Origin of the sequence: Vineibacter terrae (assembly GCF_008039615.1) — a bacterium.
GTDB classification, from domain to species: Bacteria; Pseudomonadota; Alphaproteobacteria; order Reyranellales; family Reyranellaceae; genus Vineibacter; species Vineibacter terrae.
Map to the genome: position 1 here is coordinate 279,222 of NZ_VDUZ01000001.1, position 55,088 is coordinate 334,309.

58 protein-coding genes (1 of these 58 only partly in view) are annotated in these 55,088 nt (G+C 68.4%); 26 read left to right on the plus strand and 32 right to left on the minus strand.

Annotated features, from left to right (window positions below):
* On the minus strand, positions 1–1,594 hold the 5' portion of the coding sequence (locus tag FHP25_RS01320) for an L-lactate permease (protein ID WP_147845068.1). The gene continues 38 nt to the left of window position 1, outside the view; 1,594 of the gene's 1,632 nt are visible here — the first part of the coding sequence; its start codon is at positions 1,592–1,594; the stop codon falls past the left edge of the window.
* A gap of 140 nt (positions 1,595–1,734) precedes the next feature.
* Between FHP25_RS01320 and FHP25_RS01325 the strand changes: the two genes are divergently transcribed.
* Positions 1,735–2,181, plus strand: a complete 447-nt coding sequence (locus FHP25_RS01325; RefSeq protein ID WP_178133200.1) for a hypothetical protein — start codon at positions 1,735–1,737, stop codon at positions 2,179–2,181.
* Here the strand turns inward: FHP25_RS01325 and FHP25_RS01330 are convergent.
* A complete protein-coding gene (locus FHP25_RS01330) occupies positions 2,136–2,741 on the minus strand; it encodes a hypothetical protein (protein WP_178133201.1) in 606 nt (201 codons plus the stop codon). The genes FHP25_RS01325 and FHP25_RS01330 overlap by 46 nt on opposite strands.
* Before the next feature lie 367 nt (positions 2,742–3,108).
* Here FHP25_RS01330 and FHP25_RS01335 point away from each other — a divergent pair, with 367 nt between their 5' ends.
* From FHP25_RS01335 to FHP25_RS01385, 10 genes are all read left to right on the plus strand, one after another.
* Complete coding sequence (locus tag FHP25_RS01335; RefSeq protein WP_147845071.1) at positions 3,109–4,038, plus strand: hypothetical protein; 930 nt, start codon at positions 3,109–3,111, stop codon at positions 4,036–4,038.
* A gap of 62 nt (positions 4,039–4,100) precedes the next feature.
* Positions 4,101–4,394 carry a tripartite tricarboxylate transporter substrate-binding protein gene (locus tag FHP25_RS01340; protein WP_147845072.1) on the plus strand — a complete coding sequence of 98 codons (294 nt, stop codon included), beginning with the start codon at positions 4,101–4,103 and terminating at the stop codon, positions 4,392–4,394.
* A gap of 168 nt (positions 4,395–4,562) precedes the next feature.
* Positions 4,563–5,165, plus strand: a complete 603-nt coding sequence (locus FHP25_RS01345; RefSeq protein WP_147845073.1) for a GNAT family N-acetyltransferase — start codon at positions 4,563–4,565, stop codon at positions 5,163–5,165.
* A gap of 16 nt (positions 5,166–5,181) precedes the next feature.
* On the plus strand, positions 5,182–5,565 hold the full coding sequence (locus tag FHP25_RS01350; protein WP_147845074.1) for a TfoX/Sxy family protein: 384 nt from the start codon (positions 5,182–5,184) through the stop codon (positions 5,563–5,565).
* A gap of 179 nt (positions 5,566–5,744) precedes the next feature.
* Positions 5,745–6,191: a hypothetical protein gene (locus FHP25_RS01355; protein ID WP_147845075.1), complete on the plus strand. Its 447-nt coding sequence runs from the start codon at positions 5,745–5,747 to the stop codon at positions 6,189–6,191.
* A 259-nt stretch (positions 6,192–6,450) separates the two neighbouring features.
* Positions 6,451–6,786 (plus strand): hypothetical protein, encoded by a 336-nt coding sequence (locus FHP25_RS01360; protein WP_147845076.1) that lies wholly within the window; start codon positions 6,451–6,453, stop codon positions 6,784–6,786.
* Entirely contained in the window at positions 6,783–7,103 is a 321-nt protein-coding gene (locus FHP25_RS01365; RefSeq protein ID WP_147845077.1) for a hypothetical protein, read from the plus strand. The genes FHP25_RS01360 and FHP25_RS01365 overlap by 4 nt, the downstream gene beginning before the upstream one ends.
* A gap of 463 nt (positions 7,104–7,566) precedes the next feature.
* Entirely contained in the window at positions 7,567–8,442 is an 876-nt protein-coding gene (locus tag FHP25_RS01375) for a helix-turn-helix domain-containing protein (protein ID WP_178133202.1), read from the plus strand.
* Positions 8,443–8,558: 116 nt separating this feature from the next.
* The gene (locus tag FHP25_RS01380) at positions 8,559–9,146 is read left to right on the plus strand and encodes a hypothetical protein (RefSeq protein WP_147845080.1); all 588 of its coding nucleotides are present in this window, start codon (positions 8,559–8,561) and stop codon (positions 9,144–9,146) included.
* Positions 9,147–9,437: 291 nt separating this feature from the next.
* Positions 9,438–10,475, plus strand: coding sequence for an RsiV family protein (locus tag FHP25_RS01385; RefSeq protein ID WP_231712175.1), 1,038 nt, complete (start codon positions 9,438–9,440; stop codon positions 10,473–10,475).
* 20 nt (positions 10,476–10,495) lie between these two features.
* Here FHP25_RS01385 and FHP25_RS01390 read toward each other — a convergent pair whose 3' ends face one another.
* The gene (locus FHP25_RS01390; RefSeq protein WP_147845082.1) at positions 10,496–11,245 is read right to left on the minus strand and encodes an SDR family NAD(P)-dependent oxidoreductase; all 750 of its coding nucleotides are present in this window, start codon (positions 11,243–11,245) and stop codon (positions 10,496–10,498) included.
* A gap of 112 nt (positions 11,246–11,357) precedes the next feature.
* On the opposite strand from FHP25_RS01390, the gene FHP25_RS01395 reads away from it, so the two are divergent.
* A complete protein-coding gene (locus tag FHP25_RS01395; protein ID WP_147845083.1) occupies positions 11,358–12,161 on the plus strand; it encodes a hypothetical protein in 804 nt (267 codons plus the stop codon).
* 91 nt (positions 12,162–12,252) lie between these two features.
* Here the strand turns inward: FHP25_RS01395 and gcvA are convergent, their stop codons facing one another.
* A complete protein-coding gene (gcvA, locus tag FHP25_RS01400) occupies positions 12,253–13,140 on the minus strand; it encodes a transcriptional regulator GcvA (protein WP_147845084.1) in 888 nt (295 codons plus the stop codon).
* A 113-nt stretch (positions 13,141–13,253) separates the two neighbouring features.
* Between gcvA and FHP25_RS01405 the strand changes: the two genes are divergently transcribed.
* Both FHP25_RS01405 and FHP25_RS01410 read left to right on the plus strand, forming a co-directional pair.
* The gene (locus tag FHP25_RS01405; RefSeq protein ID WP_231712168.1) at positions 13,254–15,008 is read left to right on the plus strand and encodes an acyl-CoA dehydrogenase family protein; all 1,755 of its coding nucleotides are present in this window, start codon (positions 13,254–13,256) and stop codon (positions 15,006–15,008) included.
* A gap of 131 nt (positions 15,009–15,139) precedes the next feature.
* Complete coding sequence (locus FHP25_RS01410) at positions 15,140–16,132, plus strand: Bug family tripartite tricarboxylate transporter substrate binding protein (protein ID WP_147845085.1); 993 nt, start codon at positions 15,140–15,142, stop codon at positions 16,130–16,132.
* Positions 16,133–16,318: 186 nt separating this feature from the next.
* Here the strand turns inward: FHP25_RS01410 and FHP25_RS01415 are convergent, their stop codons facing one another.
* From FHP25_RS01415 to FHP25_RS01425, 3 genes are read right to left on the minus strand one after another with little or no spacing between them, the layout of a single operon-like run.
* On the minus strand, positions 16,319–16,930 hold the full coding sequence (locus FHP25_RS01415; RefSeq protein ID WP_147845086.1) for a 2-hydroxychromene-2-carboxylate isomerase: 612 nt from the start codon (positions 16,928–16,930) through the stop codon (positions 16,319–16,321).
* A 4-nt stretch (positions 16,931–16,934) separates the two neighbouring features.
* Positions 16,935–17,678: an SDR family oxidoreductase gene (locus FHP25_RS01420; RefSeq protein WP_147845087.1), complete on the minus strand. Its 744-nt coding sequence runs from the start codon at positions 17,676–17,678 to the stop codon at positions 16,935–16,937.
* A gap of 28 nt (positions 17,679–17,706) precedes the next feature.
* A complete protein-coding gene (locus FHP25_RS01425) occupies positions 17,707–19,290 on the minus strand; it encodes a class I adenylate-forming enzyme family protein (RefSeq protein ID WP_147845088.1) in 1,584 nt (527 codons plus the stop codon).
* 189 nt (positions 19,291–19,479) lie between these two features.
* Between FHP25_RS01425 and FHP25_RS01430 the strand changes: the two genes are divergently transcribed.
* Positions 19,480–20,460 (plus strand): NAD(P)H-dependent flavin oxidoreductase, encoded by a 981-nt coding sequence (locus FHP25_RS01430; protein ID WP_147845089.1) that lies wholly within the window; start codon positions 19,480–19,482, stop codon positions 20,458–20,460.
* A 548-nt stretch (positions 20,461–21,008) separates the two neighbouring features.
* Here FHP25_RS01430 and FHP25_RS01435 read toward each other — a convergent pair.
* On the minus strand, positions 21,009–21,527 hold the full coding sequence (locus FHP25_RS01435) for a winged helix-turn-helix transcriptional regulator (RefSeq protein ID WP_147845090.1): 519 nt from the start codon (positions 21,525–21,527) through the stop codon (positions 21,009–21,011).
* A 127-nt stretch (positions 21,528–21,654) separates the two neighbouring features.
* Here FHP25_RS01435 and FHP25_RS01440 point away from each other — a divergent pair, with 127 nt between their 5' ends.
* Positions 21,655–22,608, plus strand: coding sequence for a TAXI family TRAP transporter solute-binding subunit (locus FHP25_RS01440; RefSeq protein ID WP_147845091.1), 954 nt, complete (start codon positions 21,655–21,657; stop codon positions 22,606–22,608).
* A gap of 94 nt (positions 22,609–22,702) precedes the next feature.
* Positions 22,703–23,923 (plus strand): serine hydrolase domain-containing protein, encoded by a 1,221-nt coding sequence (locus FHP25_RS01445; RefSeq protein WP_147845092.1) that lies wholly within the window; start codon positions 22,703–22,705, stop codon positions 23,921–23,923.
* 133 nt (positions 23,924–24,056) lie between these two features.
* On the opposite strand, the gene FHP25_RS01450 is transcribed toward FHP25_RS01445, so the two are convergent.
* The 3 genes from FHP25_RS01450 to FHP25_RS01460 all read right to left on the minus strand — a co-directional run bounded on the left by FHP25_RS01450 (position 24,057) and on the right by FHP25_RS01460 (position 27,329).
* The gene (locus FHP25_RS01450; RefSeq protein ID WP_147845093.1) at positions 24,057–24,944 is read right to left on the minus strand and encodes a TauD/TfdA dioxygenase family protein; all 888 of its coding nucleotides are present in this window, start codon (positions 24,942–24,944) and stop codon (positions 24,057–24,059) included.
* A 110-nt stretch (positions 24,945–25,054) separates the two neighbouring features.
* Positions 25,055–25,969 carry an HpcH/HpaI aldolase/citrate lyase family protein gene (locus tag FHP25_RS01455; protein WP_147845094.1) on the minus strand — a complete coding sequence of 305 codons (915 nt, stop codon included), beginning with the start codon at positions 25,967–25,969 and terminating at the stop codon, positions 25,055–25,057.
* A gap of 76 nt (positions 25,970–26,045) precedes the next feature.
* Positions 26,046–27,329 (minus strand): CaiB/BaiF CoA transferase family protein, encoded by a 1,284-nt coding sequence (locus FHP25_RS01460; protein WP_147845095.1) that lies wholly within the window; start codon positions 27,327–27,329, stop codon positions 26,046–26,048.
* Positions 27,330–27,475: 146 nt separating this feature from the next.
* Between FHP25_RS01460 and FHP25_RS01465 the strand changes: the two genes are divergently transcribed.
* Positions 27,476–28,945 (plus strand): M81 family metallopeptidase, encoded by a 1,470-nt coding sequence (locus FHP25_RS01465; protein WP_147845096.1) that lies wholly within the window; start codon positions 27,476–27,478, stop codon positions 28,943–28,945.
* Between the two features lie 154 nt (positions 28,946–29,099).
* Complete coding sequence (locus FHP25_RS01470; protein ID WP_178133203.1) at positions 29,100–29,603, plus strand: protease complex subunit PrcB family protein; 504 nt, start codon at positions 29,100–29,102, stop codon at positions 29,601–29,603.
* Between the two features lie 167 nt (positions 29,604–29,770).
* Here the strand turns inward: FHP25_RS01470 and FHP25_RS01475 are convergent, their stop codons facing one another.
* The 9 genes from FHP25_RS01475 to FHP25_RS01515 all read right to left on the minus strand — a co-directional run bounded on the left by FHP25_RS01475 (position 29,771) and on the right by FHP25_RS01515 (position 40,290).
* Complete coding sequence (locus FHP25_RS01475) at positions 29,771–30,427, minus strand: YidB family protein (protein ID WP_147845098.1); 657 nt, start codon at positions 30,425–30,427, stop codon at positions 29,771–29,773.
* 254 nt (positions 30,428–30,681) lie between these two features.
* On the minus strand, positions 30,682–31,755 hold the full coding sequence (locus tag FHP25_RS01480; RefSeq protein ID WP_147845099.1) for an ABC transporter ATP-binding protein: 1,074 nt from the start codon (positions 31,753–31,755) through the stop codon (positions 30,682–30,684).
* Between the two features lie 378 nt (positions 31,756–32,133).
* Entirely contained in the window at positions 32,134–32,976 is an 843-nt protein-coding gene (locus tag FHP25_RS01485; protein WP_147845100.1) for a carbohydrate ABC transporter permease, read from the minus strand.
* Positions 32,973–33,848: a carbohydrate ABC transporter permease gene (locus FHP25_RS01490; protein WP_147845101.1), complete on the minus strand. Its 876-nt coding sequence runs from the start codon at positions 33,846–33,848 to the stop codon at positions 32,973–32,975. The genes FHP25_RS01485 and FHP25_RS01490 overlap by 4 nt, the downstream gene beginning before the upstream one ends.
* 164 nt (positions 33,849–34,012) lie before the next feature.
* The gene (locus FHP25_RS01495) at positions 34,013–35,386 is read right to left on the minus strand and encodes an ABC transporter substrate-binding protein (RefSeq protein WP_147845102.1); all 1,374 of its coding nucleotides are present in this window, start codon (positions 35,384–35,386) and stop codon (positions 34,013–34,015) included.
* Positions 35,387–35,680: 294 nt separating this feature from the next.
* Positions 35,681–36,517 carry a pantoate--beta-alanine ligase gene (panC, locus tag FHP25_RS01500; RefSeq protein ID WP_147845103.1) on the minus strand — a complete coding sequence of 279 codons (837 nt, stop codon included), beginning with the start codon at positions 36,515–36,517 and terminating at the stop codon, positions 35,681–35,683.
* A gap of 13 nt (positions 36,518–36,530) precedes the next feature.
* Entirely contained in the window at positions 36,531–37,376 is an 846-nt protein-coding gene (gene panB, locus FHP25_RS01505; RefSeq protein ID WP_147845104.1) for a 3-methyl-2-oxobutanoate hydroxymethyltransferase, read from the minus strand.
* Between the two features lie 131 nt (positions 37,377–37,507).
* A complete protein-coding gene (locus tag FHP25_RS01510; RefSeq protein ID WP_147845105.1) occupies positions 37,508–39,298 on the minus strand; it encodes an IlvD/Edd family dehydratase in 1,791 nt (596 codons plus the stop codon).
* Between the two features lie 44 nt (positions 39,299–39,342).
* On the minus strand, positions 39,343–40,290 hold the full coding sequence (locus FHP25_RS01515; RefSeq protein ID WP_218578118.1) for a 2-hydroxyacid dehydrogenase: 948 nt from the start codon (positions 40,288–40,290) through the stop codon (positions 39,343–39,345).
* 144 nt (positions 40,291–40,434) lie between these two features.
* On the opposite strand from FHP25_RS01515, the gene FHP25_RS01520 reads away from it, so the two are divergent.
* A complete protein-coding gene (locus tag FHP25_RS01520; protein ID WP_147845106.1) occupies positions 40,435–41,025 on the plus strand; it encodes an MlaC/ttg2D family ABC transporter substrate-binding protein in 591 nt (196 codons plus the stop codon).
* A 138-nt stretch (positions 41,026–41,163) separates the two neighbouring features.
* Here FHP25_RS01520 and FHP25_RS01525 read toward each other — a convergent pair whose 3' ends face one another.
* Positions 41,164–41,694: a DMT family transporter gene (locus tag FHP25_RS01525; RefSeq protein ID WP_178133204.1), complete on the minus strand. Its 531-nt coding sequence runs from the start codon at positions 41,692–41,694 to the stop codon at positions 41,164–41,166.
* A complete protein-coding gene (locus FHP25_RS40595; RefSeq protein WP_178133205.1) occupies positions 41,646–42,038 on the minus strand; it encodes a hypothetical protein in 393 nt (130 codons plus the stop codon). Before FHP25_RS40595 ends, FHP25_RS01525 begins: the two co-directional genes overlap by 49 nt.
* A 167-nt stretch (positions 42,039–42,205) precedes the next feature.
* Here FHP25_RS40595 and FHP25_RS01530 point away from each other — a divergent pair, with 167 nt between their 5' ends.
* The 4 genes from FHP25_RS01530 to FHP25_RS01545 all read left to right on the plus strand — a co-directional run bounded on the left by FHP25_RS01530 (position 42,206) and on the right by FHP25_RS01545 (position 44,657).
* Positions 42,206–42,601 (plus strand): DUF2188 domain-containing protein, encoded by a 396-nt coding sequence (locus tag FHP25_RS01530; RefSeq protein WP_147845108.1) that lies wholly within the window; start codon positions 42,206–42,208, stop codon positions 42,599–42,601.
* Positions 42,582–43,190: a Fic/DOC family protein gene (locus tag FHP25_RS01535; RefSeq protein WP_147845109.1), complete on the plus strand. Its 609-nt coding sequence runs from the start codon at positions 42,582–42,584 to the stop codon at positions 43,188–43,190. Before FHP25_RS01530 ends, FHP25_RS01535 begins: the two co-directional genes overlap by 20 nt.
* Positions 43,191–43,238: 48 nt before the next feature.
* Positions 43,239–44,171 carry a sugar kinase gene (locus FHP25_RS01540; RefSeq protein WP_147845110.1) on the plus strand — a complete coding sequence of 311 codons (933 nt, stop codon included), beginning with the start codon at positions 43,239–43,241 and terminating at the stop codon, positions 44,169–44,171.
* Positions 44,172–44,255: 84 nt separating this feature from the next.
* Positions 44,256–44,657: a VOC family protein gene (locus tag FHP25_RS01545; RefSeq protein ID WP_147845111.1), complete on the plus strand. Its 402-nt coding sequence runs from the start codon at positions 44,256–44,258 to the stop codon at positions 44,655–44,657.
* 15 nt (positions 44,658–44,672) lie between these two features.
* Here FHP25_RS01545 and FHP25_RS01550 read toward each other — a convergent pair whose 3' ends face one another.
* The 5 genes from FHP25_RS01550 to FHP25_RS01570 form a co-directional block, all read right to left on the minus strand.
* The gene (locus FHP25_RS01550; RefSeq protein ID WP_147845112.1) at positions 44,673–45,656 is read right to left on the minus strand and encodes a sterol desaturase family protein; all 984 of its coding nucleotides are present in this window, start codon (positions 45,654–45,656) and stop codon (positions 44,673–44,675) included.
* A 63-nt stretch (positions 45,657–45,719) separates the two neighbouring features.
* Positions 45,720–46,814 carry a YVTN family beta-propeller repeat protein gene (locus FHP25_RS01555; protein WP_147845113.1) on the minus strand — a complete coding sequence of 365 codons (1,095 nt, stop codon included), beginning with the start codon at positions 46,812–46,814 and terminating at the stop codon, positions 45,720–45,722.
* A gap of 165 nt (positions 46,815–46,979) precedes the next feature.
* Positions 46,980–47,618 (minus strand): bifunctional 4-hydroxy-2-oxoglutarate aldolase/2-dehydro-3-deoxy-phosphogluconate aldolase, encoded by a 639-nt coding sequence (eda, locus tag FHP25_RS01560; protein ID WP_218578119.1) that lies wholly within the window; start codon positions 47,616–47,618, stop codon positions 46,980–46,982.
* Between the two features lie 12 nt (positions 47,619–47,630).
* Positions 47,631–48,359, minus strand: coding sequence for an SDR family oxidoreductase (locus FHP25_RS01565; RefSeq protein WP_147845169.1), 729 nt, complete (start codon positions 48,357–48,359; stop codon positions 47,631–47,633).
* Positions 48,360–48,364: 5 nt separating this feature from the next.
* The gene (locus FHP25_RS01570) at positions 48,365–49,147 is read right to left on the minus strand and encodes an enoyl-CoA hydratase/isomerase family protein (protein ID WP_147845114.1); all 783 of its coding nucleotides are present in this window, start codon (positions 49,145–49,147) and stop codon (positions 48,365–48,367) included.
* Positions 49,148–49,292: 145 nt separating this feature from the next.
* On the opposite strand from FHP25_RS01570, the gene FHP25_RS01575 reads away from it, so the two are divergent.
* Both FHP25_RS01575 and FHP25_RS01580 read left to right on the plus strand, forming a co-directional pair.
* A complete protein-coding gene (locus FHP25_RS01575; RefSeq protein ID WP_147845115.1) occupies positions 49,293–49,625 on the plus strand; it encodes a UxaA family hydrolase in 333 nt (110 codons plus the stop codon).
* 97 nt (positions 49,626–49,722) lie between these two features.
* Positions 49,723–50,583 carry a TrmH family RNA methyltransferase gene (locus FHP25_RS01580; RefSeq protein WP_178133206.1) on the plus strand — a complete coding sequence of 287 codons (861 nt, stop codon included), beginning with the start codon at positions 49,723–49,725 and terminating at the stop codon, positions 50,581–50,583.
* Here the strand turns inward: FHP25_RS01580 and FHP25_RS01585 are convergent.
* From FHP25_RS01585 to FHP25_RS01605, 5 genes are all read right to left on the minus strand, one after another.
* Positions 50,532–51,149 (minus strand): ATP-dependent Clp protease proteolytic subunit, encoded by a 618-nt coding sequence (locus tag FHP25_RS01585; RefSeq protein WP_147845117.1) that lies wholly within the window; start codon positions 51,147–51,149, stop codon positions 50,532–50,534. The two genes, FHP25_RS01580 and FHP25_RS01585, sit on opposite strands and share 52 nt — an antisense overlap.
* Positions 51,150–51,335: 186 nt before the next feature.
* Complete coding sequence (locus tag FHP25_RS01590) at positions 51,336–51,770, minus strand: SRPBCC family protein (RefSeq protein ID WP_147845118.1); 435 nt, start codon at positions 51,768–51,770, stop codon at positions 51,336–51,338.
* Entirely contained in the window at positions 51,767–52,084 is a 318-nt protein-coding gene (locus FHP25_RS01595; protein ID WP_147845119.1) for an ArsR/SmtB family transcription factor, read from the minus strand. The genes FHP25_RS01590 and FHP25_RS01595 overlap by 4 nt, the downstream gene beginning before the upstream one ends.
* 73 nt (positions 52,085–52,157) lie before the next feature.
* Positions 52,158–52,937, minus strand: coding sequence for a citryl-CoA lyase (locus FHP25_RS01600; protein WP_218578121.1), 780 nt, complete (start codon positions 52,935–52,937; stop codon positions 52,158–52,160).
* Between the two features lie 44 nt (positions 52,938–52,981).
* The gene (locus FHP25_RS01605; protein WP_147845121.1) at positions 52,982–55,048 is read right to left on the minus strand and encodes a TRAP transporter permease; all 2,067 of its coding nucleotides are present in this window, start codon (positions 55,046–55,048) and stop codon (positions 52,982–52,984) included.
* Positions 55,049–55,088: the final 40 nt, after the last annotated feature.

Sequence of the window (55,088 nt, forward strand, 5' to 3'; positions counted from 1 at the left end):
CGGTCAGAAGGAAGGCGAACAGGGTCCAGGGAAGCGTCTTGCGAAGGATGGCGCCCTCCTGGCCACTGATGCCGGCGGTGCTGGCCCCCATGACCACGTTGGCTGGCGCGATGGCGTTGCCGATCGCGCCGCCGGCGCTCTGGGCCGCCAGAATGGTTGCCTCGGGCAGTCCCTTGAGCCGCGCCAGCGTGACCTGCAGGTCGGAGAACAGCACGTTCGACGAGGTGCTGCTCGACGTCGTGAAGGCGCCGATGATGCCGATGCCGTTCGACAGGAACGCAAACGCATAGGCAGGGGCGATGGCGGCGATGCCGAGCGCCAGGGTATCGTTCTGACCCGAATGGCTCATCAGGGCCGCCATGACGAGAAAGGCGACGATCGGCACGGACGCCGGGACGGCGCTTTCCAGCAGCCCGCGCAGAACGCCCGCCGGCTTCGTCCCGGTCGTTATCGACCACGCCTCGTAGTAGCCGCGCGCCCGATAGAGGCACCATGTCACGACGGCCGTGACGATCAGGCTGGCGCCGGGATGCGTCAGCGGCTTCAGGGCCGAATAGACCGGAACGGCGGCGTTCGTGACGCCATAGCCGGTCGTGACTGCCGGAAACGGCAAGCCAAAGGTGACACCGGCAAGCACGGCCTTGAGCGGCTCGATCATCGACGTGCCGAGCGCCAGCACCGTGAGCAGGACATAGGGAAAGAACGACATCGCCGATCCCATCGGCGGTGTCCTGCCGATGGCGCTGTCGGCATGGCTTTCACGCATCGCCGGGCGATCGACGATATCCGTCGCGGGCTGCGCGTAGCGACGCCAGCGCGACAGCGGGTACAGCGCGAGCATCGCGGCCGTTGCCGGCAGGAAGGCCGCCAGCGCCGGGTCGACCAGCGTGGACAGCAGCTGACCCACGCCCTGGATGGTGGCGATGATCAGGACCAGCGGCCAGGCATGACGGATCGCCGGCCAGCGGCCATACATCCAGACGATGGTGAAGCCGCCCAGCACCGCCTGAATGATGATGAGCAGGCCCGACTGGTAGGCGGTGGCGAGGATCGTGGCCTCGTCGAGATCGACGACCTGCAGAGTGGCGAGCCAGCCGACGCCGAGCGTTCCGAAGAACTTCGCCCAGATATGCGCGATGATCGGAATGGCCACGGCGTAGACCGGCCGCACGCCGAAGGCGACAAGCAACGGTGCCACGACGGCAATCGGCGCGCCGAATCCGTCGATGCCCTGAAGGAACGATGCGAAGACCCAGCCGAGCGCGACGATGATGAACAGCTCGTTGCGGCTCATCCGGGTGATTCCCCGCCGCAACGCGTCGTAGCCTCCCGCCTGGTTCATGATCTGGTAGAGCAGCAGGGCCGGCCAGATGACGTAGAGAATGAAGATCGCGTCCCACACGCCCTTGGCGCCGGCGACGGCAAGCGTGCTCATCGGCGTCTTGAAGATGAAGAAGGCGACGGCGGCGGCGATGAAGATGCCCGCAGCGCCGGCCTGCTGCGCCGTCCAGCGGAGATTCACCATCAGGACGGCCAAGGCGAGAATCGGCAGGGATGCGAGCGACCAATGCAGCAGGTCGACTGGAAGTTCCATGATTTGCAGTATCTCTTCTTCTGACCACGACCAGGTTCGGCACCCGATGCGGCAATGCGACAACCGTCGTGCTGACGCGATCTCGACGTCCGGCGCGGCGGTGGATCTCGGCTAACGACCAATTGTCGGCGGGTGCCGCGTTGATCCACGTCAAAGCCATGCCGGCGCTGCGATCGGCGCGCTCGATTCCCGAGCGCGTAATATCTGGTCAAAGCGCGGCTCGCGTCATCGTCATCCGAGCGAAGCAAAGGACGATGCGTTGCCGGCATCTGCATCAGCAACCGGACGACACGCAACGCTTGCATGCTGAACGACCGGCCGCGAGGTTGTTTGCTTCGCGCCGGACGGCAACAGGGGTCGATTCGATCGCATTGAAAATGCGCGTGCACCATCCGCGCGCCGCATCGACGCGATCCGCTACGGATGCCATGGCACCAGGAGAAGGCCGGGCAGATGAAGGTGTTGGCGATGCCTTGGCATCGCTACGACGTATTGTCCTCGTGCGCCGATTGAGCGATGCGCCGGCCACCTTGAACCGGCTTCACGGCGCCGGCGGCGCGATCCTGATGGCACGATCGAACGTGTAGCTCGTCACGGTGCGGGCTTTCGTGCCGCCGGTATCGATGACGCTCTCCCCGGCCACGGGGCGGCGTGAGTCGGGATCAAAATAGGCGGACACCATCGCCTTCCGTCCGCCGATCACGGCATTGTAGGTGAAGGTCAAACGGGGCTTGCCGTCGACGACCTGGATGCCGCGGCACTGCAGATCGGACAGGCCGCCGGCCGCGAAATAGCCCTGCAACGGCGCATCCTTCATCAGCTCCGGCAATTTATCCGGCGGTATGGCGACCCATGACGCGCCTGCGCTCTTGATCCAGCCCTTCGTGTTGCCGGTGACGATGATATCGACGGCACGCATCCTGACGCGGAACGACGTCGGCGGCGCGACCTGCACGGTCGTGATGGTCTGCGGTGTCTCCGGGGTGGCCGTCGCCGTCGGCGCAATGAAGACCCGGCCGCTGATCTCATAGGGGCCAGCGCTGGCGTTGATCTTGTTGACGTTGCTGAAATCGGACAGGCAATCGGCGCGAGCGCCCGCGACGCTTGCCATGACGAGACAGCCGGCGACGATCAACCGACCCGTCATGCGGTGTCCTTGTTGCGAAGCCAGAACCCGGAACCGCCCTCAGCCGCCAGGCCGTTCTCTGCCATGGGTCTCTCCCCGTTGGTATCCGTGCACGCCGGATATATCCCTCCCGCTGCCCCGACAAGGCGGCTGTCGCTTGTACCGCACATTGACGGGACCGAACGCGTCGGATAAAATGAACGAACGCTCACAAATAGTGAGCTGGTGAGACAACGTGCCTGGCAAACGGGACGGCATGGCGGCGCACGGAAGGGTCACCTGCCCCGCGAAGCGTCGTTCGACGGCACGGCATATCGGCAGCGCCTCGAGAGTCGGCGTAGAGGCGCTACCGGCGATGGATATCGCGAAGCCTGGTCGGAGGTGTTTGATGGCGATCAAGAACACGATCCTCAGGCGGAGCTTCGATTCGCAGTTCACGCCGGCCGCCCCCGGCGTTGCGGCCCAATTGCGCCTGAAGCTCAAGGTCATGCTCATGGCGGTCGATCCCGGCGGGCGGACCGCGCGCGACGGGTATCGCTACGGCTCGGCGAACTTCGACGAGAGCGACAAGCAGACCTCCGACAACATCCATGCGATCCGGAGCTGGAAGAAGGACGAGTTCCGCGCCTTCGAAACCGACTTCAAGCTTGCCGCCGAGCGCGGCTGGAACAACCAGATCATCCTGCTGCCGCCAGACGCCGACGCCCCGGCCGGCCTGAGCGATGACGATTACAGGCAGCTCATCCTGCGGCCCGGCCTTGCGGCGCATGTCGCGTGCTCCCTGGAGATCCAGATCGTCCGCTCCGGCACCGGCGTCGTCCCCCGCGCCATCATCGACGTGGCCCGGCTGTTGTTCGACGACGACGATACCGCGCGGTCGCACCACTTCATGATCACCAACAAGGACGTCAAGTTCAGCACCAACTACTTCAAGGACATTGCTTTCAAGCAGGTCGTCGCCGCCCATGAAGTGGGCCACTGGCTGGGACCGGACGCCTATGATGCCAATGGCTCGTTCCAGCACGTCGACTATGCCGCCGCGCGGGCGCGAAAGCTGCCGGTCAATGCCGATGAAGAATACGGCACGACCGCCACGCGCTCGATGTCGATCATGGGCCGTGGCTGCGTCGCCAGCGAATACGATGCCACGCCCTGGCTGGCGCGCATCAAGGAGCACACGGGCATCGCCGACGGGTGGCGCTTCATCCACCGCATCCGGTTCAACAACGGCGCCGCCCCCGTCTCGGCGCGCCAGACACGGCTGATCACGGGCGCGCAGGCGTCCCGGCAGCCAGCAGCGCCCCGGCGCTTCACCTGAGAGAGAAACCAACAGCGGTCGTTGGAATCGCTGATTTGCCGCTCTTCCCGTCATCTCCTTCAATGCGGCAACGCCAACGCATATCGGTGGCCAACGACACCTTCGCCGCCACCGAAGCGCTGCCGCTGCCCGGCACCGCCGCCATCCGGTCCGCCTTCACGCCCGTCACACTCGCCATCTCCGCACCGCAGGGCGTGTTCACCCATCCGCGCTCCGGCTTCGCGACGATCCAGGACTTCATCGCCGCGGCCAAGGCGCGGCCCGGTGGCCTGAACGTCGGCGTGCCCGGCATCGGCAGCTCACAGCATCTCACCAGCGAGCTGCTGCTGCGCGCCGCCGGCAAGACGCACGATTGAGCGGACGGACCGCGCGGCTCCTGCGGCGCTCCTCGTCTTGTCGCGGCAATGCCATAAGCGCGCCGGGAGGCGCGCGTTCCGGCATACGCCGCCGTGCGCCATCCGAGAACCCGGCAGGCGCAGCCGGTCGAGGTGCTGCGTCGGGCTAAAGCCACGGACCGCAATTGCATGAACGCGCGCATGGCCTGGCGCTTCGGCCGTGCCGCCGTGCTATCGTGCGGCACCGTGATGACCCTGCGCCCCTTCGGCGAAGGCGACTTTGATCGCCTGATCTCGTGGGTGAGGACGCCCGACGAGCTTGCGCGGTGGTGCGGGACCTTCTTCAGCTTCCCGCTCGATCGGGCGCAGCTTTTCCGGTACGTCGAGTCCGCGCGACAGCCCAACATGCGCGAAATCTTTGCCGCGATCGGCGCGACGCGCGACGTCGTCGGCCACATCGAGATCAGCATGATCTGGCCTCACCTGTCGTGCCGCCTCTCCCGTGTGCTGATCGCACCGCAAGCCCGCGGGCAGGGCCTGGGCGGCCTTCTGGTAAAGCGCGCGATCACGCATGCCTTTGAGACGCATCACGTCGATCGTATCGATCTCGGTGTCGCGACAGACAACGTCGCTGCGATCGCCTGCTACGAGGCCCAGGGCTTTGGCCGGGTGGGCTTGTGGGTCAAGGCGATGGTCGCAGACGGAAATGCGATCGACGTGTGCTGGATGACCTTGACCCGGGCGGCATGGTCGACCCGACTGGCCGACGCCGCCGGCGGGCCCCCTGGATGATCGCCGAGGATCGACGATGACAGCCAGCGACAGCTTCGCTGCGTTCCTGCGCGATCAGCTCGCGCCGCTCGGCCGCGTCACCATGCGGCGCATGTTCGGCAAGACGGGCGTGTTCTGCGACGGCGTGATGCTCGGGATGGTGACAGAGGACACGTTCTATGTCCGCGTCGACGCGCATAACCGCGCGACGTTCAAGGAGGCCGAGTCCGCGCCGCCCCTCAACTACGAGAAGAAGGGCAGCACCATAGACCTCGCGTTCTGGCGCGTGCCGGAGCGGCTGATCGACGAGCCCGACGAGCTTGTCCTGTGGGCGCGCGCCGCGCTGGCGGCGGCGCGCCGCGTCGCGGCCAAGCGGCAACGGGCGGCGCCACGGCGCAAGCCAAAGCCGCGCCCGTCGTGACGACGCGCTCCGTCACCCCGCCCTTGCGATCACCTATACGTACCCGCCGGGTGGGCACCTGCCATCGACCGGCGGCCCTATCGGCCCGGCCGCGCCGGTGGCAGAGTCGGGCAGGACTACCCACGTTCCATGGAAGGCCGCGCCCTTTCATGCCCCCTCTTCCTGCGCGGGAGGCCATCATGGCAGAGACCCCGATCAAAGGCGTGCCGATCCTCGACGTCACGGAGTCGGGCTGCACGCCCGACGGCCGCTACATCTGGCTGCATTTCAAGCTGCCCGGCGGCAACGCGCACAATTTCCTGCTCGACGTGGAGCAGGTCGACAAGACCATCGACATGATGCGCCGGGCGGCCGCGAAGGCAGCCGACCTGCAGGCCGAGCCGTCGGTCGTCATGGGCGCCGACCACACCCTGGTCCGGCCGATCGACGTGAAGTCGATCGCGGTCAGCACGTCGTGGCGGCACCGCGGCGGCGTCATCTTCAGCGCCACCGACAACGACAACCTGTCGACGGCCCTGGTGCTGCCCCTGGCCCTGGCGCGCCAGCTCGCGGCGCAGCTGCCCGCGGTCGTCGAGGAGATCGCCACCAAGATGCGTCCTACCGGGCCGCGGCGCTCGATGCATTGAGCGGCGTGCCTGCCCACGCCTCATAGCGAGTCGCCACAAATGCCGCGGTTTCAGTCCGCGTGATGGTTCGAAAACCACAGGGACGGCGCTTGCCGCTTTCCCGCCAGGCGATCGATCGAGCCTGAAGACGCGCTTCAGGACCCCGAAATTTGCACTTTGTAGAGTGCTCTACCCGATCACCGTCCCGTCAGGCCGAGGTTCGGTGATAGCCTCGGCGCTGCAAGCCTCAATCGGTGGCCGGGGCAAAGGGGGGGCCTCGATGCGTTCGCATGCTGACGTTTCCCGGAACGCCCGTCGCCTGGCAGCGTGGCTGCTGACGGCGGCGGCGGCCCTGCCGCCGCAGGGCGCCTGGGGCCAGACCCTGATCGATGCGCTCATGTCGACCTACAACACCAATCCCGACCTGCTGGGGCAGCGCGCGCAGCTGCGCCAGATCGACGAGACGGTGAACCCGGCGCTGGCCGACCGGCGGCCCCCGGTCCGGGCTCAGGCCGACTACGGCATCCACCGGCAGAACAGCTCGCTCCGCCGCCCCAACGTGCCGGACCTGGGCTCGCGCGGTCATTTCCGTCCTACGGGGAATAGCCAGCGATGACCCGGGGAACCCGAAGAGCCGGCGGTGCTCGTCGCCCCGTGGCAACGGAACCGCCCATTCTCCAGGCGCTCCGCAACGCCCTGGTGAGGGAGGTCCAGCGCCAGTATGACGCCGGCGCCCAGCCGGGCCACTTCGCGGATCTCGACGGTTTCATGGTCCCGGCCGATGAGGACAGCCATGACGTCTTTGCCGTCTTCGACACGGAGCTGCGGATCACCCCGATCATCGTGGCCGTCCTCAAGGAGCTGCGGAAGCTGGAAGATGGCGAGATCCCGGATGTGATCGATGGGGTGTTGAAGGCCGCGCCGGTCGACTGATGTCGGCCGCTGTTCCGTCCGATCAGCCGGGCGCGCCACCGTCTACGGACAAGACGGCTGGCTTCGGCTCGATCACGGAGATTGCGTTCGACTACAAGTTCGGGAACCTGAGCCGATTCGGCGCCCAGTACAAACGCCTGTTTGGCGAGCGTCCATCCGATACATTGCGCGCGGCCCGCTCGGCCATCGCAGGACCATGAGCAGGCAGCGACAATGAAAGGCCGGTGCGCCCAGGCCAGTCCGAACGTTCATTGGAAGCCGGCCGGTCAGCGATCAGCTTGCAGGTTCGCATTCCGGATAGTGGTGTCCTTCCGTCCGTGCTGCGCTGTAGCAAACGCCAAGGATATGGCGGGGGGACACTTCCATGGAAGAGCCGCTAGCGCGACAGCATGAGCGCGTTGGCTTTCCGCGAACGTATTTTCGCGATTGCGACGAGCTCGCCGCTGCGTACAGAGCCTGGGGCATGGATGTCGTGCAGCTCAAGGCCGAGACGGGCGACAGCTGGACAGCATCCGACCAGCTCGGAGACCTTCGTGTCTGGGCGTCGAGCGTGACCGGCAGCTATGGTGTCCGCACCGGCCTGCCGCCAGGGACGGCGCTCATGCAGATCCACTCGGGCCCGCACGGACGCAGGCGAATCGGCGGCATGGAGCTTGGCAACAGCGATATTCTCGCCGGCTTCGCAGGACTCGAGCTCACCGGGATCGTGGACCAGCAGCGCCGTGGCATCAGCTTCGTGATGCCTATCGACACTGTCACGGCGGCGTTGGCGGCCCGGGCGCCCGGGTCGGACAGAGTGACGCGCGGGGTCTCACCGCTGGTTCTCTCGGGGTGCTCGTCGAGGGTCGCGGCGCTGAGCCGGCTCATCGACGCCGCGATGTGTCTCGAGAGCGAGCACGACAGGCGCCTGGCAGCCAACGATATCACCGACCTGCTGGTGAGCACCCTGCTCTCGCCGTGGCACCGCGCAACAGAGACCACCTATCGCGTGCCGATCCTTCAGCGCCTCCCGATCGTGCGACGCGCCGAGGAATTCATGCGGGCGCGGCTGGGCGACCCGCTCAGCCTCCATGACATCTGCCTTGCGGCGCGGGCGAGCCAGCGTTCGGTCGAGTACGCATTTAGCAGCACCTATGGATTGGGGCCAAAGCAATACCTCAGGGTGCTGCGCCTCAACGCCGTCTGGCGGGCCTTGATGTCGCAGCCGCCGAAGACGGAAAAGATCAGCGAAATCGCGCGACGTCACGGGCTCTGGCACATGGGGCATTTCGCCACCGACTATTGCCGCATGTTCGGCGAATCGCCTCAGCAGGCCCGGGCGCGGCGCTGGCGGCAGTGACGACGATCCGGCTCACGCCGGCAGCATCGCCGAGCCCGGCCGGTTCGCATTTCGGATAGAGGTCGTCCTCTGTCCGGCCATACTTGCCCGCCGTCATCGTAACGGCGGAGGATGCGATGACCAGTCTTGCGAAGCGATACGCGACCATAGCGGCTCTTGCCCTGGCCCTGGCAGCGCTCGATGGCGCCTGGGCACAGGCGCCGGTCGCGGGCATAGCGACGGTGACCTCGTCAAGCGGCGAGGCCAAGGTGACCGCTGTCGATCCAGCGACCCGCGTCGTCACCATAGTGACCGCCGACGGACGCACCGTCACGGGCAAGGTCGGCGATCGGGTTCAGAACCTTGAGCAAGTGAAGGCCGGCGACATTGCCGTGGTCACGTACGAGGAGCGAACGAGCTTCGTCCTCTCGGAGCCGGGCACGAAGGTCCCAGGCGCCGGCGAGGTGGTGGTGTCCGCCCGCGCCGCCAAGGGCCAGCTGCCGGCGGCCGGCCTGATGCGGCAGAGCCTCGCCAACTACACGGTCGTCAGCACCAACACCCAAGCCAACACGATCACGCTCGTGAACGCGGCCGGTGGCGAGGTTCGCACCTTCGACGTGATGGATGCCACGGCGCGCGCCATGCTGCCTCGGGTCAAGCCCGGCAACTTCCTGACGGCGATCGACCGCCAGACCCTGATCGCCACGATCGCGCGCAAGCCGTAGGCCGGCAGCGGGAATGCAGCGACCCGGCCCGCCATGCGCGCCGGCCATCCCGCTGCGGTCAGCCCGCACGGTCCAGGTCCGATCCAGTACCCGGAATCGCTGGTCGCTGACAGACCCGTCATCCCGAGCGCAGCGAGGGATCTCCTGCGAGAGACGCACGGTGCGCCATTCGCGGGAGATCCCTCGCTGCGCTCGGGATGACAGTTACGGCATGTCTTAATTGCGACAAAATGAGCGACCACACACTCAATGTGTTCGTGGTAATCTAATGTCCTCAAGGATGCACGCGTGATGCGGTCGAATGCCTGTCGGTCCATGGTGCTGGCGCTGGCCCTGGCGGCGGCCATAGCCCCGGTGCAGGTGCAGGCGCAGGCGCCCGCGCCGGCCGATTGCGACCAGCCGGCGACGGCGGTGGCGAAGGCTGCCTGCGCGCAGAGCCTCATGGCCGCCGCGGAGAAGGCGCTGGCAGCGGCCTATGACGAGCTGGCCCAGTCGCTGCAAGGGCCCGCCCGCAACCACCTGCGCACCGAGCAGGAGGCATGGCGCGCCGCGCACAACCGCATCTGCAGCACGCAGACCGTGGGCAGCGTCACCGGCGACAATCCGCTGGACCGCCAGGAATGCATCCTGGCGCGCACGCACCGGCGCACGGCGTGGCTGCGCGCCCTGCCGGCGGGCGCCGACTATCCCTACATCGCCGAGCATGCGCGCACCGAAAGCGGCGCGGTGCCCGGCATCCGCTACGCCTTCTCCGCCATCTACCCGCGCTTCGAGCGTCCCGGCGTCGACTACCGCCAGGTCAACAAGCGGCTTTCGGCGGCGGCGGACGCGATGTTCGAAAAGCCCGATGCCGGCGATGTCATCCCCGGCCAGACGCAGCGCTGGAGCCGCGAGCTCGACTACAGCCTGGTCTTCGCCACGCCCCGTCTGGTGAGCGTCATCAGCGCCGGCAACGTCTATCTCGGCGGCGCGCATCCCGTCGGCGGCCTCGCCGTGACCATCGTCGACCTCCGGACCGGCCGGCTGGTGACGCCCAGGGACCTCTTCGTCGCCGGATTCGAGGACAAGATCCTGCCGATGGTGCAGGCCGACCTGCGCCGGCAGTTCCACGAGCAGCCCGGCTTCGACGCGGCGCTGGAGCCGGCCAGGCTGCGCAAGCTGCTGCGCCACGACGCCAGGTGGGCGGCGCGCGGCGATGCGATCGACATCGAGTTCAACGTCTACGAGGTCGGCCCGTATGCGTCCGGGCCCTATACGGTATCCCTGCCCTACACGCGCATCGCAGCGCTGATCCGGCGCGACGGGCCGCTGGCCGGCAAGGCACGCTGAGCGGCGACGGGCGCCGGCCGTCAGTGGAAGGTGCGGCCGGAATCGATCACCACGGTCTGGCCGGTCATCGTCGTGGTGCGGCACATCGTGACCACCTGGTCGGCGACGTCGTCCTTGTCGGCGGCCTTGCCCAGCAGCGACGTGCTGGTGGCCTTGGCGATCTGCTCGGGAAGCAGGTTGGCCGTGGCGCGCGTGCCCTCCAGCAGGCCGGGCGCGACGCAGTTCACCAGCACCTCGGGCGCCAGCGCCACCGCCATGCATTTGGTGAGGTGGATCAGGCCGGCCTTGGAGACGGCATAGGCGATCGAGGAGCCCGTGGGGCCCAGCCCCGCGACCGAGGCGATGTTGACGATGCGCCCGATGCCCTGGCGCTTCATCACCGGCGACACGGCCTTGATGCACAGCATCGGGCCGGTGAGGTTGACGTCGATGATCCGGGTCCATTCCTCGTCGGTCAGGCCGTCGAGGTCGGCAAACGGTATCGACTTGTTGTAGGCGGCATCGTTGACGAGGATGTCGAGGCGGCCGAAGCGCCTGACGACGTCGTCGACCATGCCCGCCACCGCCTCGCGCTTCGTGACGTCGCAGGCGAAGGCGGCAGCGGCGACCTGGTGCTGCTCGAGGTCGCGCGCGACACTTTCGGCCTGATCCCTGCTGCGGGCATAGACCACGGCGATGTGGCAACCCTGTGCCGCAAGCGCGTGGCAGATCCGCTGGCCCAGCCCGCCATTGCCGCCGGTGACCACGGCGACCATCCCTTTCAGGTCCATGCGCTTCCTCCGGTGCTATTGCCTGCAGACTACGGGATGACGCAGCGCGATGGCGAGAGCTGCGGTAATGTGCGGCACAGACACCGTGCCGCAACCGTGTCAACAGGAGCCGATGTCCCGCGCCCATCCCGTGCCGCGCCGCCTCGCGGCGATCCTCGTCCTTGCCGGCCTCTGCCTGCCCGCGATCGCCGCGGCACAGCCGGCGCCGCCCTACACGCCGCCGTTCGGCGCCGGCCACAACGTCCTGATCGACGAGGGCAACCCGGGCGGCTGGTCATCGCCGCAGTCGCTGGCGGCGGCGGTCAAGGGCAACGAGATCATGGCGCCGATCAGGCCCGACCACGGCTGGACGGAAGAAGCCCAGCGCCTGGGCGCCGTGCCGCCGCTGCCGGCCACGAGCGGACGGCCGCCGCAGCCGGTGCAGCGCGTCGGGCGCCGCGGACCGGTCCTGATGCTGGCGATCGGCAACGACAAGGTCCTGAAGCTGTTCGACTACGGCAGCCTGGGCAGCGAGGCCCGCCATGTCCACCTGTTCGAGGCCTTCCTGCCCGCGATCGGCTACTACGTGGTGCGCGTCGATGAATACGAGGAGAGCCACCGCTACCTGATCTCGGCCGCCACCGGCACCCTCACCGAGATGCTGGAGCCGCCGGTGGTGTCGCCCGACCGCGGCCGGGCGCTGTCGTGGCACGACTCGCAGATGATCGGCCGCACGCTGGAGGTGGTGCGCATCACGGCAGCGCGCGCCATGCCGGAGACCGTGGCATGGGAGCCCAGCCAGGACGACGGCCTGACCTACGACGTCGCCTGGGCGCCCGACAGCCAGGCCATCGTCGTCACCGAGATCAACAGCAAGACGCGGCAGCGCAAGACGCTGCGGCTGACGTTCAAGGACGGCGCCTGGCGTCCGTCGTAGGACTGCGCGGCTCCTGCCGCGCTCTTCGTCTGGTCGCGGTGAGGCCATGAGCGCGCCGGGAGGCGCGCGGTCCGGCACACGCCGCCGCGCGTCAAGCTGCGGGCATCTCCGCCTCGGCCGCCAGGAAGGCGCGGAACGCCGCCAGCCGCGGATCGGATTGCCGCGACAGCGGATAGACCAGGTGGAACTCGCGCCGGCTGCGATGGGTGAAGGACAGCGGCCGCACCAGCCTTCCTGACGCCAGGTCCTCGGCCACCAGGCAGCCCACGCCCATCGCCACGCCGACGCCTTCGATCGCGGCCTGGAAGGCCAGGCTCATGGTCTCGAAGCGCGGGCCGCGCGCGGCATCGATGCCGCTGACGCCGACGGCCTTCAGCCAGCGCGGCCAGTCGTCCGGCCGCGGGTCGTTGTGGATCAGCACGTGGCGGCGCAGGTCGGCCGGCTGGCGCAGGCGGGCGGCAAGCAGCGGGCTGCAGACCGGGAACACCTCGACCGGCGCCAGCCAGACCGCGCCATGGCCCGGCCAGCTGCCGTCGCCGATGCGCACCGTGGCGTCGAAGCCGTCGCGCGCCATGTCGACTGGCGCCAGCGATGTGGTGAGCTGCAGGTCGATCCCGGGATGCATGTCGTGGAAACGCCGCCAGCGCGGCATCAGCCAGCGCATGGCGAAGGTCGGGTAGGCGCAGATCGACAGCGGCCCGTGCCGGTCGCGCCCGCGCACCTGCTCGGTGGCCAGCACCAGGCGGTCGAAGGCGTCGCGCACCTCGCGGGCATAGGCGCGCCCGCGCGCCGTCAGCTCGACGCTGCGGTTGCCGCGCACGAAGAGCGGCACGCCCAGGGTTTCCTCCAGCGCCTGGATCTGGCGGCTGACGGCGCCCGGCGTCACGGCCAGGTCCTCGGCCGCGCGCGCGAAGTTCAGCCGGCGCGCGGCGGCGTCGAAGGCGCGCAAGGCGGTGAGCGGCGGCAGCCTGGTGGCCATGTCCGAATTGATCTCAGCTCAACTCAGGAAACGCAATAGTCGATTGCCGCGGCGCCATCCATGGGCCATGGCTGGCCGGGAAAATCCATTAGGACCAAGCAGGGGCAACGCACATGAACGCCATCGCCATGCCGGCTGCCGAGCGGCCGAAATCGGGCTCCGACCTGATCGCGCCGGATTGCCGCGGCCTCAATTTCTGGTCCGTCGACCGCGCCCTGCGCGACCTGCTGGCGCTGCATGTCGAGCCGGCGGCCCTGCAGCATTTCGCGCCGCATCTGGAGCGGCTGGGCGGCCTGGCCGGCGGCAAGCTGGACGAGCTGGCGATGCAGGCCGACAAGCGCACGCCGATCCTGCACTACCGCGACCGCTTCGGCCGCGACGAGGACTGGGTGGAGTACCACCCGGCCTATTGCGAGATGGAGAAGATCGGCTTCGGCGAGCTGGGCCTGCATGCGATGTCGCACAAGCCGGTGCTGGGCTGGCCGACGCCCGTGACTCCGCTGGTGAAGTACGCCTTCCAGTACCTGTTCGCGCAGGCCGAGTTCGCCCTGCTCTGCCCGCTCTCGGTCACCGACACCTCGACCGTGCTGATCAGCAAGTACGGCGACGCGGCGGTGAAGCGCCGCTTCCTGCCGGGCATGACCACGCAGGACATGGACACGCTGCTGAAGGGCGCGCAGTTCATGACCGAGAAGGCCGGCGGCTCGGACGTCTCGGGCAACGCGCTGACCGCGAAGCCGGCCGGCGACCACTGGGAGCTGTGGGGCGACAAGTGGTTCTGCTCCTGCGTCGATCACGACGTGGTGCTGCTGCTGGCGCGCTGCGAGGGCGCGCCGGCGGGCAATGCCGGCCTGTCGCTGTTCGCCATGCCGCGGCGGCTGGATGATGGCAGCCGCAACCGCTATCGCATCGTGCGCCTGAAGGACAAGCTGGGCTCGCGCTCGATGGCGGCCGGCGAGACCATCATGGAGGGCGCCGTCGCCTACCTGCTGGGCACGCCCAACCGCGGCCTCAAGCAGATGATGGACCAGGTGAACCTGTCGCGCCTGTCGCACGGCTTCCGCGCCGCCGGCATGATGCGCCGCTGCCTCAACGAGGCGCTGCAGGTGGCGCGCCACCGCAGCACGTTCGGCCGCCGGGTGATCGAGCATCCGATGGCGCGCCGCCAGCTGCTGAAGCTGATGCTGCCAACCGAGCAGGCGCTGTCGGTGGCGGTGGCGGCGGCCGTGGCCATGACGCGCGGCGACGAGGCCCAGCTGCGCATCCTGACGCCGCTGCTGAAGTACCGCGCCTGCCGCGACAACGTCACGGTGGCGACCGGCGCCATGGAGATGCGCGGCGGCAATGGCTACATCGAGGACTGGGGCAACGCCAAGCTGGTGCGCGATGCGCATCTGGGCCTGCTGTGGGAAGGCACCAGCAGCGTCAACGCGCTCGACATCGTGCGCCGCGCCGTCGGCCGCGAGCAGGCGCAGGTGGCGCTCGCCGAGGCCCTGCACAAGGATCTCGCCGATGCGCCGATCCCCGGCCAGTTCCGCGGCCGCATCGCGCAGCTGCTCGATCGCGCGATGGCGTTCGCCGAGACCGTGGCGCGGCAGCCCGAGGCCGAGGCCTCCTGCCGGCGCGCCGCCAGCAGCCTGTACCACGTCACCAGCGCGGCGCTGATGGCGGCCGAGGGCGCGCGGCTGGGCGCCCAGGGCGGCGATGCGCGCCGCCTGCTGCTGGCCCGTCTGGTGATCGACCATCGCCTGGGCAACGCCGATCCCTTCAGCCTGCCCGACCATCGCTGGGAGGACGCCGCCACGGCGCGGCTGCTCGACGATGCCGTCGTGACGCTCGACGACGCCCAACAGCTGCTCGGCGGTTGAACTTTGCCGCCCAACCGTCATCCCGAGCGCAGCGAGGGATCTCCTGCGAACGGAGCCTCCTGCCGCGGGAGATCCCTCGCTGCGCTCGGGATGACAGCTTGGCCCATGACAGATCAACGCAGGACAGCTTGATGACTTCTTCCCTCCCCCGTCGCCGGCTGCTCGCGAGCGGCGCCGCCCTGATCACCGCGCCCTTCATTGCACGGGCCGGCATCGCGGCCGACGCCTATCCGGCCAAGCCGATCAGGCTCGTGCTGGGCTTCGCGCCCGGCGGCATCACCGACATCCTGGCGCGCATCGTGGCGCAGCACCTGGCGGCGACGCTCAAGACGCAGGTGATCGTCGACAACCGACCCGGCGCCGGCGGCAACATCGCCGCGGCCCAGGTGGCCCGTGCCGCGCCCGACGGCTACGCCCTGCTGTTCGGCACGCTGGGCACCGCCGTCACCAACCAGTTCATCTACAAGGACATGCCGTTCGACACGGCCAAGGATTTCGTGCCGGTGGCGCTGGTGGGCAGCGTGCCCAACGTGCTGCTGGTGCATCGCGACGTGCCGGCCACGACGGTCGCCGAATACATCGCGCTGGCCAAGGCCAAGCCCGGCAGCATGAACTACGGCTCGACCGGGCTGGGCAGCTCCTCGCATCTGGGCATGGAGCTGTTCAAGGCCATGACCGGCATCGAGGCCGAGAACGTGCCGTACAAGGGCAGCGCGCTGCTGCTGCAGGATCTGCTGGCCGGCCGCATTCCGTCGGCCATGGACAGCATCTCGATCCACCTGCCGCACATCCGCAGCGGCGCCATCCGGGCGCTCGGCGTCACCTCGCCGACACGCGCGCCCGATCTGCCCGACGTGCCCACCATCGCCGAGGTGGCGGTGCCAGGCTACGACGCGGTGGTGTGGCTCTACGTGGCGGCGCCGGCCGGCACGCCGGAGCCGATCGTGGCGCAGCTGAGCGAGGCGGTCACCTCAGGCGTGCGCTCGGCCGACATTCAGCGCCAGATCCGCGAGGTCGGCGCCGTGCCGCTGCCGGGATCGGCCGCCGACCTGGCGCGCCATGTCGCGGCCGAGACCGTGAAGTGGAAGAAGATCGTCGACGCCGCCGGCCTGCAGCCGGGGTGAGGTACATCTTCCCTCCCCCAACGCAGTTGGGGGAGGTGGCCGATTCGGTATTTCGACGCGTTGCGTCGAAATACCTGTGCCGGAGGGGGAGCCGACGCGGTCTCCACTATCAAGACCACGTCGGCTCCCCTCCGCCCCTTCGGGGCACCTCCCCAGCAAAGCTGGGGAGGAAAGACATGAAGAGTTTCACTTCGCCTGCTGCGCCTTGATCTCGTCCTCGACGTCGCGCAGGCGGTCCTTGCCGAAGAAGATCTCGTCGCCGACGAAGAAGGTGGGCGAGCCGAACGTGCCGCGCTCGAACGAGCTCTGGGTGCTGGCCATCAGGCGGTCCTTCACGTCCTGGCTCTGCACCAGCTCGAACAGCTTCGCGGTGGGCAGGCCCGACTCGTCCAGCGCCGCGCGCAGCACGGCGGGATCGTCCATCTTCTTCGGATCGGCCCACATGTGGCGGTAGACCTCCTCGACATAGCGCTCGAAGATGCCCAGCGTCTGGGCCGCCACGGCGCCGCGCATCAGCATCAGCGTGTTCACCGGGAAGAACGGGTTGAGCTTGAAGCGGGTGATGCCGTGCCGGCGCAGGAACCGGCTCATCTCCAGCCGCTCGTACTCGGGCTTGTTCTTGATGCCCGCGAAGGCCTCGGCGGGAGAACGGTTGCCGGCGAGCTTGAAGATGCCGCCCAGCAGGATCGGGACATACTGGAATTTCGCCCCGGTGCGCTTCTCGATGTCCGGGATCACCAAATGCGACAGATAGGCATTGGGGCTGCCGAAATCGAAGTGGAATTCTACCGCCGACATCGTCTCACCATTTCTCGCCAAAGGGACGGATTTCCTGCTCGAAGGTCCAGGCATCGCGCGGCTGACTATAGAGCTGCCAGTAGGTCTCGGCGACGGCCTCCGGACGCATTAGGCGTCCCGGGTCGAGGTTCTGCAGCGCCGCCTCGCCTTCACGGTCCTTGATGCGCTCGCGCACCCAGGCCGTGTCGACGCCCGAATCGATCACCAGGTGCGCGACATGGATGTTCCTGGGGCCCAGCTCGCGCGCCGCCGCCTGGGCCATGGCGCGCAGGCCCGCCTTGGCGGCGGCGAAGGCGGCATAGCCGACGCCGCCGCGCAGGCTGGCGGTGGCGCCGGTGAAGAAGATGCAGCCGCCGCCGTGCGGCAGCATCAGGCGCGCCGCCTCGCGACCGGCCAGGAAGCCGGAATAGCAGGCCATCTCCCAGACCTTGCGGAACACCCGCTCGGTGGTGTCGAGCAGCGGGAAGTTGACGTTGGCCCCGATGTTGAAGATGCAGACCTCCAGCGGCGCATGCTGGTCGGCCGCCTGCAGGAAGGCGGTGATGTCCTCCTCCTTGCGGGCATCGAGCGAGCGCGCCACGATGCGCCCGCCCGCGGCCTCGACCTCGGCCACCAGCGGCGCCAGCTTGTCGCCGTTGCGGCGGCCGGCAAAGATGGTGAAGCCCTCGGCCGCGAACTTCTTGGCGATGGCCGAGCCGATATAGTCCCCGGCGCCGATCACGGCGGCTGTCGCGTTGCGGTGTTGCACAAGATCCTCCGGCGTTTGATTTCCGAACTCAGGCGCTCTTTCGCGTGCCCCGGCGGGCCGCCTCTTCCTGCGCCGCCTCTGCCAGCCGATGCTTCAGTATCTTGCCGGTGGCACCGGCCGGCAACGCTTCCAGGACGATGATCTCGGCCGGCCGCTTGTAGGCGGCGAGCTGGCCCGAGGCATGGGCCATCAGCTCGCTGACCGTGACGCAGGCGCCGGGCAGCAGCTGCACGAAGGCGACGACCTCCTCGTTGCCGTCGCGCGCGCGGCCCACGACCGCCGACTGCACGACGCCGGGATGGGCATTCAGCACCGCCTCGACCTCGGCCGGATAGACATTGAAGCCGGAGCGGATGATCAGCTCCTTGGTGCGGCCGGCGATGAACAGCGCATCGCCCTCGAGCCGCGCCAGATCGCCGGTGTTGAACCAGCCCTCGGCGTCGATCGCCGCCGCCGTCGCTTCCGGCGCGCGGTAGTAGCCGCGCATCACGTTGGGTCCGCGCACATGCAGCTCGCCCACGGCGCCCGGCGCCACCGGGCTGCCGTCGCGCCCGACGAGGCGGACCTCGATGCCGGGGATGATCGGCCCCACCGACTCGTCCTGGCGCGGCGCGTCGGGGCGCACGCCGGAGATGCCGGGCGCGCATTCCGTGATGCCGTAGCCGTTGAGCAGCGGCAGGCCGAGCGCGGCCTCGACCTGGCGCTTCAGGGCCGGATCCAACGGCGCGCCGGCCACGAACAGCATGCGCAGCCGGCCGCGCGGCAGCGCCTTCAGCCCGGCGACGGATTTGTGCTCCAGCAGGCGCTGGTAGGTGGCGGGCACGCCGAACAGCATGGTCACGGTGCCGGCCGCGACCGCGGCGACGAAGGCGGCGGGATCGTAGCGCGGCACGAGGTGGACCGTGCTGCCCGCCATCAGCGACGACGCCAGGATGATGGAGAAGCCTACGATGTGCGACATCGGCAGCACGCCGTAGATCTGGTCGGCCGGCGTCGGCGCGCGCGTCACCTGGGTGACGGCGGCGTTGAACAGGATGTTGCGGTGCGTGAGCATCACGCCCTTGGGGTTGCCGGTGGTGCCCGAGGTGTAGAGCAGCGCCGCCGCCTGGCGCGCGCCGTCGGCTTCGACCGGCTCCGGGACAGCGGCCGCGTTCAGGGGGCCGATGCCCAGCGTGCCCAGCCGGCCCAAGGTCGTGATGGCGGCGCCGTGCCGCGCCGCGTGCTGGCGCGCCGGCTCGGAGACATCGACGGCGTAGAGAACGCGCCGGGCGCCGCTGTGGTCGCGGATCAGGTCGATCTCACGCGCCGACAGGCGCGGATTGCCGACCACCACCCAGGCATCGAGCGCCGACGACGCCAGCACCAGGGCGGCCAGCGCCAGGCCGTTCTCGCTCACCACCATGAGCCGGTCGCCCGGCCGCACGCCCAGCTGGCGCAGCGCCGCGGCAGCCTCGGCCGTGATCGCCGCCAGCTCGCCGTAGGTCCACACCGTGTCGCCGGCGATCAGCGCCGGATGGTCCGGCTGCGCGCGCGCCGGCGCATCGACGATATGGCCCAGCCGCCGGGGCAGGCCGGCGAGCAATGAAGCTGCTTCCGCCGTGATAGATCGCATGGTCGCCCCCTGCCCTGGCCGCTTCGTTGATGCTCGGATCATAAGTTCTATTTTCAAACTAATCAACCTGCCATGCGGCAAGAAATACCGGGATCGGCGTGAGAAAAACTATGTTGACCCGTGCTGATTCCGAATTGACAGTTGCCGGCCGGCAGCCTTGCCGCGTCAACCAGGGAACGATCGCGCCACATGAAGACACGCATCACGGAACTGTTCGGAATCGCGCATCCCATCATCCAGGGCGGCATGCACTATGTCGGCTATGCCGAGCTGGCGGCGGCGGTGTCCAATGCCGGCGGCCTGGGCATCATCACGGCGCTGACGCAACCGACGCCCAAGGACATGGCGCGCGAGATCGCGCGCTGCCGCGAGATGACGGACAAGCCGATCGGCGTCAACCTGACGTTCCTGCCGTCGTTCTCGGCGCCGCCCTATCCCGAGTACATCCGGGCGATCATCGACGGCGGCGTGAAGATCGTGGAGACGGCCGGCCGCAGCCCCGAGCAGCACATGCCGCAGCTCAAGGCGGCCGGCATCAAGGTGATCCACAAATGTACCTCGGTGCGCCACTCGCTCAAGGCCGAGCGCATCGGCTGCGACGCCGTCAGCGTCGACGGCTTCGAGTGCGGCGGCCACCCCGGCGAGGATGACGTCCCCAACATGATCCTGCTGCCGCGCGCGGCCGAGGCGCTGAAGATCCCGTTCGTCGCCTCCGGCGGCATGGCCGACGCGCGCAGCCTGGTGGCCGCGCTGTCGCTGGGCGCCGACGGCATGAACATGGGCACCCGCTTCATCGCCACCAGGGAAGCGCCGGTGCATGACAACGTGAAGCAGGCGCTGGTCGCGGCGGACGAGCTGCAGACGCGTCTGATCATGCGACCGCTGCGCAACACCGAGCGCGTGCTGACCAACGCTGCCGTCGAGCAGATCGTCGCGATCGAGCGCGACAAGGGCGCGGCCACGACCATCGAGGACATCCGCCACCTGGTCGCCGGCGCCAAGAGCCGTCGCGTGCTGCAGGAGGGTGAGATGGACGCAGCCGCCTGGAGCTGCGGCATGGTGGCCGGCCTGATCCACGACATCCCGACCTGCAAGGAGCTGATCGACCGCATCATGCGCGAGGCCGGGCAGATCATCCGCCAGCGCCTGGGCGGCCTGCTGGCGGCGTGACCGCCGCATGCGTCCACCACCCTCAGGCGATTGTGCGTGGTGCCAGGAAGCAAACCACAGAGGCACAGAGACACAGCGCAGCCTTTGGCCGCAACCAAATGTGGGGAAAGCGCTTCATGGTGAGCTTGTCGAACCATGAAGCGTCGCACCGCTGCCCGTGCGACGCCTTCATGGTTCGACAAGCTCACCATGAAGGCTACAAAAATCACCGCGGCTCGCGAAGATTCTTGAAGTCAGTAGTACAGAGGCAGCACAGAGAGAAAGCTGTTGCGCGCCTTCGGCGCGCGATCATGTCCTGCTCTGTGTGACCTCTGTACTACTAACCTCAAGAATCTCCGCGACCTGTGGTGATTTGGATAGCCTTCATGGTGAGCACAGGTGAATGCGAAGCATTCACCTGTGCTCACCATGAAGCACTCCTCCGCTATTTGGTTGCGGCCAAAGGACTGCGCTGTGCCTCTGTGGTTCGTCTTCCGACAGTCCGGCCGGCAACGCCGTATGCGATTGCCCTGCTCGGGGGAAGAAATGACAGTCTTCGTTGCCAGGGTTCAGGCGCGCTTGCGGGCGGGCTGGCGCGGAACCGGGACGTCCATGCCGAGCGGGACATGCCGGGGGCTGCCGGCGCCGGGGCCGGGATGCACATGGACCTGGCGCGGCACCAAGGGCTCGCCGCATTCGGAGCACACCAGCACCGGGTCGAAATCCTTGCCGCAGAGCTCATGGCGGTGCAGCAGCGGCCGGCCCTTGCGGTCGGACATGTGGACGTCGCCCCAGTGCACGATCGACATCACGACGGGATAGAGGTCGAGCCCCTTGGGCGTCAGCCGGTACTCATAGCGCACCGGCCGCTCCTGGTATGGGACCTTGGCCAGGACGAACTTCGCCACCAGCTTGCGCAGCCGGTCGGCCAGGATCGGCCGCGTGATGCCCAGGCGCTGCTGAAAATCCTCGAACCGGCGCACCCGCAGGAAGCAGTCGCGCAGGATCAGCAGCGTCCAGCGGTCGCCGATCACGGCGATCGTGCGCGCCATCGAGCACGCCTCGTCCTCGAGCTTGTTCCACTGCATCGGCGACCTCCACGCTGCCCGCCCATGCTACACCGCACTGCGTTCGAATACAAAACCTGCCTGGGCCCTGGCGCCGGCGCCGCGCTTTCTGTCATCCTGCGCCGTGCGAAGACGCGCAGGAGGCACCATGACGAGCCTGACCATCGCGCTGTCCGTGCTGATCTGCGCCGCCGCCTTCGGCGCGGCGCAGGCGCAGGACAAGACGATCGTGACCTTGGGCACTGCGACGCCGGGCGGCGGCTTTCCGGTCTACGGCGATGCCATGGCGCAGACGATCAACGACACCGACGCCAGCCTCCTGGTGCAGCCGCGCAACACCAAGGGCAGCGCCGAGAACATACCGCTGCTGGAGGCCGGCAGCCTGGACATCGCGCTGGTCCAGGGCGAAGCCGCGTTCGAGGCGCTGAACGGCGTCGGCCGCGCACCGGCCGACCTGAAGATCATCGCCGCCATGTACGCCACCGCCGGCATGTTCGTCGTGCGCGCCGACAGCTCCTATCGCAGCATCCAGGATCTCAAGGGGCAGAAGGTGGCGTTCGGCGCCCGCGGCTCGGGCCTGGTGATCCTGGCGCGCTACGTGCTGGACGGCATCGGGCTGGACCAGGACCGCGACTTCCAGGCGATCTATCTCGAGCGCGCCGGCGACGGCCCGGCGATGGTGCTGGACGGCCGCGCCGCCGCGCTATGGGGCGGCGGCATCGGCTGGCCCGGCTTCGCCACCATGGCGCGCAGCGAGCCCGGCGCCCGCTTCATCACGCCCAGCGCCGAGGAGATCGCGCGCATCCGCGCCAGGCACAGCTTCCTGCGGCCGCTGGCGATTCCGGCCGGCAGCTATCCCAACCAGGACACCGAGCTGCGCTCGGTCGGCTCGTGGAGCTTCATCATGGCGCGGCCGACACTGCCTGACGACGTGGCTTGGCGCCTGGCGCGGGCGCTGCATCGCGGCGAGCCGGCGCTGGCGCAGCGCCTGGCGCAGGCGCGCGAGACCACGGCCGCGAACACGGCCGCCGCCGTGCCGCGGCCGGCGCTGCTGCATCCCGGCGTCGCGCGCTACCTGCGCGAGCAGGGTCTGTTGCGCTAGGCGCGACCCAGCCTGCCGCGCGCGGTGCTGGCCCGCCAGCGGCGACCGCCATAGGCTGCCGCCGATCGCCATCACGCCCGTGAAAGGACAGTCCATGAATGTCGTCGCCAAGATCGATTCCGCCGGCCACGGGCTCAGCCCGGAACGGCTGGACCGCATCCGCGGCTGGATGCAGGCCCTGGTCGACCAGAAGAAGCTCGCCGGCCTGATCTCGGTGGTGAGCCGGCGCGGCCAGATGGCGCTGATGCATACCTGTGGCAAGGCCGACCTGGCGCGCGACAAGCCGATGCGGCCCGACACCATCTTCCGCATCTATTCGATGACCAAGCCGCTCACCAGCGTCGCCATCATGATGCTGTACGAGGAAGGCCGCTTCCAGCTCGACGACCCGATCACGCGCTTCCTGCCGGCGTTCAAGAACATGCGGGTCTACGTCTCGGGATCACGCGGCAAGTACGAGAGCGAGCCGGCGCAGCGCGACATCACCTTCCGCGACCTGCTCTCGCACACGTCGGGCCTGACCTACGGCTTCATGGAGGCAAGCCCGGTCGATGCCATGTACCGCGATGCCGGCGTCGACTTCCAGACCTCCAAGGCCAGCCTCAGGGAGGTGGTCGAGCTGGCCGCCAGCCTGCCCCTCATCGCCCAGCCCGGCACGGAATGGAACTACAGCATCGCCACCGACGTGCTGGGCTATCTGGTCGAGGTGATCTCGGGCCAGCCGTTCGAGACCTTCCTGCACGAGCGCGTGATCGCACCGCTGGGCATGACCGACACGTCCTTCCAGGTGCCGGCCGACAAGGTCGAGCGCTTCGCCGCCAACTACGGTCCCGACGAGGGCGGCGGCATCAAGCAGATCGAGGACCCGCAGAAGAGCCGCTTCCTGACCAAACGCCTGTGCTCGGGCGGCGGCGGCCTGCTGTCGACGGCGGCGGACTACATGCGCTTCTGCCAGATGATGCTGAACAAGGGCACGCTCGACGGCAAGCGCCTGCTGGGCCGCAAGACGGTCGAGCTGATGACCAGCAACCACCTGGCCGGCGACATGGCCGACATGGGCCAGCCGCGGTTCAGCGAATCGACCTATGCCGGCATCGGCTTCGGGCTCGGCTTCTCGGTGACGCTCGATCCGGCCAAGGCGCAGATCCTGGGGACGCCCGGCGAGTATGCCTGGGGCGGCGCCGCCAGCACCGCCTTCTGGATCGACCCGGCCGAGGACATGTACGTGATCCTGCTGACGCAGCTGATGCCGTCGTCGACCTACCCGATCCGCCGCGAGCTGCGCGTGCTCAGCTACCAGGCGATCGTGGATTGAGCTTCCTTCCCCACGCAGTGGGGAAGGTGGCCGAAGGCCGGATGGGGACCTGACGTGGTCTCCGTTGCAAAGATCACGTCGGCTCCCCTCCGCCCCTTCGGGGCACCTCCCCAGCTTTGCTGGGGAGGAAAATTTACGCCGCCGCCTGCTGCGCGGTCGGGGCCTCGCCGGCGACGGTGGTGCGGCGCATGTCGCGGACCTCGCCGGTCTCGTCGTAGCGCCGCGCGCGGTGCATGGTCTGGCGGTTGTCCCACATCACCAGGTCGTGCTGGCACCACTGGTGCGCGTGGACGAATTCGCGCTGGGTGGCGTGCTCGATGAGGTCGCGCAGGAAGGCGCGCGCCTCAGGCATCGGCCAGCCCACGATCGTGCCGGCGTGCGAGGCCAGGAACAGCGACTTGCGGCCGGTCACGGGATGGGTGCGCACCAAGCTCTGGCGCACCGGCCTGAACATGGCGCGCTCCTCCTCGCTGAACTCGCCGAAGCCCAGCTGGCCGCGCGAGTAGATCAGCGAATGCTCGCAGACCAGCCCCTCGATCTCGGCCTTGGTGGCATCGTCGAGCGCATCGTACGCGGCGCGCATGTCGGCGAACTCGGTGTTGCCGCCGTGCGAGGGCACGGCACGGCCCGACAGCAGCGAGTACTTCGCCGGCACGGCGCGGAAGGAGCTGTCGGAATGCCACAGGCGGTTGCCCAGGTTGAACATCCGGCGCCGGTCGTCGCGCTGGTAGATCTTGCTGTCGGGGTCGAGGTTGGAGATGTCGGCCAGCTCGCCGCTGATGCGCCGCTCGTTGGCCTTGGTGATGTTGCCGCCGACCGCCAGCTCGATCTGGCCGAAATTGCGCGTGAAGGCGACCTGCTGCTCGTCGCTGATGTCCTGGCCGTGGAAGACCAGCACCGCATATTTGTCCATGCCGGCCTCGATGGCCGCGACCTCGTCGGGCGCCATCGGCCGGCGCAGATCGACGCCGGACACCTCGCCGACAAAGACCGGATGAAGCGGGCGAATGGTGACGCTCATGATCGCCTCGTGCTGCAAGCAACAAACACGATCCTAGCCCCGCTTCCCAGGCCTGTCACCCCCGGGCTTCGCCCAGGATGACAGTGGCTTGCTCGGGGTGACGCTGCCGCCTAACCCGTCGCCGCCTGCTTGCGCGCTTCGCGGGCGGCGATGGCGTCGTGGCGGCGCAGCAGCGTCTCGGCGCGGCGGATCACCGGGATGTCGATCATCTTGCCGTCGACGGCGAAGGAGCCGCGGCCGGAGGCGGCCTGCTTGCGGTCCTCCTCGATGAGGCGCCGGGCATAGGCGACCTCCTCGGCCGAGGGGGTGTATTCCTCGTTGACGATCGCCACCTGCCCCGGATGGATGCAGCTTGCGCCCATGAAGCCGAACTGGCGCGAGCGGCGCACCATGCGGCGAAAGCCGTCCCGGTCACCGAAGCCGGCGACGCTGGCGATGTAGCCGAACGGCATCAGGCCGGCCGACCGGGCGGCGTAGATCATGGTCTGCTTGGGCAGCAGCAAGGTCTCCTCGGTCGGCTCCATGCCGACCTCCGATGCGAAATCCTCGCCGCCGATGCTCATGGCCACCAGGCGCTCGCAGGCGGCGGCAATCGCCGGCATGTCGAAATAGCTGCGCGGCGTCTCGATCATGGCGATGAGCTTGGTGTGGCCGGGCGCCAGGCCGCGCTGCTGCTCCAGCTCGCCCACCAGCTCGTCGAGCAGCCGGATGTGGTCCGGGCCCTCGACCTTGGTCACGGCGATGCCGTGCACGCCGGGGCAGACCGCGGCCTCCAGGTCGCGCACCGCCATCTGCAGCGGCCGGTTGATGCGCACGACCACGTCGGCGCCGCCGCGGCTCACACGCGCGGCGGCTGCCTCGACCAGCATGCGCGCCCGCGCCTTCTCGCCCGGCGGCACGCTGTCCTCGAGGTCGAGCTGCACCACATCGGCGCCACGTGTGTGGGCCTTGTCGACGAACTTCTCGACATTCACCGGCACGTAGAGCAGCGAGCGCCAGACGGGCAGGTCCTTTTCCGCCTTCATGACACCTCCTCCATGCCGGCAGCGCGCCACAGCAGTGGCGCATCGGCCCGAAGGGCCGGCTGCTTCCCAGCGCCGCTCATGATCCGGCGCTGCGCGCCGGTGCGCCACTGGAGTGGCGCGCTCCCGGCAAGTCAGCCTCGATCACGACGCCCTGGGCCTTCAGCGCCGCGTAGTCGGCATCCGACACGCCGATTTCGGCCAGCAGCGCGCGGTTGTGCTCGCCCAGCCTCGGTGCCCGGGAGCGGATCGAGCCGGGCGTGCCGGACAGGCGCGGGATGACCGGATGCATCGGGAACTGGCCCATCTCCGCGTCGGGATAGTCGGCCAGGATCTCGCGCTCGACGACATGCGGGTCGCGCAGGATCTGGTTCACGTCGTAGACCGGGCCGATGGTCACCGCGGCGGCGTCGAAATACGCCACGGTCTCTTCCAGCGTGCGGGCGCCGACGAAGGCGCCGATGATGGCGTCGAGCTCCTCGGAGCGCTGCACGCGGTCGGCGTTGGTGCGGTAGCGTGGATCATTGATCAGGTCGGCCCGGTCGATGGCGCGGAACAGCCGCTCCGTCATGCCCTGGGTCGAGGCCGACAGGCAGACCCAGCCGCCGTCCCTGGTGCGATAGACGTTGCGCGGCGCGGCGTTGGTCGAGCGGCTGCCGGTGCGCGGCTTGATGGCGCCGGTCAGCCGGTAGTTCGCGGCCTGCGGGCCGAGCGCGTTGAACAGCGGGTCCAGCAGCGGCAGGTCGATCACCTGCCCGGCGCCGCCGTTCACCTCGACCGCGCGCAGCGCCATCATCACCGCCCCCACCCCGCTCAGCCCGGCGATGGTGTCGGCCAGGTACATCGGCGGCAGCACGGGCTCGCGGTCCTCGAAGCCGTTCATCGAGGCAAAGCCGCTCATGCCTTCGACCAGGGTGCCGAAACCCGGGCGGTGGCTATAGGGACCGGTCTGGCCCCAGCCGGAGATGCGCACGATCACCAGCCTCGGGTTGGCTGCCAGCAGGGTGTCGGGCGCCAGGCCCATCTTCTCCAGGGTCCCCGGCCGGAAGCTCTCGACGAACACGGCGCAGGACGGCAGCAGCTTCAGCAGAAGGTCGCGCACCGGCGCCTTGCGGAAATCGACGGCCAGGCTCTTCTTGTTGCGCGCGAAGATCTTCCAGTTGGTCTCGACGCCCTCGACCCGCCAGGCGCGCAGGGTGTCGCCCTCGGGCGGCTCGACCTTGATCACCTCGGCGCCGTAGTCGCCCAGCATTTGGGTCAGCGTGTTGCCGGCCACCAGCCGCGACAGGTCCATCACCCGCAGGCCGGTCAGCGGCCCGGTCGCGCCGGCGGCATAGTCGCGTTTCTTCAAGGCTTCGGTCATCGCTTGTCCGCGCTCGCTTGCGTGAGGCGCCACGTTAGCCCGCCGTCGCGACCGCGCACAAACGCTCCGTCGTGCGCCGCTGCGCTCGGGATGGCAGCGATGCGAAAGCTCGGCTACGCTTGCCGGCCACGACGGACGGGAGCGCCATGAAAGTCTTCATCGCCTGCCTGGGCACCGAGACCAACACCTTCGTGCCGTTCCCCACCGGGCGGCGCAATTTCGAGGAGAACGGAGTCTTCCACGGCGACGCGACGCGGCACACGCCCAACCTGTTCTCGGCACCGCTGCATGTCTGGCGGCGCCGGGCCGAGACGCGCGGCTGGACGGTCGTGGAAAGCCTGTTCGCCTTCGCCCAGCCGGCGGGCGTGACCGTGCGCGCCGTCTACGAAGGCTATCGTGACGAGATCCTGGCCGACCTCGAGAAGGCGCTGCCGGTCGACATCGTGCTGCTGTCGATGCATGGGGCGATGGTGGCGGACGGCTATGACGATTGCGAAGGCGACCTGCTGAGCCGGGTGCGAGCGCTGGCTGGCCCCCGGGCCATCATCGGCGGCGAGCTCGACCTGCACTGCCACATCACCACGGCGATGATCACGCAGGCCGATGTGCTGGTGACCTTCAAGGAGTATCCGCACATCGACATGGCCGAGCGCGCCGAGGAGCTGTTCACGCTGTGCGCCGATGCCGCCGAAGGCAAGACGCGGCCGGTGATGGCCGTCTACGACTGCCGCATGGTGGGCATGTACCGCACGCCGGTCGAGCCGATGAAAAGCTTCGTGGCGCGCATGCAGGCGCTGGAGGGCAAGGACGGCGTGCTGTCGGTGTCGCTGGGCCATGGCTTCCCCTGGGGCGACGTGGCCGAGGTCGGCACGCAGTCGCTGGTCGTCGCCGACGGCGATGCCGCCAAGGCGGCGGCCGTGGCCCGGCAGCTCGGCCAGGAACTCTTCGCCATGCGCGACAGCACGCTGGTGACCTACTGGCAGCCCGACGACGCCGTCGCCGACGCCGAGTCGGCGCAGGCCGGCCGGCCCGTGGTGCTGGCCGACGTCGCCGACAACGCCGGCGGCGGCTCGCCCAGCGATTCGACCTTCGTGCTCGAGGCCCTGCTGCGGCGCGACTACAAGGGCGCCCTGATCGGGCTGCTGTGGGATCCGGTGGCGTTCCAGATCGCCGAGGAAGCCGGCGAAGGCGCCACGCTGGACATGCGCATCGGCGGCAAGTGCGGCCCGATCAGCGGCCAACCGGTCGACCTGCGGGTCACGGTCAAGAAGCTAGCCTATGATTGCCGACAGAGCTTCGGCCCCACCAAGAACGGCACCGGCAACCTTGCCTGGCTGCAGGCCGACGGCATCGACATCGTGATCAACACCCGGCGCACGCAGCTTTTCCACCCCGACGCCTTCGCGCCGCTGGGGCTAGACCCGGCGCGCTACCGGCTGATCGTCGTGAAGTCGAGCCAGCACTTCTACGCCGGCTTCGCGCCGCTGGCGTCCAAGGTCCACTACGTGACCACCCACGGCGGCATCGAGCCGGATTTCGCCAATATCCGCCACACCAAGCGCACCGTGCCCTACTGGCCACGGGTCGCAGATCCCTTCACCGGCCAGAATGCGTGACTTGGCCAAGGAAATTGCATGTCCAGGCAGATAGACTGGACCCGCGGTGCCACGATTTCGTCACGCAGGATCGCGGAACGGCCCCATTCCAGTCCGCAAAGCGGCCACGCTCGACGCCTAGATGTACGGCATGGCAATCGCTCACCATCGCGGAATGCTCCGACCGCTCGCCCCCCGGCCCAAGGCGCCGGGGGCCCGCCGTCGTCCGCGCCTTGGCGCCATGTTCGTGGTCCTGGCGGCCCTGGGCCTGGCCGGATTCGGTCTCGCCGAGCTGGTGCTGCCCGGCGGCACGGAGCCGGTGCCCTACCGCACCTGGCAGGGGCCGGAAGCCGGCGCGGCAGGCCGCGAGACGCAGGTCGCCACCACCAATGCCGAATGGCATGCGCTGTGGTCCAGCCTGCGCCGCGACCCGGCACCGGCGTTCGACCCGTCGCGCCAGACCGGTGTCGCGATCCTGCTCGGCCAGCGCCCGACACCGGGCTATCATGTCGGAATCCTGGGCACCGAGCAGCGCGGCGACCGCGTGATCGTGTTGATCGAGGAGACTCGACCACCTGGCAGCGCCGTGCTGCCGCACAGGGTGACGTCGCCCTACGCGATCCTGCTGATCGACCAGAGCGGCGCGCCGGTCAGCGTCGAGCAGCGCGTGCGCGACTGAGCGCTCGACGAGAAGCTGCGACCGTCATCTTCATCGTCATCCCGAGCGCCCCTTCGACAGGCTCAGGCGAGGGATCTCCTGCGGCAAGGCGCACGGTGCGTCATTCGCGGGAGATCCCTCGCTGTCGCTCGGGATGACAGATGTGTCAGCGACCAGCGATCCGGATCCTAGCGGCCGGAGAGGACCCGCGACACGAGCTGGCCGAGGTCGTCCTGCGAGACCTCGTCACCTTGCGGCAATCCGCCGGCCGGCGTCATGCCGTCGACCAGCTGCGGCAGGATCTGCGACAGCTGGTCGGCGGCGTCCTTCTGGTCCATGCCGGCAGCTTCCGCCAGCTGACCGAGGCGATCATGGCCGAAGACCTGGGTCACCTGGTCGGGCGAGAGCGGCATGTTCTGGCCGGTCGATACCCAGGATTTCATGTGCTCGCCCAGGCCGGCCTGCTCCAGGACCTGTCCCAGCCCGCCAAGGCCGCCGCCCAAGGCGCCACCGAGGCCACCGCCGGGCGCAGCACCGGCAGCGGGATTGCTGCCGCCGCCCAACAGGCCGCCCAGGATGCTGCCGAGGTCACCGCCCGACCCGCCGGGAGCACCGGCAGCGGGATTGCCGCCACCGCCCAACAGGCCGCCCAGGATGCTGCCGAGGTCACCGCCCGACCCGCCGGGAGCACCTTGCGGCTGGCGTCCGCCGCCGAGGCCGCCCTGCAGCAGCATGGCCAGCACCGCCTGGATCAACGCCGCCTTGCCGGAGCCGGCCGTGCCCGTGCCACTGCCCCCCAACGCGCTGCGCAGGACGCCACCCAGGAGTTCATCGAGCAGTGCCATGGGGCCCTCCAATGCTGAAGCAACAGTGACGCATCAGACCTGACGCAACCGTAGCCCCGTGCCGCAGGCGACGCAACGCGCGGTGCAAATGTGCCATTGCGTTACGCAGCGGGCCGTACGCCATAACGCCGGCGTCACGCACCGTCATCCCGAGCGCAGCGAGGGATCTCCCGCGAAAGACACACTCGGCGCCACTCGCAGGAGATCCCTCGCCTGAGCCTGTCGAAGGGGCGCTCGGGATGACGGTCCTGAAGCTACAGCGTCACGCCGGTGTCGGCGTTGAACAGGTGCACGCGGTTGTTCTTGGGCGCCAGGTGGATCGTCTCGCCGGGGCGGAAAGCGTGGCGGTCCTCGAACACGGCGCAGATCTCGCTGCCGCCCACCGTGCCGAACACCAGCGTGTCGGCGCCGGTGGGCTCGACCACCGAGACGGCCAGCGGGAAGCCTTCGGTAACGCCACTCAGGGCCAGGTGCTCGGGACGGACGCCGTACACGACCCCCTGCCCGTCGTCGCCCTTGGCGCCCGGCGGCAACGGCAGCCGGGTGCCGTCACTCGTGGCCACCCAGGCCGTGCCGTTGGCGCGCCGGGCCGTGCCTGACATGAAGTTCATCGCCGGCGAGCCGATGAAGCCGGCCACGAACTGGTTGACCGGCGCGTCGTAAAGATCGAGCGGCGCGCCGATCTGCTCGACCCGCCCGTCATGCAGCACCACGATGCGGTCGGCCAGGGTCATCGCCTCGACCTGGTCGTGGGTGACATAGATCGAGGTGGTCTTGAGGCGCTGGTGCAAGGCCTTCAGCTCGGTGCGCATCTGCACCCGCAGCTTGGCGTCGAGGTTGCTGAGCGGCTCGTCGAACAGGAACACCTGCGGGTTGCGCACGATGGCGCGGCCCATGGCGACCCGCTGCCGCTGGCCACCCGACAGATGCCGCGGCAGCCGGTCCAGGTACGGCGTCAGCCCGAGGATCTGCGCCGCGTTGGCCACGCCGCGCTCGATCTCCGCCTTCGGCGCCTTGCGCAGCCGCAGCGAGAAGCCCATGTTCTCGCGCACCGTCATGTGCGGGTAGAGCGCGTAGCTCTGGAACACCATGGCGATGTCGCGATCCTTGGCCGGCAGCTCGTTGACCCGCTTGGTACCGATGCGCACCTCGCCGCCAGTGATCTCCTCCAGGCCGGCGATCATGCGCAGCAGGGTCGACTTGCCGCAGCCCGACGGCCCGACCAGCACGACGAATTCGCCGTCAGGGATCTCGACGTCGACGCCATGGATCGCCGCGACGTTGCCGCCATAGACCTTGCGCACGCCGCGCAGCTCGACTGACGCCATCGCCTTCCTCCCGTCTCAACCCTGCTCGCTTGCCGACGGCAGGCGATCGCCTGCGGCGCCAGGAAAGCAAACCACAGAGGCACAGCGCAGCCTGTATCCCTTCTCCCCGCGAAGGCCAGGGCATTCGCATATGACTTCGCCGTCATCCCGAGCGCCAGCGAGGGATCTCCTGCGGCAAGGCGCACGGTGCGCAATTCGCGGGAGATCCCTCGCTACGCTCGGGATGACGGTAGGGGCATATGCGAATACCCTGCCGCGAAGGCGGGGAGAAGGGATACATCGTCGGCTTGCCTTGGAGTGCCGCCAAAGGCTGCGCTGCACCTCTGTGGTTCGTCTTTCGATAGTTCGGCCGGCGACGCCACATGCGCACGCCCTGCCCTAGCCCTTGACCGCGCCGGCGGTGAGGCCGCCGACCATGTAGCGGCGGAACAGGTAGTAGACGAGCGTCGGCGGCAGCGCGTAGAGCGCGCCCGCCGCCATCATCAGCGCCCAGGGCGCATCGTCGAAGGCGAGGAAGATGCCCAGCGCCGGCGCCAGCGTGAGCTGCCGTTCCGTCGACAGCATCAGGAAGGCGTAGAGATATTCGTTCCAGGCGAGCAGCAAGGCATAAATGCCGATGGCCACCATGGTCGGCGCCATCAGCGGCAGGTAGACGAAGCGCAGGATCTGCAGCGGCGTGGCGCCGTCGATGCGGGCGGCCTCGTCGAGCTCGTAGGGCAGCTTGGCCGACGCCTGGTTCATCACCCAGATAGCATAGGGCGCCGCCAGGGTGACCATGGCGAAGATCATCGACCACGGCTTGTCGAGGAAGCCGTACTGCCCCATGGTCCGGTACATCGGCAGCGCCAGGAACGCGGCCGGGATCAGGTAGGTCAGCAGCGCGATGTTGGTGACGATGCGGCCGCCGGGCAGGCGCAGCCGCGAGATCGAGAAATTGGCGCCGATCCCCACCACCAGCGTCAGCACCGCGGTCACGACGGCGATCAAGGTGCTGTTCCAGAGCTGCGTCCAGAAATTCTGCACCAGGTTGTGCCTGGAGCCCAGGATGGTGACAAAGTTCTGCAGCGTCACCGCCTGCGGGATGATGTCGCCGGCCACCGCCTTGTCGGGTGGCGACAGGGCGATGATCAGCAGGTGGTAGATCGGCAGCAGCGTCCACAGCGCGACCGCAAGGCCGACCAGGTAGAGCGGCAAGCGCTCCAGGAAGCGTGTCACGGTCATGCCTCGTCGACCTTGCTCAGCCGCTTCATCAGGAAGAACACCATGGGCAGGATCGCCGGCATGGCGCAGATCACCGCCGCCATGCCGACATCGAACTGGTCGATGCGCAGGTAGCGCACGCCGAGCGTGGCCAGCACCTGCGTCGAATCGTTGGGCCCGCCGCCGGTCAGCAGGTAGATGCTGTTGAAGTCGCCCAGCGTCCAGATCGACGACAGCAGCACCGACGTCAGGTAGGGCGCCCGCATCGCCGGCCAGGTGATGAAGCGGAACCGCTGCCAGCGCGTGGCGCCGTCGACATCGGCCGATTCGTAGAGGTCGCGCGGGATCGCCAGCCGCGCCGCCACCAGGATCAGGGTCCAGAACGGCAGTGACTTCCAGATATGCACCAGGATGGCAAGCATGAGGCCGTAATGCCGCTCGGTGAGCCAGCCCGGGCCTTCGATCTGGAACCACTTGAACAGCAGGTTGTTCACCATCCCCCACTCGGGATTGAACATCCAGCGGATCGACAGGATGCTGGGGATCGAAGGCATCGCCCAAGCCAGGATGAAGACCACCGACAGCCAGCGTATCCAGCGGAACTCGAGGATGAAGAAGGCCGACAGGCCCAGCGCCACGACCATCTTGAGGTTGACCGCGACCAGCACGAAGATCGCCGTGTTCCACAGCGTCGTGACAAAGATCGGATCCTGGAACAGCTTCTTGAAGCTGGCCGCGCCTGAGCCCAGCCAGAAGCCGTAGCCCACCGGGTAGACGACGAAGAAGGCGAAGACGACAACGTAGGGCACGATCAGCGCGATCGCCCAGAACATCTCCTCCGACATCCGCTTGCGCGGTGGCGCCGCGGCCATGTCCATCGTGACAGCGGTCATCGGTGATGCTCCTTGAAGATCCCCTCTCCCGCAGGCGGGAGAGGGCGGGGCCCGTTGCGCGCCAGCGCAATGGGAGGGTGAGGGATCACAGGCCGAGACCTTGGCCCCTCATCCGGCCGCCGCTGTCGCAGCGGCCACCTTCTCCCGCCAGCGGGAGAAGGAACTCACTGCGCCAGGATCTCCTTGATGCGCTTGATCGCGTCCTCGGCCGCGACGTCCGGCTTGACGCCCTCCTTGGCGACGCGCGCGGTGGCACGGCCCCAGACGTTCTCGGCGTTCACGACCGTGAACTTCCAGTTCTTGGTGAACGGGAAGTAGACGGTGCCTTCGTTGAGCTGCTTGATGACCTGGGCCCGGTGCGGATCCTTGCCGTCGGTCCAGAACGGCGCCTCGATCGCCTTCCTGGTCACCGGCACCCAGCGCCCCAGCGAGCCTTCGACATAGGGCTGCAGGTTCTCCTCGGTCAGGAAGAAGGCGAGGAACTCCTTGGCCCGCTTCTTGTTCTTGGCGTCGGCGAAGATCACCGCCGTCTTCACGGCCGCCAGCTGCGGGGTCTTGCCGCCATCGGGCTTGTTCGGGAAGGCGCGGGTGCGGATCTTCTCGAAGTAGTTCGTCTTGGCGGTGGCGCGCTGCTCGGCCGTGTTCTCGGCCTTGTTCATCGCGTCCATCTGCGCCGCCGCGATCGAGATCGTGGCGTTGTGCGTCAGCACCGTCGTCTTGTTGGCGAAGTTCAGGTTGTTGTCGACGTCGCCCCAGTTCACGGACGAGGCCGGCGAGCAGCCGCGCGACACCACCGAGGCATAGTCGCCGATGGCCTTGGCGAAGTTGGCCTTGTTGTCGCCCTGGTCGAGCAGCAGCTTGCCGTCGTCATCGACCACCTTCACGTTGTATGCGTTCATGTACATGTGGAACGAGTACACCGTGTCGGAAGCCTGGATGCTGGCAGGATGGCCGACGCCGAAGACGCGCTGGCCCTTCTTGCGCAGCGCCCCCTGCACCTTGTCGCACCAGAAGTCCCAGAACCCTTTCCAGTCCTCGGGAACGTCGCTCTCCTGGAAGCCGGCATCCTGCAGCATGTCGACCCAGTAGTTGATATGCATGAGCTGCAGCTCGACCGGCGCGGCGTAGTAGGCCTTCTTGCCGGTCTTGCCGTTCATCAGGAGGGTGGTCGACAGCGGCCCCTCGAGATACTGCGCCTTGAGCGGCTCGATCACGTCGGTGATGTCCTCGAGCTTGCCCTCGAAGGCCCATTTGCCGGTGACGCGGAAATCGTAGGTGAGGCCGAAGCCGACATCGGGCGGGGTCCCCGCCTCGACCGCCGAGACCGACTTGGTGACGATGTCCTCGGGCGAGAACAGCGACAGCTCGACATCGACGCCGGTCTTGGCCTTGAACTTCGCGATCGCGTCCTGAAGCGCCTTGTCCTCCGACGGATAGAATGCCTTGGTGAACCAGACGGTGATCTTCTCCTGGGCTTGCGCGGTCGCGGCGCCGAATGCGACGGCGCTCGCGAGGGCCAATGCCAATGCGCGCTTCATGAGTCCTCCCGTGGCGCTTCCATCCCGACACCGGTCTTGATGCCGGATCACGGCGAGCCTAGCGCATATCGCGGTCCGCGCAAACGCCGCGATCGGTGCAATCGCGGCTGTCGGCGCGCCGACCGTCATCCCGAGCGCAGCGAGGGATCTCCCGCGAATGGCGCATGGTGCGTCTTGCCGCGGGAGATCCCTCGCTGCGCTCGGGATGACGGGATGGCTCGGGATGTCAAATCGGCTCGGGTGACAGTCGGCTGGGGATGTGACGGAATATCCCGGACAGGCAAGCCGGCCCGGTCAGCCGCCGACGATGATGTTGTCGATCAGGCGCGTCTTGCCGAGGCGCACGGCCAGCGACAGCAGCGCGCCCTGCGGCGGCACCGTTTCCAGCTCGCGCAAGGTCTCGCGGTCGGCGACGCTGACGTAATCGGGGTTGGCCGCCGGCTCGCCGGCAAGCGTCGTGCGCAAGACTGCCCGCAGCGCCTCGGCATCGCGCTCGCCGGCAGCGTGGCGCGACTCGGCGGCGCGCAGGGCGCGGTACAGGATGGTGGCGGCCTGGCGCTCGGCCGGCGCCAGGTAGGTGTTGCGGCTGCTCATCGCCAGGCCATCGGCCTCGCGCACGGTCGCGCACACGACGACCTCGAGCGGCATGTCGAGGTCGCGCACCATCTTGCGGATCACCACGGTCTGCTGCGCATCCTTCTGGCCGAAATAGGCGCGTGTCGGCTGCGTGATGTTGAACAGCTTGCACACGACGGTCGCGACGCCAAGGAAATGGCCCGGGCGGACGGCGCCTTCGAGCACGTCGGTGACGCCCCCGACCTCCACCCCGATCGCGTACCCCGGCGGATACATCTCGGCGACATCGGGGGCGAACACGAGGTCGGTGCCCAGATCGCGCAGCAGCGCCAGGTCGCGCTCCATGTTGCGCGGATAGGTGCTGAAATCCTCGCGCGGCCCGAACTGGGTCGGGTTCACGAAGATGGTGGCCGCGGCGGCGCCGCATTCCTGCCTGGCCTGGCGCACCAGGCTGAGATGCCCTTCGTGCAGGAAGCCCATCGTGGGCACGACGCCGAGGCGTGGATAACGCGCCCGCGCTTCGCGGAAGCCGGCGACCGTCGCGATCACATCCATGCCGATACCTCTCTCAGGTCGTGGCGCCGTCGGTCGCGGCGAGGGCCGCGGCGAGATCCTCGGCCTTCATGTCGGAGCCGTTGGCGGCGGTGGGAAAGCCGCCATCGCGCACCTCGGTGGCGTAGGCGCGCAGCGCCGCCTCGATGGACTTGCCCAGCTCGGCATAGCGCTTGGCGTGACGCGGCTGCATCTCGTCATAGAGGCCCAGCAGGTCGTGCCAGACCTGGACCTGGCCATCGCATCCCGCGCCGGCACCGATGCCGATCGTCGGCACGGCCAGCCGCGCCGTCACGGCCTGCGCCAGTGACATCGGCACCAGCTCGAGCACGACGGCAAAGGCGCCGGCATCGGCCAGCGCCGCGGCATCGGCCATCAGCTGCCGCGCCGCCGCCACGCTGCGGCCCTGCACGCGCAGGCCGATCTGGTGCACCGATTGCGGCGTGAACCCGAGATGGCCCATCACCGGAATGCCGAGGTCGACCAGCCGGCGCACGATCGGCGCGACGGCCGCCCCGCCCTCCAGCTTCACCGCCTGCACGCCCGCCTCCTGCATCAGCCGCGCCGCCGCATCGACGGCGCGATCGGCATTGGCGTATGACAGGAACGGCAGGTCGCCCACGACCATCGCCTTGGCGCTGCCGCGCACGACGCAGGCGGCGTGATGCACCATGTCGTTGATCGTGACCGGCACGGTGGTCGAATGCCCCAGCATCACCATGCCCAGCGAGTCGCCCACCAGCAGCAGCGGAATGCCGGCCCGGTCGGCCAGCCTGGCGGCCGTGTAGTCATAGGCCGTCACCATGGCGAAGCGTTCGCCACGCTGCTTCATCTTCTGGATATCGAGGATCGTCGTACGCATGGTCGCCTCCCGGCACCTGGAGGAAAACGATGGCGGTTCTTAACGTTCCGCCATCGTCTTGGCAGCCCATAGATAGGCTGCGCCGCCATCATGCGAAATGCACGCTGTTGCGAAAACGGCGATGCCGCGGCTCAGTGCGAATGCCGCGGCACGCCCTTGGTCTCCGATATGCGCTGGAAGTCGACCGCGAAGTCGAGGCACGCGCCGCTGTCGAGCTGGCCCACGAACTTGCGCTGCAGCTCCTGCCACGGCGTCTGGCTCGCCGGATAGCTCGGCTTCCAGGCCGCCTTGCGCCTGGCGAGCTCCTCGTCGGAGACCAGGATATTCGCCGTACGCTTGTTGAGGTCGACGCGCACCTTGTCGCCGGTCTTGAGCAAGGCAAGCCCGCCGCCCACCGCGGCCTCAGGCGAAGCGTTGAGGATCGACGGGCTGGCCGAGGTGCCGCTCTGGCGGCCGTCGCCGACGCAGGGCAGCAGCAGGATGCCGCCCTTCACCAGCCGGTCGGGCGGCAGCATGTTCACCACCTCGGCCGCGCCGGGATAGCCCACCGGCCCGGTGTAGCGGATGAACAGGATGCTGTTCTCGTCGATCGGCAGCGACGGATCGTTGATGCGGTGATGGTAGTCCTCCGGCCCGTCGAACACGATCGCGGTGCCCTCGAAGGCGCCCTTGTCACCCGGCTTCTCCAGATATTTCTGGCGGAACTCGGGTGAGATCACCGAGGTCTTCATGATGGCCGAGTCGAACAGGTTGCCGCTCAGCACGGCGAAGCCGGCCTCCTTCAGCATCGGCTTATCGTAGGACATGATGACGTCGTTGTCGACCGGCTTGGCCGACTTTACGTTCTCGGCCATCGTCTTGCCCGACACGGTGAGCGCATCGCCGTGTCCCTTGCCCTTGCGAAGCAGCTCGGCCATCACCGTCGGCACGCCGCCGGCGCGGTGGAACGCCTCGCCCAGATACTTGCCGGCCGGCATGCAGTTGACCAGCAGCGGGATATCGTAGCCGATCTTGTCCCAGTCCCTGGTCTCGAGCTTCACACCGATGTGGCGCGCGATGGCGTTGATGTGCGGCGGGCAGTTGGTCGAGGCGCCGAGCGCGCTCGCCGCCACGATGGCGTTCTCGAATGCCTGGCGGGTCAGGATCTTCGAGGGCCGCAGGTCCTCCCACACCATGTCGACGATGCGCCTTCCGGTCTCGTAGGCCATCTGGCCGCGTTCCTTGTAGGGACCGGGGATGGCAGCGCAGCCCGGCAGCGACATGCCCAGCGCCTCGGCCATGCTGTTCATCGACAGCGCCGTGCCCATGGTGTTGCAGTGCCCGACGCTGGGCGCCGAGGAAGCCACCATCTCGATGAACTGGTCCATGTTGATGCGCCCGGCCGCCAGTTCCTGACGCGCGTACCAGACGATGGTGCCCGAGCCGGCCAACCCACCGACGAAATGACCGTCCAGCATCGGCCCGCCCGATAGCACGATCGACGGGAGGTCGACCGTGGCGGCGGCCATGATCATGGCCGGCGTGGTCTTGTCGCAGCCGGTCGTCAGCACCACGCCGTCGAAGAAGTAACCGTACATCGACTCCACGGCGCTGAGGTAGGCGAGGTTGCGGTCAAGCGCCGCCGTCGGGCGCTTGCCCGATTCCTGGATCGGGTGCACCGGGAACTCGATGGGAATGCCGCCGCTGTCGCGGATGCCGTCGCGGATGCGCCACGCCAAATCGAGGTGATGGCGGTTGCACGGCGACAGGTCGCTGCCCGTCTGCGCGATGCCGATGATGGGCTTGCCGCTGCGCAGCTCGGCCAGGGTCAGGCCGAAATTCATGTAGCGCTCGAGATAGAGCGCCGTCATGGTCGGGTCGCTCTTGCTGTCGAACCATTCGCGGCTGCGCAGCTTCGAGGGGTCCTTGCCGTTCTTGGCCATTGCTTCCTCCTGAACGCGATTCGTGTGTAGCCGGTCCCGTCCCGTCATGCCACCGGCGTCAGCAGCCTGCCGTGACCGAACCAGGACTTGAGATTGTCGACCACGAGCTGGCCCATGGCGCCGCGGGTCTCGACCGTGCCGCTGGCGACATGGGGCTGCAGCACGACATTGTCCATGGCGATGAGGGCCGCCGGGACGTTGGGCTCGTCGGCGTAGACGTCGAGCGCGGCGGCGCCGAGCGTGCCGTCCTGCAATGCCGCCACCAGCGCCGCCTCGTCGACCACCGAGCCGCGGGCCACGTTCACCAGCGTGCCCTTGGCGCCCAGCGCCTCAAGCACCGCAGCGTCGACCAGGCCGGCCGTCTCGGCGCCGCCCTTGCAGGTCAGCACCAGGTAGTCGACCTGCCCCGCCAGCTGCGCGAGATCCTCGACGTGCCGGTACGGCACGCCGGGCTTGGGCCGCGGCCCGTACCATGCCACGTCCATGCCGAAAGCCAGGCACAGGCTGGCAAACGCCTGCCCGATCTGGCCCAGCCCGACGATGCCGACCTTCTTGCCGCGCACCCGGCGCGTCAGCGGATACTGGTCCTTGCCGTCGCGTTCGTAATCGCCCCGGCGCACATAGGCGTCGGCCTGCGGCACGCGCCGGGCGCTGGCCAGCAGCAGCGTCATCGCAAAATCGGCCACCTCGGCCGTGAGCACGTCGGGCGTGTTGGAGACGCCGATGCCGCGCCGGCGGCAGGTCGCCAGATCGATCGCATCGGTGCCGACGCCATAGGAAGCCACCACCTCCAGCCGCGGCAGGCGCTCGATCAGGTCGCCCTTCAGCCCCGTGGCGCCGGTCGTCGCCGCGCCGCGCACGCGCCCGGCGATCGCGGCCAGGAAGGCGCCGCCGTCGGGCGCCTGCCACAGGCGATGCACGATGAAGGCGTCATCGAGCGCCGCCATGGCGTTGTCGATCAGGGGAACCGCCAGCAGAATATCGGGCTTCACCTTGTTTTCTCCCCATCGTTGTCCATTTACCCCGTGCCGGGACCTGCCATATCACAGCCACAGTTTGGCCATGGCCTCGACGATGTAGGGCTCGCAGAATCGGTCTTTGGGCCGTCGGCGTCCACCGTATCCTGGAGGTAGCGTATGTTCACTCCCGTGCTGACACGTCGCGCCAGCGTCCGCACCCTGGGCGCCGCCGCCCTGCTGATCGCTGCGTCAGGCGCGCCGGTCCTGGCCGCGGATGCAGCCGAGGTCGTCCGAAACGGCGCCAACCGCATCCTGCAGGTGCTGAAGGGCGGCGCTTCGGACGCCGCCCGCGAGGCGACCCTGACCAGCGTCATGAACGAGAGCTTCGATCTGCAGGCCATCGGCCGCAGCGTGCTGGGCCGCCACTGGAACGCGGCCACGCCCGAGCAGCGGCAGAAGTTCCTGGCCGTCTTCCAGAAGGCCGAGGTCAAGGCCTACTCCGACCGCTTCAAGCAGTACAGCGGCCAGACCTTCACCGTCGGCAAGGTGTCGACCAATGGCAGCGCGCAACTGGTCGACAGCCAGATCGTGCAGCCCAACAGCTCGCAACCGGTCCGGCTGGTCTGGGAAGTGCATAACGGCCGCATCACCGACGTGTCGATCGAGGGCGTCAGCATGGCCGCGACACGGCGGTCCGATTTCAACGCCTACATCCAGCGCAACGGCATCGACGGGCTGATCGCCGAGCTGCAGCGGCGCAGCGGCTAGCGCTGGGAATCGCTACATCCGCCATCCCGAGCGCAGCGAGGGATCTCCTTCGACAGACGCACGGTGCGCCATCCGCGGGAGATCCCTCGCTGCGCTCGGGATGACGGGTTCGCTCGGGATGACAGCCTTGGCTTGGCGTCAGCCCGCCTGGCGGGCGCGGACCCGCTCGCGGTGCATGATGAACAGCCCGCTGGCCACGATGATCGCGGCGCCGGACAGCATCTGCAGGTCGGGCATGTCGCTGAAGAACAGCCAGCCGAAGGCCACGCCCCAGACGATCTGGGTGTAGTGGAACGGCATCACCACCGAGGTCGGCGACAAGGCCAGCGCGCGGTTGTTGAGCACGTGCCCACAGGTCGAGAACACGCCCATCAGCGCGATCAGCGCCATGTTGAGCAGCGACACCGGCTGCCACACGAACGGCGCCACCAGGGCGCTGGCCAGCAGCGTGCCGCCGATATGCCAGGCGATCATCGGCACCGGCCCGGCGTCGCGCAGCAGCCGCGTCAGCAGCACCACGCCGCTATAGACCACGCCGCCGGCCAGCGCGCAGAGATGCGCCGTCGACACGCCGCCGCCCGACGGCTTGACCACCAGCAGCACGCCGATGAAGCCCGCCACTACGGCCAGCCAGCGCCGCCAGCCCACCTGCTCGCCCAGCAGCGGCACGGCCAGCGCCGTGGCGATGATCGGCGTGGCCTGGTAGATGTGGTGAGCGTGTCGGCCAGCGGGATCTGCCACACGGCGGTGTAGAACAGCGCCAGCTCCATCACGATCAGCACGCAACGCAGGACGTGCAGCCAGACGCGCGGCACGCGCGCCGCCGCCAGCCAGCCATAGGCATGCACCTTGGGTGCGATCAGGACGAGGGCGCCGGCATTGCGGATCAGCAGGAGCTGCGCCACCGGGCATAGCGCGGCAAGATACTTGGCCAGCGCGTCGTTGGCGGAGAAGACGAACATGGCCGCCAGCATGAACGGGATGCCGGCCGAGACCGTGGAACTGCTGGACACGTGCTGACCCGCCTGGAACGCTGCGATACGCAGAACGTCATAGTAGAGTCCGACCGCCACCAGAGGCCAGCCCGATGCCTTCCCCTGCCCTGATCTGCTTCGGCGAGCTGATGCCGAGGTCGCTCAAGGCGCTACATTGCGACTTTGAGCTATGCTAGAATTGTGAAATGAGCGATTCGACTGAAAGTTCGAAGGGACGCCAGGGCAGGAAGGGCGCATCCCCGACAAGAACAATGAATGTCATTCCCACTTCTGATGGTTGGTCCCTCAAACGGTCCTCTACGACAGGAGCGCGCGTCTACGCTTCAAAGGCGGAAGCAACAAAGGCGGCACAGGCGGTCCTCAGCATCGGGGGGGGCGAACTGCGCATCCATGGACGCAACGGGAAAATCAGCGAAACCTTCACCCTCGGCCGCAATGCCATCGCCAAGATCAGCGCTGTCGAAGGCCTTCATCTGACCGAGGAGATCAGGGACGATTTTCGCGAGTTCGATCGCCGCCGCTTGTCGGACGACGAACGGCGACGCCTGCTTGTGAACAAGTATGGCAGGAAGTCCGCATAACCAACTCGAGTACGAGGCATCGGACGACCCGTATTGCTATCCGGGTACGACAGTCCTCAAGAATGTGCCCGATATCCGCGACGCAGCAGCGCTTGAGCAATTTGAGATCGCCCTTACGACCCAACGAGGGCGGGAGCCTTTCCCGTCAGGGCGATTGAGCGCTACTCATTACAAAGCGATCCATCGACATCTTTTCCAAGACGTCTACCCTTGGGCTGGCCGGTTCCGCACTGTCCGAATTCACAAAGGCAGCAGCACGTTCTGTTACCCGGAAAACATCGACGGTGAAATGCGCACGCTCTTCGCATGGCTGCGCAAACAACGCCTCTTGCAAGACCTGACCTCCGTGGAGTTTGCCACCGCTGGTGCTCACTTTCTCGCCGAACTCAACGCTATCCATCCATTTCGGGAGGGGAACGGACGGACCCAGCTTTCGTTTTTAGCGTTGCTGGCCACGAAGGCAGGGCACCCGCTCCGCCTCAGACGGCTCGATCCGGCCACATTCATGGCGGCCGTTATTGAAAGCTTCCGAGCCAGCGAAGCGGCTTTGGCAGCGGTGGTCCTCGATCTCATCGGACTGGAGAACTAATCCTGCGAGGGTGCCGCTTCGCTCAAACGACGACGAGAGACCAACGACATGCCTTCCCCTGCCCTGATCTGCTTTGGCGAGCCGATGATCGAGTTCAACCAGACCGACCCGGGCGAGCCGCGCTGGCTGCAGGGCTTCGGTGGGGACACCTCGAACGCCGCCATCGCCGCGGCGCGCCAGGGCACCGCGGTGGGCTACGTCACGGCGCTGGGCACCGACACCTTCGGCGACCGCTTCATCGCGCTGTGGCAGCAGGAAGGCGTCGACTGCTCCCATGTGGCGCGGCGCGACGATGGCCACACCGCCGTCTACTTCGTCACCCATGATGCGCGCGGCCACCAGTTCCACTACCTGCGCAGCGGCTCGGCCGCGAGCCGACTGGCGCCGGCCGACCTGCCGCGCGGCTATCTCGCCGACGCTCGCATCCTGCACCTCTCGGGCATCAGCCAGGCGATCTCGCCGGCGGCCCGCGATGCCGGCTTCGCCGCCATCGACGTCGTGAAGTCTGCCGGCGGCCGGGTGTCCTACGACACCAACCTGCGGCTGAAGCTGTGGACGCTGGAGGAGGCGCGCGACGTCATCCATGCCGCGATCGCGCGCGCCGACATCGCGCTGCCCAGCCTTGACGATTCCGAGCTTCTCACCGGCCTTTCCGACCCCGACGCCATCGCCGACTTCTACCTCCGCCTGGGCCCGGCCATCGTGGCGCTCAAGCTGGGCAAGGAAGGCGCCCTGGTGGCGACACCGGAGGGGCGCCGGCGCATCGCCGGCCGCAGCGTCAAGGCGGTCGACGCCACCGGCGCCGGCGACACGTTCGGCGGCGCGTTCCTGGCGCGGCTGCTGGCCGGCGACGATCCTTTCGCCGCCGCGGCCTGGGCCAATGCAGCGGCGGCGCTGAAGACCACGGGCTTCGGCGCCATCGCACCCATGCCAAGCCAGGCGGCGGTGGCGGCATTCCTGGCAGGCCGTGAGGCTCCATAAAAAAGTCTTGTGGAATGAAGCAGCTGTCGATGCGTTTTCGACCCTGCGATAGCCGCGAAGGCAGGAAGCAAGGAGGCATGAGCCGTGAACGAACGCAGTTCGCCTTTCCAGGCCATTCGGGCGATCGACTATACGGTCATTTTCGTGCGCGACATGGCAGCAATGCGTCGGTTCTATGAAGACGTCCTCGCCTTTCCGCTGACACGGGAGCTTTCGCCGGGCTGGATCGAGTACCGGGTGGGCAGCAACACTCTGGCGCTGGCCAAGCCAAGCCGGACTGCAGCGGACGCTCCGACGCCCCACGGCAGCGCCGCGCTGCAGCTCGCGTTCAAAGTCGCCCCGCCCGAGGTCGACCAGTGCGCCGACGCGCTCACGCGCCAGGGCGTCGCCCTGCTGTCGCCGCCCACCGACCAGGCCTTCGGCCATCGCACGCTGTTCTTCCGCGATCCCGACGGCAACCTGCTGGAGGTGTACGCGGAGATCTAGCCAAGCGGCGGCGCCCTACTCCGCCGGGTGCGCCAGGCGCCGCGGCCGGAACGACGCGATGATCGCGCGCCCCAGCCGGCCCAGGACGGCGACCTGCTGGCCCAGCCAGCCCTTGCCGTTGTCGGCATCGGCGTCGCGGCTGTCGACGCCGGTGGGCCGGCGCTTGTAGTCGTAGACCGCGGTGCCGAAGAGCAGGTCCCAGACCGGCAGGACGGCGCCGAAATTGCTGTCGTGGATATGCGGCTTGCTGGCGCTGGCGCGGGCGTGATGGGTGCGATGGAACCAGGGATCGACCACCAGCTTGTCGAGCACGCGACCGAAGCCGAAGCGCACATTGGCGTGCGAGAAGCTCTCGACCAGCCGGCTCACCAGCAGCAGGGCCACGTACTGGCTGGGCTGCACGCCGATCAGCAGCGCCACCACGGCGAAATAGAATGACGCCAGCACGTCATCCAGCACGTGGTTGCGGTCATCGCTCCAACACGTCACCTGGCGCTGGCTGTGGTGCAGGCTGTGCAGCGCCCACCACCACGGGACGGCGTGCTGCATGCGGTGCAGGAGGTAGCCGGCCAGATCGTAGAGCAGGAAATAGGTCGCGAACAGCAGCAGCGGCTTGTCACGCAGCCAGGGCACGACCTGCTCGACGGTGGGCAGCATCAGGTCGTAGTCGCGCACGCTCTCCTGCAGCCAGTCGTTGACCGGATAGAGCACCACGAAGACGATGAAAGGCAGCAGGCCCAGCTTGCTGAGCAGCGTGTAGACGACGTCGACCCGCGCCAGCTTGCGGTCGGGCCAATGCTCGGCCGGCGCCAGCCGCTCCAGGGGCCGGAAGACCAGCAGGATGACCGCGATCTGCACAACGCCCAGCATCAGCGTCTCGACCACGAAGGGTGCATCCTCGAAGAAGGTCATATAGCCGAACCGGAACAGCAGCGGATGCACCGCCGTTTCCAGGATCCAGCTCTGGACATCGACCCAGGTATCGATCAGTCCCTGCATGCTCACACTGTCCCGCCGGCCGACGGCGACGTCAACGCGGCACGGTATCCCGAAGCACGGGGCTTATCGGAGCAGTGGCGCGAGCGGTGCCAGGATCTGCGGCAGGAACGACGCCTTGGGCGGCGTCTGCGCCGTCCTCGGGTCGGCCGCTTCCGGCGGCGGCGACATCGACCGCGAGACCGTGCCGGGGCCGTTGATGTAGATGCCGTGCGGCGAGCGGCCGACATTGACGGTGGCGACAATCTGCCTGGTGGCGAGATCGATCGCCATCACGCGGCGGCGCCACCGCTGGGTGACCCAGATCTGCTTGCCGTCGGGTGTGAAATCGAGGTCGTCCGGACCGCCCGGCGCGCGGATGGTGTCGATCACCTCCAGCTTGGTGGTGTCGAACAACGAGATCGAGCCGTCGACGCGGTTGGTGACCAGCACCCGGGTTTCGTCTCCCGGCATGCGGAAGATGTTATGGGCGCCGCGGCCGGTCACCACCCATTTGATGACCCGCTTCTGCTCGAGGTCGAGCACGGCCACCGCATCCTCGCCGGTCAGGCCGATCAGCACGCGGCGGCCGTCGGGCATCGCGTACACCCCGGCCGGCGCCTCGCCGACATCGGCCGTCCAGGCAACCTCCTGGGTCGCCAGATCGATCGCCACGAGCTGGTTGGAGCCCTGCATGGTCACCAGCACCTGCTTGTTGTCGCGGGTGAAGGCCATGTGGCTGGGCAGGGAGTGCAGCGGCAGGCGCTTGACGAGACGGAACTCGCCCGCCTCGTAGATATCGACATGGTTCATGCGGTAAGCCGCGGTCACGAACCACTTGCCGTCGGGGCTGAAGCCAAGCTGATAGGGATCCAGGATGTTGCGCAGACGGCGACGCATCTCGCCCGTGACCGGATCCAGGAATGTCAGCTCGTTGGTCGCCGTCGACCCGATGATCAGCTCCTTGCCGTCCGGCGTCAGCATCAGGTGATGCGGCTCGCGGCCGATCGGCCGCTTGTCGACCTCCTTCATCGACTGGCGGTCGACGATGCTCAGCGAGCCTTCGTCGGAATTGAGCACAATGGCGAGCTGCGGTGGAGACGCCATGGCCGGCACCGCCAGGGCAGCGCCGAGTATCACTGACACGACCGCCAGGCACTGCCTGGGGGAAAAACTGCTCATCGATGAGAGCGGTCCACTCCGCACGCGCGCCGGACCCCGCCAGCGTCTACATGAGCGTCTACATCGCATTTCTTGCCGTGCGGCGCCAGCGCCGAACCAGGTTTTCAGCGTGGCTGAGACATTTTTTCCGCTGCATGTGGCGTCACGGACACAGCGCCGCGGCGCTCACGCCGCAGGGTTGGCGCGCAAGGACGCGGCAGCGTGCGCCAGCGCCTCAATTCGGTCCCAATTGCCGGCGCGCACGGCCGCGGCCGGCACCGGCCAGGAGCCGCCGACGCAGGGCACGTTGGGCAATGCCAGATATTCCTCGGCCTTGGCCGAGTCGATGCCGCCCGTGGGGCAGAACCGCAGCTCCGGCAGTGGCGCCAGCAGCGCCCGCAGGAAGCCGGCGCCGCCGCAGCTCTCGGCCGGGAAGAACTTCAGGGCGCGATAGCCGCGCTCGGCCAGGGCCATGGCCTCGGAGACGCTGGCCATCCCCGGCAGGTAGGGCATGCCGGCATCCGCGGCCGCCGACAACAGCGCCGGCGTCTGGCCCGGACTCACGGCGAAGCGGGCACCGGCCCGCCGCGCCGCGTCGAACTGCGCTGGCGTCACGACGGTGCCGACCCCGACCACGGCGCCCGGCACCGCATCGGCGATGGCGCGCACCGCCTCCAGCGCGCCCGGCGTGCGCAAGGTCACCTCCAGCACCGGCAGGCCGCCGGCGACCAGAGCCCGCGCCACCGGCACGCCATCGGCCGCGCCCTCCAGGGTCAGCACGGGGATGACGGGTGCCAGCGCCAGCAGCTCGCCGATGTTTTCCACAGGCTCCTCGCTTCAGATGCTCCAGCCGCCGTCGATGACGTGGGTCGTGCCGGTGGTGAAGGCGCTTTCGTCGCTCGCCAGATAGACCGCCAACGCCGCGACTTCATCGGGTGTTCCGAACCGGCCGGTGGGCTGGCGGGCCCGGAACATCGAGGCATCGCCGCCCAGCGCCGAGATGCGGTCGTCGAGCGACGGCGTCTGCACCGTGCCGGGGCAGATCGCGTTGCAGCGCACGTTCTGCTTCACGAAGTCGGCCGCCACCGACTTGGTGAGCCCCACCACCGCCGCCTTGGTCGTGCCGTAGACGAAGCGCAGCGGCGCGCCCTTGTGCGAGGACGCCGCCGACGCGACGTTCACGATCGAGCCGCCGCCCTTGGCCACCATGCCGGGCAGGAAGGCCTGGATGGTCCAGAACATGCTGCGCACGTTGAGGTCGAAGGCGAGGCGCCACTCCTCGTCGGTGGCCTCCAGCACCGTGCCGTGGTGCACGAAGCCGGCGCAGTTGAAGAGGACGTCGACGGCGCCCAGGCGCGCCGCCAGCGCCTGGATCGCCGCCTTGTCGAGCACGTCGAGCTTCTCGGCATGCACGCCCGCGACGCCGGCCATGGCCGGCGTCAGCCGCGCGTCGTTGACGTCGGTGGCCCACACCTCGGCGCCCTCGCGCGCGAAGGCCAGCGCCGTGGCCTGCCCGATCCCCTGCGCCGCCGCGGTGACGAGGCAGCGCTTGCCCTTCAGGCGCATGACGCTCACGCGCTCTTGAAGTCCGGCAGCCGCTTCTCGGCCCAGGCTTTCACGCCTTCCTTGAAGTCGGCGGTCTTGCGCGTCCACTCCTGCTCGACCAGCTCGCGCTCGGTTGCCGCCTCGATGGCGTCGGCCAGGCCGCGGCGCACGGTTTCGCGCGTCGACATCACGGCCAGCGGCGCCGACTGCGCGATCTCGGTGGCGAGCGCGATCGCGGCCTGCCGCACCTCGGCCAGCGGCACCAGCACGTCGGCCAGGCCGATCGCCACAGCCTCCTCGCCGGTCACGCGCCGGCCGGTGTAGAAGAGCAGGTTGGCCTTCTGCTGGCCGACCAGGCGCGGCAAGGTGCAGGTGAGCCCGAAGCCGGGGTGGAAGCCCAGGCGGTTGAAATTGGCGCTGAAGCGACCTTCGGGGCAGGTGACGCGGAAGTCACCGACCAGCGCCAGGCCCAGGCCGCCGCCGATCGCGGCGCCCTGCACCGCGGTCACGATGGGTTTCTTGGTGCGGAACAGCCGGATGGCTTCCTTGTAGAGATGCTTGCCGCTTTCGTTGGCAGCGCCGGTGGCCGGCCGGTTGGCGAAATCGGCGCCGGCGCAGAACGACTTGCCGTCGGCGCACAGCACCACGGCGCGGCATTTCGGATCGCGGTCGAAGGCCTCGAAGGCCTCGCCGATCTGGTTGATCAGCGCGTTGTCGAAGTAGTTGTGCGGCGGCCGGCGGATCTCGACGACGCCGACATGGCCCGACAGGCTGACACCGATATCCTTGTACGTCACATGCGCGTCCATGACCGCTCTCCGTTGCCGATGATGATGCGCGGCGACCTTAGCATGCCGCGCGTGTTGTCCAGTGCCACTTTCAGCGAAAAGCAGATGCGCCCGGCGAGCCGCTCCGCTAAGGACGATGGTGTGGTTGGCGTATGGACGTTCGAAGATGGCAGACAGTGAATCGCGTATCCTGCAGCTGGCGCCCGGCGACAACGTCGCCGTGGCGATCCGCGAGATCGAGGCCGGCGACGTGGTGAAGATCCATGGCCGCGAGATCCCCGTGCCGCAGACGCTGCAGGTCGGCCACAAATTTGCTGCGCGCCGCATCGAAGCCGGCGAAGCCATCGTGAAGTACGGCACAGCCATCGGCCGCGCCCTTGTCGACATCACCGCTGGCGAGCATGTGCATGCCCACAATGTCGCCGCCGACGACAAGCCCAAGGCGCGGCGTGACGAGGCGGCGCCGGAGCCGCCGGCCGAGCCGGACGACGCGGCCTGAACCGATTCAGACAACCGAAGCGAGGGAGGTTACCATGATTCGCCGTTCGCCCCCGATCCGTGCCGTCATGCCGGTGCCACTGGCCGCCTGATCCGTGATGGCCAAATCATCGATGGCAGGAAAGGCGCGCCAGACCAAGAGCACGGGCAAGAGCAAGAAGCCCCTGCTGGCCAGCCACCAGCGCAGCTGGCTGTGGGGACGCAACCTCGTGCTGGAGACCCTTGCCGCCGGCCGCTGGCCGATCCACGAGCTCCACCTCGCCGACGACCTCGGCGCCGACGCCACTGCCGCGGCGCTGGCGCAGGTCCAGGCGCAGGCGCCGAAGCTGAAGCCCGGCCGGGCGTCGCGCGCCCGGCTGGCGCAGCTCTGCGGCGAGGCCGACCACCAGGGCTACCTGGCGCGTGTCGGCCCCTACCCCTATGTGCCGGCCGAGACGCTGCGCGAGCAGGCCCGCATGCCGTCATTGTGGCTGATCCTCGACGGCGTGCAGGATCCCTACAATCTCGGCGCCATGCTGCGCTCGGCCGAGGTGTTCGGCGTCGACGGCGTGTTCCTGGGCACGCAGGGCCAGGCCGGCGTCAACAGCCTGGCGGCTCGCAGCTCGGCCGGCGCCGTCAACCGGCTCGGCATCGCCCGCGTGCCCAGCCTGCCGGCCCTGGTCGCCGAGCTGCGCCGCGCGGCGGTGCGGGTCGTGGGCGCCAGCCTGCATGCCGACTACACGCTCGATGCCTGCGACTTCACCGGCCCGACCGCGCTGGTGATCGGCAACGAGGGCACCGGCCTGTCGGCCGATGTCATGGCCGGCTGCAACATGGTGGCGACCATACCGCAGGCCGGCGGGCTGAACTCGCTCAACGCGGCGGCGGCCGCGGCGGTATGCCTCTACGAGGTGCAGCGGCAGCGGCGTCAGGACGTCTCGATGTGGGGCAACGTCGCCTCGCCGGGGCGCATGTCGTAGACCCGGTCGACGATGCCCCAGTCGCGCGCCTCCTCCGCCGACATGAAATAGTCCCGGTCGAGCGCCTGCTCGACCTCGTCATAGGTGCGGCCGCAGTGCCTGGCGTAGAGCTGCTGCAGCCGGCGCTTGGTCTTGAGGATGTCGGCGGCATGCCGCTCGATGTCGGAGGCCTTGCCTTGGAAGCCGCCGGAGGGCTGGTGCACCATGATGGTGGCGTTGGGCAGCGCCACGCGCTGGCCCGGCGCGCCGGCCATCAGCAGGAACGAGCCCAGCGACTGCGCCGTGCCCATGCACATCGTCGCCACCGGGCTCCTGATGTACTGCATGGTGTCGTAGATCGCGAGGCCGCTGCTCACCACCCCGCCCGGCGAGTTGATGTACATCGCGATCTCCTTCCTGGGGTTCTCCGATTCGAGGAACAGCAGCTGGGCGCACACCAGCGCCGAGACGCTGTCGTCGATCGGGCCGTTCACGAAGATGATGCGCTCGCGCAGCAGCCGCGAGTAGATGTCGAACGCGCGCTCGCCGCGGACCGACTGCTCGATCACCACCGGCACCATGTTCATGAGAGTCCTCCTTCGTATTCCTCCCCCAACGCAGTTGGGGGAGGTGGCCGATTCGGCACTTCGACGCTTTGCGTCGAAATGCCTTAGCCGGAGGGGGAGCCGACGTGGTCTGTGTAACAAACAAGGACCTCGTCGGCTCCCCTCCGCCCCTTCGGGGCACCTCCCCAGCAAAGCTGGGGAGGATGGTTATGCCGCCAGCTTCAGCCCCGACTGCATCACGGTGCGCGCCGTCGGGCGGCGCGGCGCGGCGCGCAGCATCGTCACCGTCCCGCGCGCCGGGGCGGTGGCGAAGCCGCTGTGGACGATGCGCAGATGCGTGCCGCCCACGGTCGTGCCGCTGAGCTCGAAGGTGACGACCGTGTCGAGCCCTTCGCCGCCGTGCCAGGAATAGCGCAGCAGCCGCGGCGGCTCGGCCGCCAGCACCTCGCAGTCGATGGCGCCGCCGGCATCCGGGCTGCCCTGCAGGGTGAAGCGATCACCGATGCCGGGGCTGATGTCGTTGGGCATCAGCCACTGCGCCAGCAGCGCCGGCTCGGTCAGCGCCCGCCACACCTGCTCGGGCGGCTCGTCGAGGGTGCAGTCGACGGTGATGGAGTCCTCGCGCGCCGTGTCGTCGGTCATCTGTCCATTCCCTTCAGCACGTCCTTCAGCTTCTCGATCCGGGCCGGCCAGAAGGCGCGGTAGCGGTCGATCCAGCAGGCCAAGGGCGTGAGCCCCTTGGGATCGACGCGGTAGTACGCAAAGCGGCCCTCGCGGCGCTCCGCGACCAGCCCTGCCCCGCGCAGCGCGGCCAGGTGCTGCGAGATCGCCGGCTGCGAGACGTCGAAGCCCGCCTTCAGCTGCGACACGCTCATCTCGCGCGCGCCGGCGAGGCGCTCGAAGATCGCGCGCCGCGTCGGATCGGCCAGGGCCCGGAAGATCTCGCTCTCGACCATGGCCAATATATAAGTACTTACTTATTCGAAATGCAAGCCCTTGCCATGGGGCGTTGCGTGCGATGCCGCCTGGCTACCGCTTCATATGCGCGGTGGCCTGTGCCTCGACGCTGTGCCAGACCTCCTCGGACATCGGCCGGCGCGACTCCTCCAGGATATGGCCGATCAGTCCCACGGCGCGCGCCATGACCCCCAGGCCGCGGCAGATCTTCCAGTCGAAGCCCATCTCGCAGCACAGCGCCCCGATGGCGCCCGTGGCGTTGACCGGCAGCACCTTGCCGCTGGCCTTCTCCGCCTCGGCGGCCACCGCAGTCATGAGCTTCAGGTACGGGCCGTCGAAGCCGGTCTCGCGCGCCAGCGCCATCAGGCGCGGCGTGCGCGGATCGATCGGCTTGTGAAACGGATGGCCGATACCGGGCACGATGCGCTTCTGCTCCTGGAAGGATGCCACCGCCGCGTGCGCGAGACCGGCGAAGTCGGCATTGGCGTCGGGCTCGGGCATGGCGTCACGCAGCAACCTGGCGGCGCCTTCGATGCTGCCGACGAACACAGTGCCCAGGCCGTTGAGACCGGCCGCGACGGCACCCTGCAGCGACTCGGGCGCGCCGAGATAGGTCATGCGCGCCACCAGCGCGCTGGGCGTGATGCCGTGCTCGACCAGCGTCACCACCATGGCGTTGAACATGCGCGACTCGGCAGCGGTGGGAAACCGGCCGGTGAGCTCGAGGAAGCCCATGTCGCCGAGGTTCAGGTGGCCCAGTATCTCGTTGACGAAATCCTTGCCGAACAGCGTGATGCTGCTGGCGTCGCTCCAGCCGATATCGGTGCGGATCTCTTTCTTCCTGCCGGCCACGATCATCTCCTTGGTGATGGGCGCCGCGCAATCGACACCCGCGACTACGACACCTGCCGCGACAGCGGCGCCCGCCAGGCCATGACCTGCCGCGCCAGCACCGGCACGGCCATGGCGATGCCGACCAGGGTGCTGGGCACGCCGGGCGCGATGGTGGGCAGCGCGGCGATGCCCAGCAGCCAGCATTCCCAGGGTGCCAGCGGCATCAGCATGTAGCGGCTGAAGGCGGCGCCCAGGAAGGTGATGCCGATCATGCAGCCGGCCAGGGTGAAGAGGAAATCGCCCCAGCTGAAGCCGGGCAGCACCAGCAGCAGCGACGGCGAGAAGACGAACACGAACGGCACCAGCGCCTTGGCCAGCGCCAGCCGGAAGGCCGTGTTGCCGGTGCGGAACGGGTCGGCGCCGGCCATGCTGGCGGCGGCGTAGGCCGCGACCGCGACCGGCGGCGTCACGTCGGCCAGCACGCCGTAGTAGAAGACGAAGAAATGCGTCACCAGCGGCGCCACGCCCAGGAGGCCCATGGCCGGCGCCGCCACGGTGACCATGATGATGTAGGTGGCGGTGGTCGGCACGCCGCAGCCCATCAGGATGCAGACCAGGGCCGTCATCACCAGGGTGAAGAGCAGCACCAGGCTGGCGCGGTCGGTGGGCAAGAAGCCCTGCAGCAGGCTGGCGCCGTCGTTGGCGACGCCGACGATGATGGTGGCGAATTTCAGCGCCGTGCCGGTGAGGGTCACGACCCCGATGATGATGCCGATCGCCGCCGCCGCCCCCCCCACCGCCAGCGCGTACTTGGCGCCCATGACGAAGGCATCGACCAGATCCATGAAGGCCGCGCGCAGCGCCGCCGCGACGGCGCCGCCGCCGGCATGGACGGCACCGACCGCCGGCCGCGCCAGGCCGACCACGATGCAGAGCGTGATGCCCCAGAACGCGGCGAGGTAAGGCGTCGAGCCGTCGAACAGCTTCCACAGCAGGCCGGCCAGCGGGACCAATGTCACCCAGTCGGCCCGCAGCACCGCCTTCCAGTCCGGCATCTCGTGCGGCTGCAGCCCGCGCAGGCCGACGCGCCTGGCTTCAAAATGCACCTGCACGAAGACGCCGAAGAAATGCAGGAACGCCGGCACGATGGCGGCGATGATGATGGTCTGGTACGGCAGGCTGAGATACTCGACCATCAGGAACGCCGCCGCGCCCATCACCGGCGGCGTGATCTGGCCGCCGGTGCTGGCGGTGGCCTCGACGCCGGCGGCGAAGTGCGGGCGGTAGCCCAGCCGTTTCATCATCGGGATGGTGAGCGAGCCGACAGTGACGGCGTTGGCCACCGACGAGCCAGAGATCATGCCGAATAGCGCCGAGCCGAAGATCGCGACCTTGGCCGGGCCGCCGGCGAAGCGGCCGGCCACGGCCATGGCCAGCGCCAGGAACAGCCGGCCCAGGCCGATGCGCATGGCCACCACGCCGAACAGCACGAAGTGGAACACGTAGGTGGCGACGACGCCGATCGGGATGCCGTAGATGCCCTGGCTGGTCAGGTAGAGGTGGTCCATCAGCTGCGACCACGTGGTGCCGGGATGCACCAGAATGCCGGGCATCCACGGGCCCAGGAAGGCATAGGCGATGAATCCCAGCGCGATGATCACCAGCGGCCAGCCCATGGTGCGCCGCGTCGCCTCCAGCACCACCAGGGTGAGCACCGTGCCCATCGCCACATCCATGGGCAGCGGGTTGCCGACACGGAAGGCGATGTCCTCGAAGATCGCCGGCAGGTAGAGCGAGGCGACGGCAGCGGCCAGCAGCAGCGCCCAGTCGTGGAGCGGCACCCCGCCCGGCTTCCACCAGGTCGACACCGGCGCCGCATCGGCGTGCCTGCGGTTGGCGGCGAAAACCATGAAGATCAGGCCGAGCACGAAGGCCATGTGGATGCCGCGATGCGTCTGCTCGCGCAGCAGGCCGAAGCCGGCGGTGTAGTAATGGAAGCAGGACAGCGCGAAGAGCAGCGCCGCGACAACCCATGTCGCCGGCGGCAGCAGCGGCCGGAAATGCATCTCGGCATCGAACTGCCGCTCAAGCTCCTCGGCCTTCTTGACGTCCACGTCGACGGCGGTCATGGAAAAATCCCTTCCCCGCTTGCGGGGAAGGTGGCCCGTA

Bases quoted from the DNA above. Each gene is read 5' to 3' on its own strand.
- FHP25_RS01330 (WP_178133201.1), bottom strand. From the start codon at position 2,741: ATGACGGGTCGGTTGATCGTCGCCGGCTGTCTCGTCATGGCAAGCGTC.
- FHP25_RS01335 (WP_147845071.1), top strand. From the start codon at position 3,109: ATGGCGATCAAGAACACGATCCTCAGGCGGAGCTTCGATTCGCAGTTC.
- FHP25_RS01340 (WP_147845072.1), top strand. From the start codon at position 4,101: ATGCGGCAACGCCAACGCATATCGGTGGCCAACGACACCTTCGCCGCC.
- FHP25_RS01345 (WP_147845073.1), top strand. From the start codon at position 4,563: ATGAACGCGCGCATGGCCTGGCGCTTCGGCCGTGCCGCCGTGCTATCG.
- FHP25_RS01350 (WP_147845074.1), top strand. From the start codon at position 5,182: ATGACAGCCAGCGACAGCTTCGCTGCGTTCCTGCGCGATCAGCTCGCG.
- FHP25_RS01355 (WP_147845075.1), top strand. From the start codon at position 5,745: ATGGCAGAGACCCCGATCAAAGGCGTGCCGATCCTCGACGTCACGGAG.
- FHP25_RS01360 (WP_147845076.1), top strand. From the start codon at position 6,451: ATGCGTTCGCATGCTGACGTTTCCCGGAACGCCCGTCGCCTGGCAGCG.
- FHP25_RS01365 (WP_147845077.1), top strand. From the start codon at position 6,783: ATGACCCGGGGAACCCGAAGAGCCGGCGGTGCTCGTCGCCCCGTGGCA.
- FHP25_RS01375 (WP_178133202.1), top strand. From the start codon at position 7,567: ATGGATGTCGTGCAGCTCAAGGCCGAGACGGGCGACAGCTGGACAGCA.
- FHP25_RS01380 (WP_147845080.1), top strand. From the start codon at position 8,559: ATGACCAGTCTTGCGAAGCGATACGCGACCATAGCGGCTCTTGCCCTG.
- FHP25_RS01385 (WP_231712175.1), top strand. From the start codon at position 9,438: ATGCGGTCGAATGCCTGTCGGTCCATGGTGCTGGCGCTGGCCCTGGCG.
- FHP25_RS01390 (WP_147845082.1), bottom strand. From the start codon at position 11,245: ATGGACCTGAAAGGGATGGTCGCCGTGGTCACCGGCGGCAATGGCGGG.
- FHP25_RS01395 (WP_147845083.1), top strand. From the start codon at position 11,358: ATGTCCCGCGCCCATCCCGTGCCGCGCCGCCTCGCGGCGATCCTCGTC.
- gcvA (WP_147845084.1), bottom strand. From the start codon at position 13,140: ATGGCCACCAGGCTGCCGCCGCTCACCGCCTTGCGCGCCTTCGACGCC.
- FHP25_RS01405 (WP_231712168.1), top strand. From the start codon at position 13,254: ATGAACGCCATCGCCATGCCGGCTGCCGAGCGGCCGAAATCGGGCTCC.
- FHP25_RS01410 (WP_147845085.1), top strand. From the start codon at position 15,140: ATGACTTCTTCCCTCCCCCGTCGCCGGCTGCTCGCGAGCGGCGCCGCC.
- FHP25_RS01415 (WP_147845086.1), bottom strand. From the start codon at position 16,930: ATGTCGGCGGTAGAATTCCACTTCGATTTCGGCAGCCCCAATGCCTAT.
- FHP25_RS01425 (WP_147845088.1), bottom strand. From the start codon at position 19,290: ATGCGATCTATCACGGCGGAAGCAGCTTCATTGCTCGCCGGCCTGCCC.
- FHP25_RS01430 (WP_147845089.1), top strand. From the start codon at position 19,480: ATGAAGACACGCATCACGGAACTGTTCGGAATCGCGCATCCCATCATC.
- FHP25_RS01435 (WP_147845090.1), bottom strand. From the start codon at position 21,527: ATGCAGTGGAACAAGCTCGAGGACGAGGCGTGCTCGATGGCGCGCACG.
- FHP25_RS01440 (WP_147845091.1), top strand. From the start codon at position 21,655: ATGACGAGCCTGACCATCGCGCTGTCCGTGCTGATCTGCGCCGCCGCC.
- FHP25_RS01445 (WP_147845092.1), top strand. From the start codon at position 22,703: ATGAATGTCGTCGCCAAGATCGATTCCGCCGGCCACGGGCTCAGCCCG.
- FHP25_RS01450 (WP_147845093.1), bottom strand. From the start codon at position 24,944: ATGAGCGTCACCATTCGCCCGCTTCATCCGGTCTTTGTCGGCGAGGTG.
- FHP25_RS01455 (WP_147845094.1), bottom strand. From the start codon at position 25,969: ATGAAGGCGGAAAAGGACCTGCCCGTCTGGCGCTCGCTGCTCTACGTG.
- FHP25_RS01460 (WP_147845095.1), bottom strand. From the start codon at position 27,329: ATGACCGAAGCCTTGAAGAAACGCGACTATGCCGCCGGCGCGACCGGG.
- FHP25_RS01465 (WP_147845096.1), top strand. From the start codon at position 27,476: ATGAAAGTCTTCATCGCCTGCCTGGGCACCGAGACCAACACCTTCGTG.
- FHP25_RS01470 (WP_178133203.1), top strand. From the start codon at position 29,100: ATGCTCCGACCGCTCGCCCCCCGGCCCAAGGCGCCGGGGGCCCGCCGT.
- FHP25_RS01475 (WP_147845098.1), bottom strand. From the start codon at position 30,427: ATGGCACTGCTCGATGAACTCCTGGGTGGCGTCCTGCGCAGCGCGTTG.
- FHP25_RS01480 (WP_147845099.1), bottom strand. From the start codon at position 31,755: ATGGCGTCAGTCGAGCTGCGCGGCGTGCGCAAGGTCTATGGCGGCAAC.
- FHP25_RS01485 (WP_147845100.1), bottom strand. From the start codon at position 32,976: ATGACCGTGACACGCTTCCTGGAGCGCTTGCCGCTCTACCTGGTCGGC.
- FHP25_RS01490 (WP_147845101.1), bottom strand. From the start codon at position 33,848: ATGACCGCTGTCACGATGGACATGGCCGCGGCGCCACCGCGCAAGCGG.
- FHP25_RS01495 (WP_147845102.1), bottom strand. From the start codon at position 35,386: ATGAAGCGCGCATTGGCATTGGCCCTCGCGAGCGCCGTCGCATTCGGC.
- panC (WP_147845103.1), bottom strand. From the start codon at position 36,517: ATGGATGTGATCGCGACGGTCGCCGGCTTCCGCGAAGCGCGGGCGCGT.
- panB (WP_147845104.1), bottom strand. From the start codon at position 37,376: ATGCGTACGACGATCCTCGATATCCAGAAGATGAAGCAGCGTGGCGAA.
- FHP25_RS01510 (WP_147845105.1), bottom strand. From the start codon at position 39,298: ATGGCCAAGAACGGCAAGGACCCCTCGAAGCTGCGCAGCCGCGAATGG.
- FHP25_RS01520 (WP_147845106.1), top strand. From the start codon at position 40,435: ATGTTCACTCCCGTGCTGACACGTCGCGCCAGCGTCCGCACCCTGGGC.
- FHP25_RS01530 (WP_147845108.1), top strand. From the start codon at position 42,206: ATGAGCGATTCGACTGAAAGTTCGAAGGGACGCCAGGGCAGGAAGGGC.
- FHP25_RS01535 (WP_147845109.1), top strand. From the start codon at position 42,582: ATGGCAGGAAGTCCGCATAACCAACTCGAGTACGAGGCATCGGACGAC.
- FHP25_RS01540 (WP_147845110.1), top strand. From the start codon at position 43,239: ATGCCTTCCCCTGCCCTGATCTGCTTTGGCGAGCCGATGATCGAGTTC.
- FHP25_RS01550 (WP_147845112.1), bottom strand. From the start codon at position 45,656: ATGCAGGGACTGATCGATACCTGGGTCGATGTCCAGAGCTGGATCCTG.
- FHP25_RS01555 (WP_147845113.1), bottom strand. From the start codon at position 46,814: ATGAGCAGTTTTTCCCCCAGGCAGTGCCTGGCGGTCGTGTCAGTGATA.
- FHP25_RS01565 (WP_147845169.1), bottom strand. From the start codon at position 48,359: ATGCGCCTGAAGGGCAAGCGCTGCCTCGTCACCGCGGCGGCGCAGGGG.
- FHP25_RS01570 (WP_147845114.1), bottom strand. From the start codon at position 49,147: ATGGACGCGCATGTGACGTACAAGGATATCGGTGTCAGCCTGTCGGGC.
- FHP25_RS01575 (WP_147845115.1), top strand. From the start codon at position 49,293: ATGGCAGACAGTGAATCGCGTATCCTGCAGCTGGCGCCCGGCGACAAC.
- FHP25_RS01580 (WP_178133206.1), top strand. From the start codon at position 49,723: ATGGCCAAATCATCGATGGCAGGAAAGGCGCGCCAGACCAAGAGCACG.
- FHP25_RS01585 (WP_147845117.1), bottom strand. From the start codon at position 51,149: ATGAACATGGTGCCGGTGGTGATCGAGCAGTCGGTCCGCGGCGAGCGC.
- FHP25_RS01590 (WP_147845118.1), bottom strand. From the start codon at position 51,770: ATGACCGACGACACGGCGCGCGAGGACTCCATCACCGTCGACTGCACC.
- FHP25_RS01595 (WP_147845119.1), bottom strand. From the start codon at position 52,084: ATGGTCGAGAGCGAGATCTTCCGGGCCCTGGCCGATCCGACGCGGCGC.
- FHP25_RS01605 (WP_147845121.1), bottom strand. From the start codon at position 55,048: ATGACCGCCGTCGACGTGGACGTCAAGAAGGCCGAGGAGCTTGAGCGG.